We start from the raw sequence: 42,310 nt of genomic DNA on the forward strand, positions 1-42,310 counted from the left end.
TATGCGATGCGCATCTGGCTCAACCCGGACCGCATGCGCGCTTACAAGGTGTCGATTGAAGATGTCATGAAAGCGATCAGCGAGCAAAGCATCATAGGCCGCCCTGGTCGTTTGGGGCAAAGCTCGGGTATCTCTGCGCAATCCAAAGAATATGTGCTGGTTTACAAGGGCAGGTACAACAAGCCGGAAGAGTACGGCGACATCATTATCCGCGCCGATTCTGAAGGCGAGATACTGAAACTGAAAGACCTGGCCAAGATAGAGCTGGGCAGCGAGTTCTTCGATATTTATTCCAACAAGGATGGCTTCCCTTCTTCTGCCATCGTGCTCAAGCAGAACTATGGCAGTAACGCCAGTGAAGTGATTGAGAACGTGAAAAAACGCATGGAAGAACTGAAGCCCAACTTTCCGGCAGGCATGGCTTACGAGATCGATTACGACGTGTCCAAGTTTCTGGATGCTTCTATCGAGAAAGTGCTGCACACCCTGGTAGAGGCTTTCTTCCTGGTTGCGCTGGTGGTGTATGTTTTCCTCGGCGACTGGCGCTCTACGCTTATCCCTATCCTGGCGGTGCCAGTGTCGCTGATAGGCGCATTTTTCTGCATGCAGTTGTTCGGCGTCACCATCAACCTGATCACCCTGTTCGCGCTGGTGCTGGCGATCGGTATCGTGGTCGATAACGCCATCGTGGTGGTAGAAGCGGTGCACGCCAAGTTTGAAGAAGATGCACACATCACGCCTTATAGAGCCACACAAAAAGTGCTGGGCGAGATCGGTGGCGCCATTGTCGCCATCACCCTGGTGATGACGGCGGTGTTTATCCCGGTGGCCTTTATGTCTGGCCCGGTGGGGGTGTTTTACCGCCAGTTCTCTATCACCATGGCTTCTTCTATCGTGATTTCGGGTATCGTCGCGCTGTCGCTGACGCCGGTGCTGTGCGCGATCTTGCTGAAAAACCATCACGGCCAGCCTAAACGCACCACGCCTATCAGCTGGTTGCTCGACAAATTCAACCGCTGGTTTGACCGCCTGACCGGGCATTACACCAAACTGCTGGGCAAGATCGTGACTGTGCGTACCATTTCGGTACTGGCACTGGCGGCTTTTGCTTTCGGCACCTTTGTGCTGAACAAGACCCTGCCGGCCGGGTTTATCCCCGGTGAAGACCAGGGCCAGATCTACGCCATTATCCAGACCCCGCCCGGCTCTACGCTGGAAGCGACCAACAAGGTCGCCCGCTTGCTGCAAAAAGAAGCGCAGAGCATAGATGGCATTGAATCGGTTTCTTCGCTGGCCGGTTATGAGATCCTCACCGAAGGCCGTGGTTCTAACGCCGGTACTTGTCTGATCAACCTGAAGGACTGGTCCAAACGCAGTAAATCGGTGCATCAGATCATTGAAGAGCTGGAAGAAAAAACCAAGAACTTCGGTGCGGTGATCGAGTATTTTGAACCGCCGGCAGTGCCTGGTTATGGTGCGGCTTCCGGCCTGGCGTTACGCCTGCTGGATAAGACCAACGGCACTGATTACCATGTGTTCGACAAGATCAACCAGGAATTTATGGCCGCTCTGGGCAAGCGCAAAGAACTGTCCGGGCTGTTCACCTTTTATGCGGCTAACTATCCGCAATACGAGCTGGAGATAGACAACAAGGCTGCCATGCAAAAAGGCGTGTCTATCGGTAAAGCGATGGATAACCTGAACATCCTGATCGGCAGTACTTACGAGCAGGGCTTTATCCGTTTCAACAACTTCTTCAAGGTCTACACCCAGGCCAGCCCCGAATTCAGGCGCTACCCGAGTGACATCCTCAACTACTACGTGAAAAACGAAGATGGTGAGATGGTGCCTTATTCAGCATTCATGAAAATGAAGAAAATGCAGGGCCCTAACGAGATCACACGTTACAACCTGTATAACTCAGCCACCATTCGTGCCGCACCGGCACCAGGCTATACCAGTGACGATGCGATCAAAGCGGTGAAAGAAGTCGCCAAAGCCACGCTGCCACACGGCTATGACATAGGCTGGGAAGGTCTTTCATTCGACGAAGCGCAACGCGGCAACGAAGCAGTATTGATTTTTGCGGTGGTGCTGATCTTCGTTTACATGGTGCTTGCTGCGCAATACGAGAGTTTTGTATTGCCACTGGCGGTGATACTGTCATTGCCTGCCGGCGTGTTCGGTACCTTCTTCCTGCTGAAATCGCTGGGGCTGGCCAATGATATTTATGCACAGGTCGGGCTGGTGATGCTGGTGGGTCTGCTGGGTAAGAACGCGGTGCTGATCGTGGAATTCGCCGTGCAGAAACACAACCAGGGCATGTCACTGCGCGATGCAGCGATAGAGGGCGCCAAGGCGCGGTTCCGGCCTATCCTGATGACTTCGTTCGCCTTTCTGGCTGGCCTGATCCCGCTGGTGATGGCGACTGGTGCCGGTGCCGTGGGTAACCGCACCATAGGTACCTCGGCTTTTGGCGGCATGCTGTTCGGCACCGTGTTCGGCGTCATCCTGATCCCCGGCCTTTACTACATGTTCGCCAAAATGACCGATGGCAAGACCCTGATCAGGCACGAGGAGCAGGAACCTCTGACTGAAATCTATCACTACAGCAATGGCTTGGAAAATGATGATGAAGAAGCTTAACCTTAACGCAAGTAAAACCACATTGTGGCTGGCGGGTTCCCGTAAAACCGCGGCCTGGTTGATGGCGGGCAGCACCGCCATGCTGCTGCAATCCTGCGCCATTCCCGGCATCACCACCAAGCAGGCAGATACCAGTCTGCCTACCCACTTTCAGGAGGCAGTAGAGCCGGCGGGCAATAGCGCGAGCGTCAACTGGAAAGACTTTTTTGATGATCAGCACCTGATCTCGCTGATCGATATCGCGGTGGCCAACAACAAAGAAGTCAACATGATGGCGCAGCGCATCAGCGTCGCCCAGAACGAGATCCAGGCCAGACGCGGTGAGTACCTGCCATTTGTAGGCATAGGTGCGAGTGCCGATAAGGAAAAAGTCGGCAAATACACCCGCAACGGTGCCGTGGAAGAAAACCTGGATATCAAGCAGGGCCGTTCCAATCCGCGTTTTCTGGGTAACTACCAGTTTGGCCTGACCGCCTCGTGGGAGCTGGATGTCTGGAACAAATTGCGTAACGCCACCAAGGTGGCGGTGACCGAATACATGGCCTCTATTGAGGGCAAGCACTTTCTGGTGACCAACCTGGTGGCCGAAGTTGCCAACTCATATTATGAACTGGTCGCGCTGGATAACGAACTGCAGACACTGGATCAGAATATCGCGATTCAGCAAAATGCCTTTGAAGTGGTGAAACAGCTGCAGCAATACGCGCGTGCCAACTCACTGGCCGTGAAGCGGTTTGAGGCCGAGGTGAAAAAGAACCAGAGCCGCCAGTTTGTGTTGAAACAGCAGATCGTAGAAACCGAAAACCGCATCAACTTTTTGCTGGGCAGAACCTCGCAACCTGTGGTGCGTTCATCGGCACACTTTATGGACATGCAACCGAAACTGGTACAGGCCGGTGTGCCATCAGAACTGCTGGCTAACCGCCCGGATATCCGCCAGGCCGAACTTGAACTGTCTGCGGCCAAGCTGAATATAGCCGTCGCCAAAGCCAACTTCTATCCTTCGTTCTCTATCCGCGCCGGGCTGGGCTTTCAGGCATTCGACCCTAAATACCTGCTGAAAACGCCGCAGTCCATCATGGCTTCACTGGGTGGTGACCTGATGGCGCCGCTGGTGAACCGTAACGCGATCGAAGCGCAATACAAAAGCGCCAGCGCCATGCAGGTGCAGGCCGCTTATGATTATGAGCAGAAGATCATCAACGCCTATATGGAAGTCGCCAACCAGGTTTCAAACATAGACAACCTGGATAAAAACTACCAGCTGAAAAACAAGCAAGTAGAGGCGTTGACGCAATCTATCGATGTCGCCAATCAGCTGTTCAAAGCCGCGCGCGCTGACTATATGGAAGTGCTACTGACCCAGCGCGACGCACTGGATGCCAAAATGGAACTGATAGAGACCAAGCAACAACAGGTTTCTGCCGTGGTTAACCTGTATCGCTCCCTGGGCGGTGGCTGGCAGTAACACACTAGCATAAGCCTGCTCCAGCCTGCTGTTGCATTTCAGTACCTGAATGCGGGATGGAGCAGGGCTTTTCATGATCAAAGCCACACCCTTGATTAACGCCACAGCTTTGATCAAACCCACAGCTTTGATCAAACACAAAGTGTAGTGGCCTTAAACAGGCGCTGCCAACTCGCTGGTCACTTTTTTAATAAGCCTGCGATCGCCACTATCAGTCTTTGTGTCGTTCCACGATGTTGCTGCGTAAACTCCTGCGCTGCGGCCGACATGGATCGCAGTTTCACCTTATCGCTGGCCAAGTTCGCAATCGTGCGCTTCAGCTCGGCCACATCTTGCAGTTGCACCGCTGCATTCGCCGCAACCGCTTCTGCGGTCACCTGCGCAAAATTAAACATATTCGGCCCCAGAATGGTAGGCACACCCATAGTCGCCGCTTCTATCAGGTTTTGCCCGCCCAGCGGCTGCAGGCTGCCGCCCATCACTGCAAAATCACTGGCTGCATAATAGGTGTACATCTCGCCCATGCTGTTGCCGAGCACCACTTGTATCTCTGCGTTCACGGCTAGCTCCAGCGCTGTGCGCAACACATAGCGCAGGCCGCGTGCTTTTAACAGCGCTTCAACTTCGGCGAAACGTTGCGGATGGCGTGGCACTAACAGCAGCAAAACATCGCTGCCCTGTAGCGCATCCAGGATTAGCGGCTCTTCGCCTTCACGCGTACTGGCCGCCATCAGCACAGTGCGCTGTTCACCCAGCAACGCCCGTAACGCCCCGCCTAGTGCTGCGCTGTTCTGCGGTGGTGACACATCAAACTTCAGGTTGCCGCACACCATGACATTGCGCGCGCCCAAGGCTTGCAGCCGCCCGGCATCTGCTGCGGTCTGTGCCGCTACCAGCGCCAGTTGTTGCAAGCCGTTGCGGGTCAGTGCGCCCAGCCTGGCATAACCGCGTGCCGATCTTTCTGATAAACGCGCACTCAGCAAAGCGACTGGGACTCGCCTGTGTGTGGCCTGGTCTATCAGGTGAAACCACAGCTCGGTTTCCATCAATAAGCCGATAACCGGGTTGAAGTAGTTTAAAAATCGTTTGGCCGCACCTGGCGTATCTACCGGCAAATAAGCTTGCAGCACGCGGCCACTGGCGATCTCGTCACGCAATACTTGCTGGCCGGTCTCGCGGCCGGTGGGTGTGCCGTGTGTCATCAGTATCTGGTGCTGCGGATACTCTTTCAGTAGCGCCTGTATCAGTGGCTGCGTGGCGCGGGTCTCACCAACCGAGACGCAGTGCACCCAGATAACCGGCGCGGTGATCTTTTGCCTGAACCAGCCGTAGCGTTCAGCCCAGTGCCGGCGATATTGCGGTTGTTTCAGGCCGCGCCAGAGCAACTTGAGTGGCAGCAACAGCGCCACCAGATAGATCAGTGCGGTATACACGAATTTTGGCATGGCGCTATTCTCGCATACAAAAGGTGCGGCAATGGATAGTTGCAGCACGCAAATGGGCGCTGGCAACAAGTTGAAACACCGGCAAAAGCAGGTGAGTGATGACTCACCTATGCCTGAGGCCTTGTAGCTAAAGTGATCATAAAAACACCAGCCGGGCGCACCAAAATAATGCATAAAAAATGGGTTGACGCCAACAAAATATAGGCATAAATTACAGTTAATAACACAAGATATTGTGTTTGGTTAGTCAGCGCATCCCCAGCCCTGGGGCTGTGCTTTTTTGATAGCCGGGTTCAGGCTAGCTGTTGCAAAGCGAGGTCAGTCGCTCAAGCCTTGGTGCTTACAGGCTGATGTTTTAAATCAATAATAATCACCAAGGTGTGGGAGAAATACAATGCTGAAAGCCGTTGAAACCAACAAGAAAGCCCATGCAGACGATGCCGCGATCGAGATCCCGGTGCAGCCCGTCTCGCTCGATATCTGGGATAAGAAATACCGACTGAAAACCAAGACCGGTGAACATGTCGATCTGGATATGGACGACTCCTACAGCCGTGTTGCGCGTGCGCTGGCCGATGTAGAGACCTCGGACGAGAAAAAAGCCGAGTGGCACGAGAAATTCCTGTGGGCCTTGCGCCGCGGAGCGATCCCGGCCGGGCGTATCACTTCCAATGCCGGTGCGCTTGAGCACAAACCCGCCACTTCTACCATCAACTGCACTGTTTCCGGCGTGGTGGAAGACAGCATGGACAATATACTAGGTAAGGTGCACGAAGCCGGCCTGACCTTAAAAGCCGGTTGCGGTATCGGTTACGAGTTCTCCACCCTGCGTCCAAAAGGCGCGTTTGTTGCTGGTGCCGGTGCCTATACTTCCGGCCCGCTATCGTTTATGGATATCTACGACAAAATGTGTTTCACCGTGTCATCTGCCGGTGGCCGCCGTGGCGCACAAATGGCAACCTTTGATATCAGCCATCCTGATGTGACTGACTTTATCAAGGCCAAGCGCGAGAATGGCCGTTTGCGCCAGTTCAACCTCAGCTGCCTGATCACCAAAGAATTCATGGAAGCGGTGAAAGCCGATGACGAATGGCGTCTGGCTTTCCCGGTCACCGAGAAAGAAGCCATCATCGATGGCCTGAACGTTAATGACGAGTCACAAGTAGTGTGGCGTGACTGGCCAGTCAGACAAAAATACCTGACCAAGGTCGATGGCCCGGATGCAGGCAAAGTCGCCTGCCGCATCTACAAAACCATCAAGGCACGTCGCCTGTGGGACGTGATCATGTCTTCCACTTACGACTTTGCCGAGCCAGGTTTTATCCTGATAGACCGCGTCAACGAAATGAACAACAACTGGTTCTGCGAAAACATACGCGCCACCAACCCTTGCGGCGAGCAGCCGTTGCCACCTTACGGCGCCTGCCTGCTGGGTTCCGTCAACCTGACCAGATTCGTGCGCCAGCCATTCACAGCCCAAGCGCATTTCGACTGGGACGAATACCGCGAAGTGGTCGGTGTATTCACGCGCATGCTGGATAACGTGGTCGAGATCAACGGCCTGCCGTTAGAGCAGCAACGCCAGGAGATCGCCCGTAAACGCCGTCACGGCATGGGCTACCTGGGCCTGGGGTCCACCCTCACCATGCTGAAAATGAAATATGGCGAAGAAGACTCAGTCAAATTCACCGAAGAAGTCACCCGCATCATGGCCGAAGTCGGCTGGGAGGTCGGCGTGCAACTGGCTGAAGAAAAAGGTGCCGCACCCATCATGGACGAGAAGTTCGAAGTGACTGCCGACATGCTGCGCCTGCGCCCTGAAATGGCCGCCGATGGCATCAAGGTCGGCCAGGAACTGGCCGGTAAAGTGTTGCTGGGCAAATACAGCCGCTATATGCAGCAGTTTCCCGAAGGCCTGCGTAACCAGATCGCCAGCAAAGGTGTGCGCTTTACCCACCATAGCTCCATCGCACCGACCGGCACTATCTCACTGAGCCTGGCCAACAACGCCAGCAACGGTATCGAACCCAGCTTTGCCCACCACTATGCCCGTAACGTGATCCGTGAAGGCAAAAAGTCCAAAGAAAAAGTCGATGTATTCAGCTACGAACTGCTGGCCTACCGCGAACTGGTGAATGCCAACGCCATGCCGTTCAGCGACAAGGCAGAAGAACAATTGCCGGATTATTTCCTCGACTCGTCCACCATCATGGCCAAAGCGCACGTCGATATCCAGGCCGCGGCGCAAAAATGGATAGACAGTTCCATCTCCAAAACCATCAACGTGCCCACGGATTACGACTTTGAGGATTTCAAGAACATCTACCTTTACGCCTATGACAAAGGCCTGAAAGGGTGCACCACCTTCAGGTTTAACCCGGAAGCGTTCCAGGGCGTATTGGTGACCGAGAAAGACCTTGAGAGCACCACCTACAAGTTCACGCTGGAAGATGGCACCGAGATAGAAGCCAAAGGTAACGAAGAGATCGAGTACGACGGCGAGATACACACGGCGGCGAATCTTTTTGATGCATTCAAAGAAGGCTACTACGGAAAATTTTAGTGTTTGCCTGCTGCGCTCGCCATTGCGGCGTTAAAAAGCAGTTTTAAATCCTCATGTACTATTTGTACACTCAGTTTTAAAACTGCTTTTCGCCTGGCACTGGCTACGCTCGCAACGGCAACCATCTTAAATTTTAGAATTAATTGATTAAGAAGCACTCCAATAGGGAGAACAACATGGCAATCAAAATCGACAAAAAAATCACCGCCTACAAACTGGTGACCGATGAAGACAAAAAAGCAAGCGAAGCCGCGCAAGCAGCTGCAACCAATGTTATCCAGATGGGCGAACCTCTGAGCCGCCCGGATATGCTGGTGGGCAACACCTACAAGATCAAAACCCCGGTGACCGAGCACGCCCTCTACATCACCATCAACGACGTCATCATGAACCAGGGCACCCCGCAAGAACACCGCCGCCCGTTCGAGATCTTCATCAACTCCAAAAACATGGAACACTTCCAGTGGATAGTCGCACTCACCCGCGTCATGTCCGCCGTGTTCCGCAAAGGTGGCGATGTCACCTTTCTGGTAGAAGAGCTGAAAAGCGTGTTTGAACCCTCAGGCGGCTACTTCAAAAAAGGCGGCAAATTCGTGCCTAGCCTGGTGGCCGAGATAGGCGAAGTAGTAGAAACCCACCTGCAAGAAATCGGCATGCTGAAAAAACCAGGCCTGGACGAACACCAGCAAAAACTGGTCGAAGAGAAAAAAGCCGAATACCTGGAAAAACACGCCAAATCAGGTGACGAATCAAACGAAGAAGGCTTCCCCAAAGGCGCGCAGCTTTGCAAAAAGTGCAATACCAAAGCCAGCATACTGATGGATGGGTGCATGACTTGCCTGAATTGTGGGGATAGTAAGTGTGGTTAAAATAAAAAGCCCGCTTTAGCGGGCTTTTTATTTATGACTGGAAAAAAGATACTTATCTGAAATTAGAGCCATTTTTTAAAGTGACAGTTGTAAGAATAACAACTTTTATTGTTATAAATTTATAACAATAATCAGATTTGAAAGTTGAACTGGTGTTTTTATTTCTATAAATACATACTCAAAAGAGGCAGTAAATAACAAGCGTAGTCGTCATCTAAAAACCTAATAATCAGGGAGGGTTCTATGGCTATTGATATTGTTTTTGAAGGGCTTGAAGTAAATGAGAATGGGCTTTTGCCATATGATCAAAACGAAATATCCGGAATACTAAGTTTAAGTTGGATCTATTGTCGACCAGATTTACCGCAAAGTGTTTTAAATTGGTCCATAAAGCTCGATAGTATTCAAAAAAAACAACCAGTCAATTTAAATGATTTTGCTTGGTATCAGAAATTGGCTTTCAGACAAAATGCAGTTGGAAAGTCAGTCATTAAAATAGAATTAATCACAGCAAAAGATTACCCATTAATCGCAAAATTAGTTGCGGGATTGGTCGGATTCGGAGTTAAAACAGTTGGGGGATTAATTATAAATCCAGTCGCAGCTTCGCTTTATGACACGCTCACATCCCAAATTGAACTTACAAATAATCCAACTTTATACAAATTAGGCACTGCCGAGTTGGAAATTAATCCAGACCTCCCACTTCCTAATGGTGTTCAAACGATAGATCTGGAGTTGAAAAGTAAGTTTGTCATTCAGCCGGGCAGTACAAGTCCATTAAATGGACAAAAGACACCAGAGTTTGCCATACCAAAAGGAAAGAATGGAGCAATAAAATTAAGTATTAAAGACTTTGCCAAATAATTGCTTTTTCTTACAAGGGGGGGGTTATGACTACAGAGTTTATGCGAGACATGGCGTTACTTGTAATAGCATTTACATGTTTAGGGGTTTTTGTAGCAACAGCTATCGCTGTTGTACTTGATATTTTTAACACATTAAAGCTGGCTCAGGATATTAGAAGGAAATTACACGCAGTATTTGTGGTTGAAATAATTGGAATATCTATTGCAGCATTCGCTGGCATTCTGAATCCAACGAAAGCAGTTAAGCAGTTTGAGAATGTTTCAGAACAAAAAAATCAAGCAAAGGCTGCCCTTTATTTGCTCCAGGCAGAGGCGTCTGGGGGGCCAAGTGAGCACAAGAAGGTGACTCCGAATCTCGATGCCATCAAAGAGTCTGTCGGGGCAGCATCAAAAAACTTGAGAGATTCAAAAGTCCTTTGGGTTGACGATAACTCACAAGGGCAAACTTACGAGAGACAAGCTCTTGAACAACTCGGTGTCGAATTTGTTCTCGCAAAAAATACTGAGCAAGCCTTGGAAATCTTAAAAGATCAGCAATTTCAAGCAGTCATCACTGACTTCAAACGGTCAGAAGATTCCACAGCAGGCTACACACTTCTTAAAAAGATTCAGCAAGAGAAAATCGATGCTCCAGTGATAATTTATTCCGGGTCTGCGACCCCGGAGTTTGTAGCGGAAGCCAAGAGTTTTGGTGCGTATGGGGAAACTAATCGCCCTCAAGAACTGTTCGATATGGTAGTTAATGCGGTCAAGAAATAAAGGATACTTAATTTAGTGTAAGGCTATGCTTAAGGTATTTCTATTTACTTAAACTCCCCATTCGATTGGGCCACACAAGGAGCCGACGGTTAACACCACTTGCTGGTAGGTCGTGGTGGCTGGAAGGTGAGCAGCAAGCTTATATAGTGATATGTAGCCAGGGTCCAGCCGGTAGTCTTTTTCGCGGAATATGCTGTGTTCTTTTGCGTAGGTCTCTGCCAAGGCCCTGAGCGATTCGGCAAGTGGTTTGTTCGGGTTGCTGGGGGTGAAGTCACCTAACAGCCACAGGTGAACATCTTCATCTTCTGTATAGCCAGTTTTAGGGTCTGCCAGCTTAAACGCATGGTCTATCCCGGCCTGGTTTTCTACTTCTTTCGGGTCGCCATAGGCTACTTCGTAATATTTCACTTTAGCTGTGAGCAGCGAGGTGGCGCCATCGATTGGTACGTTGCCAACTGCGTAGTAGCCTGCAATGGCCCGCACACTTTTTAAATGGTGTTCTTTGCCAACAAAGTGGATGGTCTCACCGCGTGCTTGTAGTTCTTTGATGCCGGCAGCCATATCTTTAGTGGCGGCGTAGATAAGTGCGGCGTAGCTAGGGAAAGTATGGTTGTCGGCGCTTTTCCGGGCCAAGCTGTAGTTGATCATGGCAGTGCCATTGCAATAAAGCTCCATGGCACTGGCGGCGGCCACATTACCTTGCTCATCCAGCACTACCGAGACTGCCATTTTGGTGCCGTTTTGATTGCCGCCCGCCAGGGCTGCAAGCCAGTTTTGTAATTGCTCGGCGGGCCATTCGGGGTACTGCTCTCTGGCTAGCGCAAATACTTGCGGCAGCAGCCTGGTTTGCTCGGCCGCGCTCAGGTTTTGCAGCCGTACGATGGTGTAATCGGCTGGCCGGGTGTATTCGGGTGGCAGGTTGAAATCGTAGGGCACTATCAATTCGTCCTCTTTTACTGCTGGTGCTTGCTATGCAAGGGCTGCATTAAATCTTGTCTTGCGTGCTGGTCTCGAAGTCGCTGGCAGCATGGCGTTCATGCAGTTGTTCGGATGGCTCTCCCGTGGTGCGATTGACCATGCGGCCACGTTGTACTGCGGGGCGCGCAAAAATCTCTGATGACCACCGCTTGAGATGTGTGTAACTATCTGCCTCTAAGAACTTGCCTGCGTTGCCATATGCTTCATTGCGCACCAATGTGCCATACCAGGGCCAGACGGCCATATCCGCAATCGAATATTCATCACCGGCGAGAAAGCGATTGTTCGCCAGATGCTGATCCAGCACGTCTAACTGACGTTTGACTTCCATCGTAAAGCGGTCGACCGCGTATTGAATGTGTACAGGCGCATAAGCATAAAAATGGCCGAAGCCACCGCCCAGGAACGGCGCGGCACCGACTTGCCAGAATAACCAGTTCAATGCTTCGGTGTTTGATGTGTGATCTTTTGGCAGAAAAGCATCAAACTTTTTTGCCAGGTAGAGCAGGATAGATCCGCTCTCAAAAACACGGGTGGGTTCAGCGGTAGAGTGATCCACCATGGCCGGGATCTTTGAATTAGGGTTGATGCCGACAAAGCCGGAGCCGAACTGGTCACCATCGAGTATCTTGATCAGCCAGGCATCGTATTCAGCCCCGTGATGGCCGAGCGCCAACAGCTCTTCGAGCATGATAGTCACTTTGACGCCATTGGGCGTGCCTAGGGAATATAGCTGTAGCGGGTGCTTGCCGACAGGCAGGGCTTTTTCATGCGTAGACCCGGCGGTGGGTCTGTTGATGCTTGAAAATGTGCCGCCGTTGCCTTGCTCCCAGGTCCATATTTCAGGAAGTTGATAGCCGGCAGGAAAGTTGTTGGAGGGCGCGTGGTTTGACATAGTGCTAAGACCTTAATCCCGGGAAAGAGAATGTATGAGTACCAGCATTCTAATCACTAATGCAGATGCCTTGTGTGACGGAGGTTACCTGCTGCGAGCAAGCATCATAAACGGAGAAATATCCCGCTAAATGTCCATACCTTAATCTATTTGTCTGCAAACTCCCACAACATAATCAGCCGCTGGCCGATAAATATTACGTCGGCTATTCGCTAGTATTTTTACTAGGTTAAAAGGAGATGACAATGGCTAGAGACCCGAATGAGATTCCTGACCGTGAGTCAGACACGGTGATTGATCCTGACGACGATACTGTGGTCGACCCCGATTTAGAGCCTTACGACGAAGCGGTTGAGAAGCCGCTTAAGGATAGCGAAAATTTTATTCCGTCTGAAGAGCTTTAGCGCAGTGATCGTTCTTAAACCCATAACTGGAATTGGAGATGATGATGGCATTTGATTCAGCAGTGCCTGTTGAAGGCGTGGAAGAAAAGTCAACTGTGGTGAAACCTATAGATAAAGATACAAGGCAGCAGCAGGATGTGAAAGGCAATCTGGGCAATCTGGCCGGCAACCCGGCCATAGACCGGAAAACGCCACCCGACGTAGAACCGGGAAAACTACCTGAAGATAACAAATCCACTCAAAAGTGAATTAGCCGAAAAAATATTCCGGCGGCAGCCGCTTAACAACCCTTGAGTTGTTGGCTTTTGCACTGCGTCGCCAATTGGGTGGCAGAGGCGACCTGCTCAGGAGTCATTTGAGCTAGCGTGTAATTCAGCATTTTAGTGTGCCGGTTCACAAGGTGCTTGTCTTCGTTTTGCGTGGCCAGCATCAACCACATCGCCGTTTTGACGGCATCTTTTTCTACGCCTATCCCCTGCATATAGATGTTGGCCATATAGCCTTGTGCTTCACTATTGTTGTTGCTGGCAGCCAGGCTTAACCATTTAAATGACTCTGCCAAATCTTGCGGAATGACATCGCCACTAAAATACAACATACCTAAATTGAGCTGTGACTTTACGTGCCCTTGCTCCGCGGCTTGTTGATAATATTGCGCGGCTCTTTCATATGTAATGCTTTGAATCTCACGCCTGAACACCAGCGAGCCCAACATATATTGCGCGTCTTTGTTATTCAAGTCTGCCGATTTTGTATACCATTTAACGGCTTCGTCCATATTCTGTTTCACGCCGTCGCCATCGTGATACATCAGGCCCAGGTTGTAGCAAGCCTTGGCGTCGTTTTGATTGGCAAGAGATAAGTAAATCGCATGCGCCGCCGCAAAGTCTTTTTGCGATAGCTTTTGTTTGGCTTCTTCCAGGGTATTGGCTTGCGCCACACAACAGATCAGTAAGCCTATTATGAACAATCGAATTTGCAGCATATGGACCTCGCGGTGTTGGTATTAATGGGGTTGCTGGATTGGTGGAAACGCTTTAACTACTTTTTTCCAAGGCAAGCTGTAAGCGCGAAAGCGCAGCCATGACATTGCCTTTCGGGGTGCCGATATTCATGCGCATAAAGCCCTCGCCACCGCCGCCAAATATGGCACCCGGGGATAAGCCTAATTTGGCTTCTTCAACAAAAAAGCGGTTTAACCCGGCATCGTCCAATTGTAATTCACGGCAATCCAGCCACAGTAAATAGGTGGCTTGCGGGCTAATAACGCGGATGGCGGGTAAGTGCTTATTGATAAATGCGATGGCCTCATCGCGCGTTTCTTGCAAATATGCCATTAAGGCATGTCGCCATTCACCTCCTTCGCGGTAGGCGGCCTCGAACGCGACAAGATTAAAGGGATTGGTGACTGAAACTCCCATATGTTGCAGATGCTTCTGGATGGCGCGCCTGTGTGATTCATTTGGGATAATCAGGGCAGACAGCCCTAGGCCTGGGATGTTAAAAGTTTTACTGGGTGACACGGCGGTGATGATGCGGTGTGACGCTTCTGAGCTTGAGTCAGTCTCCATACTCAATCGGCTTAATGGCAAGTGTTCTGCATCGCTATATACCAGATCGGCATGAATCTCATCGCTTAAAATGGTCAGGTCATGTTTTTCAGCGATCGCCAGCAACGCTAGCAGCTCGTCTTTTTGCCAGACGCGGCCAACCGGATTATGCGGCGAGCACAGCAGCAACAGCTCGGCATGTTTGGCACATTCCTCCAGCTGGGTTAAATTCATCTGGTAAGAAAGATCGCCATCGTCTTTTAAAACAAGAGCGTTTTCAATCAAACGACGATTTTGGTTGCTGACAGCAGAAAAAAAAGGGAAGTACACCGGGGGCTGCACAATCACGCCTGCCTGTTCGGCAGTGAGCGCGGCCACTACCAGGTTTAGCGAAGGTACCACGCCAGGCGTCAGGACTATCCATTCCCGCTTCACTTGCCAGTTATGAGTGATAAGCAACCAGTCTATCAGCGCCTGATACAGGCTTTCAGGTGCCAGAGAGTAGCCAAACACGGGATGACTGGTGCGGGTTTGCAGTGCTTTGCTGATGGCTTCAGGTACTGCGAAGTCCATATCGGCTACCCACATCGGCGTCAGGTCATCGGTGCCGAATGTGGCTAGCCTGCCGTCATACTTCAGGGACTGTGTATGCTCACGCGCAATGGGCTGATCAAACAACCCGCTCAACTGATGCGTTCCCACAGCGTCACTTCCGAAAGCGTATGCTGGAATTTGTGATTGGTTTCACGAATCACAAACGGGATATCAACCGGCGGTTGTATCAGGCTGAATTGCTGGTCCAGTATGGCTTTCAGGCCATCCAGCGTAGTCACGTTTTCACCATCTTTTTTATAGCCGCCTATCCATTCCTCGCGGGGGGTATGTTCCTCAAGCCAGGTATAAGGCGAAGTGATCATCAGCACACCGCCGATATTCAGACGCTCATGAATCGCACTCAAGAATTGACGCGGGCTGTAGAGCCTATCGATCAAGTTTGCCGCGAGAATAAAATCGTAGCCGGTAAACTGGGGCTTGAGGTTGCAGGCATCCCCTTGCCAGAAGGCGACTTTATTGACTATTTGATGCAAACCAAGCGCAGTCAGGTTGCGTTCCTGGTAACTGATCAGGTCACCTTCGGTGACCATGGTGTAGCGCAACACACCTTGTTGCACCAGTTTGAGAGCCAGGCCGATAAACCGCGCAGAAAAATCAATGCCGGTCACGTGATCAAAATGTCTGGCTAACTCAAACGTGGCGCGTCCAGTGGCACAGCCTAAATCCAGTGCCGTTCTGGCTGGCCTGGATTGCAGGCATTTAATCGCAATATCACTCAGCGTTTTGGGGAAGTTGGGCACGCCAAAATAGCTATCCCCATAATGAAACTCGGCATACTCCGACAGCAGTTTGTCTGACTCATAGTGTGAGGCATTTTCTTCAATCGGGGTATCAGTCACGATATAGCGGAATCCTGCATGTTGAAAAAAATGTCGCCTGAACGCATAACGGGCACTTTTCAGCGCTTCGTTGCCAGTCGATATCCATGAGCCGCCCTTAATCAGGTTATGGCGGCCATCAAAAGTGGGTGTCGTAAAGTCATCGTATAAAGGATGTACCTGAAAACCATCAAACGGGAAAATAGGTGTTTCAGTCCATTGCCAGACATTGCCAACCACATCAAACAACTCGCCATGTGCGAACTGGTTAACCGGGCAGGAGGACGCAAAATGATCAAGGAAGAGGTTGGCATTCATGCTACCCGCTACCTTTTCATCTGATAAGCCGGCATGTTCATAGAGACTATACCATTCATGCTCGTTAGGCATGCGTACCGATTTGCCCAGTTGCGCAGACAGCCAGTGACAGTAAGCTTTTGCCTCGTGGTAATTGACTTCCACCGGCCAGCTCCACGGCATGTTGACCTCTGACGTCATCAAGCGCAGCTTCCAGCCATCGGCATGTTTTACCCAGAATGTAGGATGCTCGGCTTGCGCATACCGCCGCCAGGCCAGGCCTTCTTCCAGCCAGTATTCATCCTTCTGGTAACCGCCCGCTTCTACAAAGCTTAAGAATTCAGCATTCGATGCCAGGTATTTTGCTGCCTGAAAGGCGGGGCTATGGGTTTTAAACTGGCCGTATTCGTTATCCCAGCCGTAATGATCCGTAGATTTGGTGAGCTGTATCTCCCTGGCCGGAATATCTACCAGGCTATTCCTGGGCGCTGGTGTATCTTGCGTCTGGCAGGGCACCCAGTCCGGGTGTTGTTGCACATATTGCAAGCTTTGCTGCCGTATCAATACCGAGCTGGTCTCAAGATGAATGCGCTCATGCTCTATGCCCATCAGGATAGGCCACCACGGACTATCCCAGGCAATAGGCAGGTTAAACGGCAGTGTGCTGATCAGCTCATCTACCACTAGTCGTACGTTGGCACGATAGGCTTTGACCTCTGCCGGAGTCGGCCAGGTGTAATTCATCTCGTTGACATCATCCCAGCCCATTTCATCGACACCTACCGCAAACATCGACTCAAATTGCGGATTAACACGTTGAGAGATCAAACCCGCCAGGATGAGTTTATTGATCAGAAAAGTATTGGTGTGGCCGAAATAAAAAATCAGCGGATGACGTAAAGGATTGGGCTTTATGTAATAAGCCTGGTCGCTGTTCAATACTTCAAACAATGCTTCATACAAGTCCGCAGTTTCATGAAAATAAGCGCGTATATCCTCACGGGTGACGAATGGTTTATTGCTGTGTATCGGGATACTGCGATTAGGTTGCTTGTTCATGTTTTGTACTGATTAGTTTTCATGGTTGATCTGTTGCGTCGATACAGCCGCTTTGGAAAATATATTCAAGCATGTATTCAATATTAAAGTGCCCGAAAACAGGCGCCAGAGTAAGCAGAGCGAGTAGCTTCACCTGGAATTAAAGACTCTTCTTTGTTCAGTGTTCAGCCATATTAGTTCATTCGCAACCATGGGAAATAATCAGCAAAAATGTATGCCAGGTTTTTAGGCAAAGTAATAGAAAACAATAAAGCTTTTATGCATGCGCCATGGCCATGGATTATACGAAGGGGAAGCTGCTGCGCTGGTCGCAGATGAACGCAATCACCCCTCTGGCCTGTTACTTATGCAACCTGGCATTCAATTGATCTATCACCTCTGCCCAATCCGCGTCTTTCAAAATCTCTTCGCGCAAAAAAGCGGCTTGCGCTGGTGTCCAGTAAGTGGCATCAGCCAGCGAGATATAGCCGGCTAAATGGTTGTGCGTCTGGATAAAAGTGTCTATCTCTGCATCACTCGAAGGCAAGCCCAGCTGGGCGAACAGGTTGTTGAGGGTGTGTAGTGTCGCTTCCATGATGATTCCTATCGTTGTTATTTGGCGGTGTCATTTATCAGTGTCATTTATCAGTGTCATTTATCAATGATCTAGCACCTGAACATTCTGACATATTAACCGCAAAGAGAATTCCTACAGTGTTTTAAGCAAACGCTGATGGAGCAGATGGTGAGCGTCGCCCATACTGTGATTTCACAGTGTTGAAACGATGCAGGAGATTAACTATGGTGGATAACAATGATGTGATTGCCATCTTGAATGACTTGATCGAAACCTCGAAAGATGGCGAAGAGGGTTTCCGCAGCTCGGCTGAGCATGTGGATGATGCGCGTTTGCGCGATTTTTTCTTGCGCCGTTCCAAAGAGGTCGGCGAAAGCGTGCGTGAGTTGCAGGCGCTGGTGAGTGCATTAGGCGGTGTGCCGGTGAACGCCACATCGATAGGCGGCACTTTGCACAGACGCTGGATAGACCTGAAAACTGCGTTAACTGCCAATGATAATTTAGCCGTGTTAAATGAGACTGAACGTGGCGAAGATGTAGCGATGGCGGCTTATCGCGATGCCCTGGAGATCGATTTGCCGCAAGAGATCAGGGCTGTAGTGATGCGCCAGTTAGAGGGCGTGAGACGTAACCATGGGCTGGTAAAGCAGTTACGTGATGTTTTTGATGCCGAAGCAACCATGCACTAAATGGTCGGCTTAATTAAAGGAGAAAGAGATGAATACCAATCAGATTATTCCAGAAATGCCAGTCGTCTGTTCACAGGGTGGCCAGTTCGCCACCGTGGACCATATGGAAGGTAGTGACTCCATCAAGCTCAAAAAAGATGAGCAGGGCCAGCACCACTATATTCCTACCAGCTGGGTGACCGGCATAGAGGATGGCAAAGTCGTGGTCGACAGACCGGGTGATGAAGCCATGCAGGATTGGACTGAAGCACCAAGGCATTAATCATGCTGGCCGGCTCATGAGAGCCGCCTGAGGCAGAAGACTCAAAGTTCACACTTTGGGTCTTTTGTTTTTTTAAAACTGACTGGTGTTTTTAAAATCGGCTGGCTTTTATGGCGCTGGCCACGGCCAGCTTGCGCAGGTGAAATCTTACAGCTTTTTAAGATATGTCCTATGCAAGGCCTGATGTCTGCTAGTCATACTGGATGCAAAGATTATTCTAATTTGAATGCGGAGATTGAAATGATTGATAACGACGATGTCATTGCCATTTTGAATGACCTGATCGAAACATCTAAAGATGGCGAAGAAGGCTTTCGCATTTCGGCTAAAAATGCGGCTGACGCGCGTTTAAAAGACTTTTTCTTGCGTCGTTCAAAAGAGGTGAGTGCCAGTGTGCTTGAATTGCAGAACCAGGTGCGTGCCTTGGGCGGTGAGCCAGTGGATAGCACTTCAATCGGCGGCATTCTGCACAGACGCTGGATAGATATAAAAACCGCGCTGACCAGCAATGATAATCTGGCCGTACTGAACGAGACTGAACGCGGCGAAGACGCAGCACTGGCGGCTTACCGGCTAGCGTTAGAACAAGAGTTGCCTGCGGATGTGCGGGCGCTGATCTTGCGCCAGGTAGATGGCGTGAAACGCAACCACAACCTGGTCAAGCATATGCGCGATATTTATGAGGCTGAAGCGGCCATTCATTGATTGTGCACCACAGGCTACGCGTTAAATAACGGAGAGACTTATGAAAACATCACAAAAATGGTTTTATGGCATTTCGGTGGGTCTGCTGACGGTGAGTCTGATCGGCTGTGAACGGCCGCCGGAGCAGGAAACGACCTCGGATAATAAAGTCATCGAGGAAAAGCCGCCTTTGGAAACCACGGCCAGTGAGATCGCTAAAGAATATGCGGATAACTCGGTGGCTGCGGACAACAAATTCAAGGACACGACTTTTAATGTCAGCGGCAGCATAGTCGATGTGCAGAAGAATTCAATCAATGAGCCTTATGTGAGTCTGAAAGGCGGCGTGGACCCGACCAAGGAGCCGCAATTTGCCTTTATTGTAGCCGACCGCGAAAAAGCATTCGAGTTGAAACCGGGGCAGAACGTAAAGCTGCAATGTAAAGGCCTGGGCGACCTGGCTGATGCCCCTATGGCCGGTGAATGCAAGATCCTGGAGTGAGCGCTCACCTGACTGAAAAGGCATATTCAAGGCCAGCAAGCACACATAGCAAACATTAAAAAGGATATAACAATGGCAACAGATGAAAAAAACCTGGTTGAAGAAATCATTGATAATGCGATAGAGCCATCCACTCATCTGGTGGAAGAGGATGAGGATGCCGCTAAGACAGATACCGCCAAGCGTATTCCTCATGACCCGCTCAATGAGAACCTGGTGCCTGACCCTGAGCAGCCATAACTGCTCAGCGGTGCAGGTTACCCAATAAAAAAAGCAGGCCTGCAGGTCTGCTTTTTATTTTGGTTCTATCAATGACAAAGCTCTTTACCGCCGCTGCCGTGAATATTGCCGCCTCCGCTGGCGATATATAAAGCACCATCCGGGTTCCTGGGTGGTTCATCATATTGCTGTTTATCTGCCTGCTTGGCAGACAGTTTTTCCGCCAGGGAAGGCAGCAGGTTCTGCATGGTGGTATTAATCTTGGACATGGCGCCCACCTTGATATGGTGAGTGGTGCTAGTGGCCGCTTCCAGAATCGCATGTGCAACATCGGCCGGGTCTATCTGCGGCGAGGGCAGTTTTGGTTCCTTCTGCATATAGTTTTTGGCATGCTGCGGGAAAGGGGTGTTGACCGCGGTGGGCTGGATCAGGGTGATGGAGATAGGGGTCTGGTCCACTTCCTGGATCTCTACCCGCAAAGCGTCGGTGTAGCCTTTTACCGCATGTTTACTGGCAGAATACATGCCCTGCAACGGCACCACGGCTTCTGACACCTCGCTGCCCAGGTTGACCAGAACGCCTTCACTTTTGATCAGATGCGGCAATGCCACCAGCGACCCATGCACTATGCCCCAGAAGTTGATATCAAACAGGCGGCGGTGATCTTCTTCGCTGACTTCATCCAGCCTGCCATAGATAGACAGGCCAGCATTATTCACCCAGGTGTCTATGCGGCCAAAGCGTGCTATGGCGATCTGCGCCACTCTTTCTACCTGGTCTCTATCGCTGATATCAGCGACGACGTGAATCGCCTCACCGCCATTTTCATTGATCAGTTCTGTAATGTTGATCAATGTGTTTTCACTACGAGCGACCAGCACCAGCCTGGCACCCTGTTCTGCTGCCGTATAAGCGGTAGCAAAGCCGATGCCGCTGGAAGCGCCAGTGATCACAATCACTTGTTCGTTAATGGGGGTGATAGATCTCGCCATAGTGTCTTCTCCTTGAGTGAATCAGATGTCTGCAAATAAACTGAGGTGCAGACTGCAGATTAATGCGGCAGGCGTGAACAAGTAATCCGAAGCACGCTGATTGCTGCGTCGGAATTTCAGGTGCAGTGGATGGTGAAGATTTCGATTACAACAGCTTATTCAGCCATTCGATGATGAAAGGGTGCAGGCACGCAATGTATAAATCCTGAACCCCAGTGCACTATGCCACGCAAGAGTGACCGCCAGCCCGGGCCGAATATAGCGCTATAAAAAAAAGCCGCAATCAGCGGCTTTTGGTAAATGCTGAGTGTTGGTCTAGAGCAATTCTTCTACATGTTTTTTGATATTGGCCGCCATTTTTGGCGTGGGCAAATCATTCAGATCACTGCCAAACGGGTCTTCGATCTCTTCGGCGATCAGTTCCAGGCTGGCAAGCACATAAAAAATAAACACCACTACCGGCACCACGTAGTAACCAAGGTTAAACACAAAGCCGAATGGCAAGGTCATCACATAAAAAAAGATGAATTTTTTGATAAACGCACTGTATGAGTAGGGGATAGGCGTGTTCTTGATGCGTTCGCAAGCGCCGCAGATATCGGTGAATGATTTCAGCTCTTCGTTAATGATAAAAAACTGGTCGCCGCTAATGGTTCCGGCGAGGTAAAGCGCATTGGCTTTTTGAAAGATCTTTTGAGCGATCTGGTTGGGGTGGTGTTCGTGGTGATCTATCTCCAGATCCAGCCCTTCAAACAGCATTTTGCTGACTTCTTCATTCATCAGGTGCTTGGAAAGCACAGAGGCATAGGTCGGGATGATCTTTCTGAAAAAATCCAGGTCGTTCTCATCAGTTAAATAAGCCGACAACTTGATCGCCAGGTTACGGCTGTTGTTGACCAGTGACCCCCAGAGTTTTCTGCCTTCCCACCAGCGGTCATAAGCGGTGTTGGTGCGGTAGGCCAGCAATAATGACAACACAAAACCGACAGTGGTGTGGATCAGAGAAAGGTTTTTTACGTGACTGCTGTCAGCCAGTTTCCAGTACTCTAACTCCAGGTAGGCGACGCCGCCTGCGTACAAGCCGATCAACAGCATCATAGGCGTCAGCTTGCGGAAAGTATCCGACTCGTGAAAGCGGAAGATAAAGATAATCCAGTCTTTTGGGTTGTATTGAATCATTATTTATTCTTTGATTGAGGCCAGCGGCGAGTTTAGCACGGCCGAAGTGATCGCATCAGTCCCGCCATGCGCGCGGCCCAGACTGATGGCCGGGCCACAGAGCATAGTCCTGTTAGCAAAGGGTGCGGCATGCAAGTTTAACTTAACCTAATATATAATCCTCAACGCTGTTCGGCAGCGGCCGCACAGTTTGAATTCAACCTAATAACTATAAGGAAATTGCATGTTTAAAATAACAAGATCAGTGCTTCCATTCGTCGTTTTAGCAGTATTGAGCGGGTGTGCCGCCGCCCCGGCAAACAAGCAGGCGATGATAGCCAGCCCGAGTGCTGCGGTCAGCGAAAATCAAAAGGGTAAATTTATCGTCAATGCAGTGTCAGGCGGCAAGGCCACCAATCCATTCTGGACCTCTCAGGTGAGCAACGAAAACTTTGAAGCGGCTTTGAAAGAATCGCTGGCATTGTCTGCGTTATCTGCGGCGGATGCTTCAGCCAGTAAATATAAGATCGATGCCGAGCTGGTGTCACTGAAACAGCCAATGTTTGGTTTGACTTTTGACGTGGTGTCTACGGTGAATTACAAGGTTTATGGCGCAGGCAGTGAAAAAGTCTTTCCTATCGTCGCCACCGGCACCGCGACCACTTCTGATGCGTTTGTCGCCATCACGCGCTTGAAGATCGCCAACGAAAAATCCATACAGGAAAATATCAAAGAGTTTATCAAGCAACTCTCAGCCAGTGGTTTGCAATAAATAGCGATCACTACCTGGTTCTGAATTAGTACTCACACAGTAGCCATAGAGATATGGCTACTGTCACATTGGTCATGTCATCTCGGCGCTGATATAAGTGATATTCAACTAAACAACGACAGTCGCGCATTGAAAGCCGGTATCAAGGGATACCTATGATCTTGAGGTATTCTTCCAGGGTCAGCGTCAGCTGCTGCAACGAGTTATTCACCTCATCAAGGTGCTGGTTGCCATTCAAATGCAATTTCTCAAGTAGCGCTTTATGCTGCTCCACCGCATCCAGATGCGCTTCCAGTTTGGCCTCTTTTAATTCTTTGCTCATAGCGCTCTCCTGTTATTTTGTTGTTTGCTTTGACGACTGTAGGCCTAAGCCTTAGTCACAGCAAGCGTTTGCTGGCCCTGTGCGATCAACGATGATGGCTTATTTATCCTGGGTATAAATCAGGCAGGCATAAGCGCCTATGGTCAGCGGCGCTGAAAATCCATAACCGTCCAGAGCTTGCTCATTGGCGGTGATGTCGCCAGAAGGCGTCTCATCCATTTCCTGGTTGTAAAGCGTGGCGTCGCTGTTAAAGCGCAATTTCCACTCGCCGCCTTGCGGCAGACCGATGACGTAGTTTTCCTTGCGGCCTTCGGCAAAGTTGAATACCACCACCACATCGTCGCCGCAGCCGCCTTCTTTCCAGCGATGCATGGCGATGAGTTTGTCGCTGTCGTTAACATGGTAGACCGCGGTATGTTGCCCGCTCAGGCCGGCGGAATGGCCAGCCCGGTTCAAGCGTAAATTGATCAGGTCACGGTACATGCCGGTGATGTCGGCATAGTCTTCAGCACGCTGCCAGTCTATAGGGCGGTCATCACGGAACCACTGGTCACGCAGGAATTCCTGGCCCTGGAACAGCATGGGGATGCCAGGGGCGGTGAGCACCAGTGCAGCGCCCAGGCTGGAACGCTTGATCGCATAGCGGTTGGGGTGCTCGCTGGGGTCTATCTCTGACACCAGACGCTGTTTGCCATTGGCGACCTCGTCGTGTGATTCGGTGTAGACCACGCGCTGGAAAGCATCCTGGTTGTATTGGTTGAGCAGAGCATCGCGCACGCTGGCCATAGAGCGGTTGGCGTCGTCCGCTTCTATCAGCACTTGCCGGATAGGGTGTACAAAGCCTGCGTCCCACTGACTGCTGAAATTGGCCCCACCGTCTTCTTTGGTCCGGGTGAGTTCAGGGCTGTTTTGCAGGTCTTCGGCAATGGTGATCTTGCCGGGGTGGCGGATCTGCACTTCGTGATTGATCCATTGTAACAGGCTGAAGCCCTCGGCGATCAGGTCCTGCGCATCGGCCTCTACACTGCGGATATACAGGGTCATGTCATAACGCAGGCCATCGGCGTGATAGTCGCCCAGCCACATCATGGCGTTATCAAAAATATACTGGCGCACTTCGCCGCGGCCATAATCCGGGCGGGTGTCTCCCCACGGTGTGGTGGAACGCCAGTCGTTGTAGAAATAGATGCCGCCTTTGTTATCCTCGCTCCAGCCGTCAAACTGCCACAGGCTGATATCGGAAGGGCCAAAGTGGTTGTAGACCACGTCGACAATGACGGCGATGCCCGCCTCGTGTGCGGCGGCTAAAAAGCGTTTGAAGCCTTCGGCGCCGCCATAGGCGCTTTCGATCGCATATGGGTGGGCAGGGTTGTAGCCCCATGAGTAATCGCCGGCAAACTCGGCGATAGGCATGATCTCGACCGCATTGATGCCCAGCGCCTTGAGGTGTGGCAGGCGCTCTATGGCGGTATCAAAGTTGCCGACCTGGCCATCCTTGGCGTGGAAAGTGCCTATATGCATCTCGTAGATCACCAGATCATTCCAGGCCGGCATCTCGAACTGGCTGTGCGGCGGCTCGAACAGATCCAGCGGCGGGATCACGCCGCTGCCGACCGAGTTGGTGACTATCTTGGCATAAGGGTCTATGCGCTCTAGTTGCTGCTCGCCGTTGATGATATGGAATTTATATTCATCGCCCGGTTTGGCGTGGGAGAGGTCAGCATACCAGTAGCCATTTTCCTCATGCACACAGGCATCCGTGGCTGCCTGCCAATCGTTAAACGAGCCTATGACAGACACGTGGTCTGCATGTGGCGCCCACACGCGGAATGCCACGCCATGCGCGTGCGGGATGGCACCCATGCCGGGTAGAGGGTCCAAATTAGTTTCTGAGTTGGTTTGCGGGCTGGCAGATGACATGATGGTACTCTCCGGCATTGGTCGTTAAGGGCTTGAGCCTGTTTTGTCAGGCAGGGCAATGTAGGAGAATCTATACAATCACTGAACAGGAAAAAAGACGCCGGATTCTGATAATGCTGTCAGCGTTATCTGTCAGAAAAGTCTTACTTCAGAATCAGCGCTTTGCCTGCAATCAAAAACCGGCCCTGGCCCTAGAATAGCTAAAAATTAATTAATCCAAATGCTATCGGACGGGTTGTAACATATGCTGACATCTATTGAATTTGCAGACGAGATTTTTGAAGAGTTAAGGCTTTCAATAGATCAGGCTTGTAAAGAACGTTACTGGTTCACCGCTTGCCGCAATGCAAGAACGCTGGGCTTCAGGCAATCTGATGTCAGTTGCGCCTCGACTTATGGGCAGTGCTTTGAGTTGCTTATAGAGCCAGATATCTATCTGAGCCTGACTTATAAATCCATGGAAGCGTGTGACACGCTGACGCCCACCGATGTAGCCAAGTTTGAATTGCAGCTCAAGCATGCTGAGGTGCTGGTCAAGTCATACCAGAACGAGTTTGAAGAAACGCCGATCTCACTGGTGCGAGGCGTACGTTATGGCGCTTATTCTGCCAGCCTTTAACAGATAAGCCATTTCTGCAAACAGGCAATTGCAGCCAACACCCATTTCAGCCAACACAAAGCGCCACACTTTTAGTGTGGCTTTTGCATTTACAGCTGCTGAATAGAACAACTGTAGGCTAGACTTTATAACTGTTGGGTAGACTGGGGCTCGTGCATGGGGCAACCATTCATTTGCCGGCGGAAACTGCTGGAATGCTGGTAAGTCAGTTTGCGGGCACGCATCACCGAACCCAGGGGCCTATGCGCTGCGATACCGTTCCACGGACTGAACGCCAGCTTGTCTTCGATAGGCGGCGTCAGTTTGTCATCCCAGGCTTTTTGCGGTTTCACATCTATGGTCGCTACTTTCAGGTAAGGGCTCTCATGCTCTGGCCATACCGCTGCAGCATCTTCAATCGGCATGGTGTCCAGGTTTCTGCATAGTTGCACCAAAACCTCCCACTGACCAGCATGGGTGGCAAAGAAAGCATTCACAGCCTGCCGCAATGCATGCGGGTCATCCCTGCTATTCAAATGTTTGCCAATCAGGGCGCGCAAGCCAGAGCTGGCGGGCCGCACTGACAGTTTTGCCATGTAAGGTCCGTACAGCACCGGCACCTGGGTAAAAAACTGTTCTCCCAGGATATGGGTCTCGGGGTAGCCGCCCATGGCTTTGAGGGTGGCACTCTCACCACCCAGGCTTTCAACCAGCCTGGCTAAGCCACGCAACACGGCTGAGATCACTTTTTTGAATTCGGGAAATCGGTTGGTGGTTTTCGCCAGTAACTTCAAGCCGGATAAAAAACCTTTGGCATCTTTATTCAAAAATGCCGGGCCAGTCACCAGCAGAAAATCCTGCGTGTTATCAGCGGCGTCACCTTGCAGCCGCTCGCCCTGCACGCCTATCACTTTCACGGCAAAGCCTCTGGGTGTGGAGACGCTGTCAGCCAGAAAGTCGCCAGGGCTGGTAGAAAGCCTGATCACCGTTTCGTAAACCTGTTCATAGCCAAAGATGCCTTGCTTCAATTCAGGCGGCAGGCCGGGGGCCACAGTCAGATTGCCCCTGAGCACGCCATGGCTTTTGACATGCACACTACGGTAACCATGGCCAGAATCTCTGGCCGTGACATCACTGATGCTTTGCAGCGTGCTGACCAGCGCCTGTATGGTCTGCTGCTCATCCTGCTCGGGTATTTCGTAGGCGGGGTCGTAGGTGACAGGCGAGGCCAGTGCTGTGCTTATGGTAGGTGCTGTGCTTATGCTAGGTGGTGTGCTCATGGTAGGGGCCTTGGTTGATGCCTGTGTTTGGTCACAGGGTCTTCCGCCAGGGCAGTTATTGTTATTAAGTCCATGCTGCTACACAAATATATGCATAGCCGTTTAATTTAATAACGGTTTGCTCATCTGCCCTATCAGCAAGCTGCGTATTATCTTGTAGGACAGGCTTACCGAAACGCTGACGCTGGTTTGCCCGGTTTGCAGGAAAATCTGCCTGCGGCATGCCTGAGAGCGTATGATTCAGGCGCTTGAACAATAAACCAATTGAGAATAGAGCCGAAAATCTGCCTGTCACCGCAAGATTAAATTAAATTGATGCTAATTAATATTGGGCAACCAGAAATGAATTTAAAAAATGCCTTTTTCTAAAACAACAAGTCCAGAACTTCTGCTAGCCAGGTATCGTAGCCTGATGGCCGATGTGCCTGTGGTGATCTTCGCCGGGTTGAGTGCAACGGCTATCCAGGTGGTCGCCCTGCAGGATGGCATAGACTGGCGTGTGTCGGTGGCGATGCCTATGGTGAGGATGACCCTGGCTGCCATGCTGTTTATCTACTGGTTCTGGCACCGGGAGGATAATCCGGGCATAGACAAAGTGCGCTGGCGATTGCGCGCTGCTTCCATCGTATTAGTGTTTTCCGGCGTAGTGACTTTTTTCCGCAGTTTATACCTGTTTAACCACACCGATAGTTTCGGCCATTATTTCCTCATTATTTACATGACCTTGTTCGGGCTGTGCTTTGCTTTTATCCTGAGCAAGATCGGCCTGGCGGCATTCATCTATAATTTCCTGCTCATCTCTGCCGCCCTGGTCTGCATTTTTATGGGCGATTTTGAGCATCCCTATGTACTGGCTGGCCTGGTGCTGGTGTTTGAAGTCGGTATGCTATTCGCCATGCGCGCCAGCACCAATGTGTTTGACCGGCTGGTGAATGCCACATACGAAACGCATAGCCTGCTGGAGGAGAACCAGCGCCTGGCTAACCTGGATGCCTTAACCCACCTGCCTAACCGCCGCCAGTTCTTTATGCATGTGGAGCAGCAACTGGCCCGTGCCAAAAGAACCGCAGACCGCTTTGCCGTGGGTATTGTGGATCTCGACAATTTCAAGCCGGTGAATGATGTGTATGGCCACCATATCGGTGACCTGGTGCTGACCGAAATGGGCGCACGCCTGGCGCGTATCAAGATCGCTGGCGTGCAGTTTTATCGTCTGGGCGGCGATGAGTTCGCCTTCCAGGTGGTGACAGATCCCCAGCATATGATACTCAGGCAGATAGGCAAAGAAGTGAATCGCGTGATCTCGCAACCTATCATTGCAGATGGCATACTCATCAGCATCAAGGCCTCTATTGGTGCCTGCGTGTTCTCTAACACCAAGGATACCGCGCAGGAGCTGTACGAACATGCAGATTTTGCGCTTTACCATGTCAAACGCACTGGCCGTGGCAGCATGGAAATTTACTCGCAGACGCTGGAAGAAGAGCGCCAGCACCTGAATAAAGTCGACCAGGCCTTGCGCGCTGCCGATCTGGAAGCAGAGCTGTTCCCGGTGTTTCAGCCTATCGTCAATGTCAATAGCGGCACTATCAGCTCTTTTGAAAGCCTGGCGCGCTGGAACAGCCCCACTATAGGGATAGTGCCGCCCGCGGTATTTATCGGTGTAGCAGAGAGCCTGGGCATCATTTCGGATCTGACGCGCCTGATGTTCCAGAAATCTATTATCGTCATGGGCACCTGGCCTGCGCATATCCGGCTGTCATTCAACCTTTCTGCCTATGATGTGACCAACAAGGCGGTGATAGAAGAACTGATCTACATGGTGGCGCAGAGCCGTATCCATCCCTCACGGTTTGTGTTTGAAGTGACCGAAACCGCCTTGCTGCAAGACTTTACCACCGCCAAGGATAATATTGAGCTGCTACGTCAGTCGGGCGCCAGGATAGCCCTGGATGATTTTGGTACCGGCTACTCCAGTCTCAGTCATGTGCAAAACTTGCCGCTGGATAAACTCAAGATAGACCGCAGTTTTATCAAGGATATTGAAACCAACCCCACCAGCCAGACCATAGTGCGTTCCATACTGGCACTGTGCCAGGGCATGCAGGTGGAATGCGTGGCCGAAGGTGCGGAAACTGCGAGCCAGGTGCAGTTTCTGCAGCAGATGGGTTGCCAGCTGATCCAGGGTTATTTCTATTCCAAACCGATGGCGCAAGAGCATATACAGAATTACCTGGACGAGCGTAGCGTGACCGCAGATCTGGTGACGCCCGGTCTGGTGGCTTCCGAAATGCTGCTGCCGGGCAAGGTGGCGTGACGGTTAAAAAACTGTCAGCAATGAATCTTTCCTATTGTTGATCGCATACCACTCGCTTAAGCTGAGGGCTCGTGTTACAGGCCAGGGAGGCAATGGTGAGAACAACATTCATGGGCATGCTACTCATGCTGCTGGTGGCAGTCGATATTCACGCCGCTGATACAGCAAGCAGTGTCGCTACCAGCGATGGCCGCACTTTTGACAGCCTGAGTGCGGATGATATCCAGCGCCTGAGTGGGCCAGACCAGGCGGCTTACCAAACCTGGCAGGCCGCGCACCCTGCAGAAACTTCTACCTACCAGCCAGCAGCAGGCCCCAACACCATGGATCTCTCGTCTGATTTCTCGATGTAAGCAGCTATTTTTGCAGGTTTGTTTTGTGAAGCATGCCCGCTGGCCTAAAATAGCGGCATGTCTTTGCTGCTGATCCAACAATATTTCCCCGGATACCCCGGCCATATGCATGCGCAGATATTGCAATTGCATACGCAAGACAAGCTGGGGCACTATATCAGCCAGCGCTATCCACAAGCGCATACTATTCAAAGTGATAAAGCCCTGTATGACTTTTGCAGCGAGCTCAAGCAGCGCTACCTGAAAAATGCGCCGCTGCTGGATAAAGTGTATTTCGATAACCGGCTGACGGTGGAGAAGCAGACTCTGGGCTTGAATACCGCCATCTCGCGCGTGCAGGGCGGCAAGCTCAAAGCCAAAAAAGAAATCCGCATCTCAGCTTTTTTCAAAGACACGCCGACTGAATTCCTGACCATGATAGTGGTGCATGAACTCGCCCATCTGAAAGAACGGGATCACGACAAAGCGTTTTACCAGCTATGCCAGCATATGGAACCCAACTATATGCAGTATGAGTTTGATTGCCGAGTCTATCTGTTATCGCTGGCGTTGAAACGGCTACCTGTTATCCCTGGTGTTGAAAAAGATAGGCCAGAAGATTAAAAGAGGTTGTATATATACTGGCGCAGCTTACGGTTCAGCCACCGTGCTGATCAGCTGCAATAAAGTGTCTGCTTCAAGCGTGGGTCTGCTCACCAGCAACCAGACCGCCGCGATCCTGTCTGCCCTGGCATAGGCTGCGGTAGACAGTTCTTCACTGAATATATCCGGGTCTATCTCGGTGTACTGGTAGGTGCAGCCAGCGTGTTTGGTCATCTGTTTCACTGCTTCCAGAAACGGGTCATGACCGTCAACGATGGCGACGCCGGTATACAGCATCAGGCTGCCGCCGGGTGCCAGGCGGGCCAAGGCGGCCTGAACGATATCCAGAGAAAGTTGCGCACCCAGTGGGCCGCTGCCATGGCGGTAAGCTCTGGCGGCGGGGTCGACCAGGTAGGGCGGGTTGGCAATGATCAGGTCAAACTCGCCTTGCAAATCCTGCAACAGGTTGCTGTACTGAAAATGCACGTTGGCGATACTGCTGGCTTTGGCATTGGTGTGCGCAAAAGACAATGCTTTTTCATTGATATCCACGCCCCAGATCGCAGCGTAAGGCAGTGCTTCTGCCAGCAGGATAGCGCCTACGCCCGAGCCAGTGCCTATATCGACACAACGCTGCACTTTGCCCGGCAGGGTCGCCAGGGCGCCGTACATGGCATTGATGAAGCGGTAGGTATCCGGGCCAAAAAACACCGCGTCCTGCGCATCGGTGGGAAAGCCGGAATGCAAAAATAATTTGTCGGCCACGCTGGAGACGCGCACCAGCGACTGCCAGCCTTTGTCTACCGGGCGTAACACCTCAGCGGCTTGCAGCAGCTCTAAAATCTCCACGCCTACGATCTCTTTGGTGAAAGGGCGGTTCCAGCCGAACACATCATGCAGGTGGCTGGCCCAGGCATTCGCAGGCCGCTGATTGACCAGTTTATGCGTGGTCGGCGTGACCGTGACAAACTGGTAGCCGCGCGCATACAAGATGCCTAACAGCTTTTCTAACGGTTCGCGGGCGGTTGAATCATGGACTTGCGCTGTCACGGTGACATCCTTTGGCAATGACAAGAAGTAATGACATATCAGCTTAACAGAAGTCTGCCATTGTTTTAATAAGCGCATTCCTACATGTTTCTCCATGATTGTCTGATAGGGGATTCAGCGTTAACTGCGTAACTTACTGTCTTGATCAATCAAAGGCGTTCACTATGTCTGGTGTGCATATAGAAATCGGAAGACCACAGGAAACAGTCAGGCACTGGTCTGCAAAATCGATTTACTTCTCAATGTTAGAAGCTGAGCAATCTGCCAGAACCAAGGCAGAGAGTGCCGGTTTTCTGGCCAGACAACTGAGCGAGACGAACAGCCATGCGACCGGCATGCCGGCGACTATGGCGCAGTTAGACATCTGGCTGGCAGAGCATAACCAGATGGTTGGCCGCCAGTATCGAGAATACCTGGCCGCCCGAAAAGCCGGCCAGCCCAGACGGTATTTCCGCAGCAAATCGCAAGCATTGTTTTTTCTGCGCGCAGTCGCGCCGACCAAACTGGTGGATGGTTCATGGCTGTATGGCCTGATGAAGCACTGGCAAGACCCCAGGCTGGCTTCATTGCTCAAGATCTACCTGGAAGAGCTGGGTGATGGCGTAGAAGCCATGAATCACGTCGTGCTTTACCGCAAACTGTTAAAACTGAATGCGTGTGAAGACTGGAAAAACCTCGATGAACAGTTTTTCACCCAGGGTGCTATCCAGTTGGCGTTGGCAGCGCATACGGATAGCCATTTGCCTGAAGTCATCGGTTTTAACCTGGGCTACGAGCAACTGCCGCTGCATCTGCTGATCACGGCTTATGAGCTGAAAGAGCTGAATATAGACCCCTATTATTTCACTCTGCACACCACCATTGATAACGCCCAGTCTGGCCACGCGCGTGCCGCGATAGATGCGGTGCGTGAAGCCATGCCGGTGTTTGCTGACTCGGCTGACTATATGCAGCGCGTGATCGCCGGTGTGAAATTGAATGATGTGGGTCTGAGCACCCTGGATATCATCAAGCAGTTCGACCTGCAGGGCGAAGTGGTGCGCATATTGCAAAGCAAAGCCAATATAGGCCAGTTCATGCATTCGGATAGATGCGTGATAGGTGGCAGAACAGTCAATGACTGGCTGAAAGACCAGGACCAGGTCGCCGTATTTTTACATGAGATGGAAAAAACCGGCTGGGTGAAACGCCACCACAATCCCGAAGACAGCCCTTTCTGGAAAGTGATCGCCGGCGACAAGGCGCCCATGTTCGGCGTATTCACCGGCTATGAACAGCAGGTGATCTATGACTGGATCGCCGGTGAGGCGATAGAGTCACTGCCCATGCTGGCACGTTTGGGTAGACCATGGCGTATGGTAGAGAAACAGGCGCTCGCCCAGGATGAGGCGCGCCACAAACAATATGGCAATGTCTACGACTTCAAGTCTGGCCATAAACTCACACACCAGTTGCGCCAGGCAAACGACTTTAACCAGGACCAGCTCGCCTTCGAGCGCCATGTGCATGGCATAGATGACGAGCAGAAACTGATGCACTTTTTAGTCGACTGGATGTCACCCGCCAAACACTACACTCCGCTGGGTCTGTGTGCGACACGCTATTTCAAATCGCATATGGATTCGCTGTTTTAATGCACTGTCTGTGGGCAGTCACCAAACAAAAAGCCGCATAGCAATGCGGCTTTTTAACGGCTAACGACTTTAATTGCTGGCGGTTTTAATGAGCTGGCGACAAGCAGATCAGAATGTTCAGTGACAACCACCCGAGCTACAGCCACACGACTTGCCAGCAGGCTTGAGTGTCTTTTTCTGCCAGGCCTGCTCAAATGCTTCCCTGCTCATAGGCTTGAGATTTAACGACTGCTGCAACTCATCATCTCCCGCCTGCGTCTGGTAGCGATTGAAATGGGCCAGGTATCTGGCGTAGGCGCGGTCAGTGCCTAACAGCTGCTGCCAGTGTGTCCATAACCATTTTTTCAGTTTAAACATGCGTGCTCCTTGCTGACTACTGGTCGGATATGGTGGTTGGATAAGACATTGTACAGAATGGTTCTGGCAGCTGTGTATTTAAAACCGTGCATCTAAATCATCTATTGCTGATGCCGGGGACATAAGGGTTGCAACTTGCGCTATTTTGGTTTGCCAGGCACCTGCAGCCCACGCACCTCAAAGGTATGCGTATCCAGCAGTTTGCCATGTGCGTCGGTCAGCGTCAGCCTGTGCTTGCCTGGTAATGGTAATGGCACCAGGGCTTTGCTTTTTCCGCACGCAGCCACGGCTTTATCATCCAGTAGCAGACAGGATCTGCCACTGCCGCCAGACTGCAATAACAAGGCCTGCCGTGGCTGCGGGATATCCGGGTCAGGCGCAATAATGGCCGAATCCGGCGGCGCGATCAGGGTGGCGGATGACGGCGTGACATTGACGACTATAGTCTGATTAGCGGGAGTCTGATTAGCGGAGGTCTGACTGGCGTAGGTCTGACTGGCAAGGTTCTGCTGGGCGGGTGTCTGTGCTGTCTGCCTGGGTAGAATCACCCAATCCTGCCTGGGTGATTCTATGGCAGGCTGGTAGCGTACTTGCTGCTGCAGTACCCCGGCTGGCGCGGCGGGTTGCTGGCTGTGGCGGGACTGGTGCAGATATTCAATAATGTCACGCCAGACTGGTGCAGCGCCGGTGATGCCGGACACATCCCACATCGGCGCCCCGGAAAAATTACCTACCCAGACGCCTACCGTGTAACGGTCTGTGTAACCTATGGCCCAGTTATCGCGCATGGCCTTGCTGGTGCCGGTTTTCACCGCCGCCCAGGTGCGGGTGGAAAGCGGGCTGGAAAGGCCGAAAGTGATGGTGCGTGCGCCCGGGTCAGCCAGGATATCGCCTATGATAAAACTGGCTTGCGGGCTGAATAGCTGTTTTTTGTTGCTGGCGGCTGTCGCCATCTGGCCGCCAGGGCTGAACGTGACCTCTTGCCAGACGCCGCCGTTGGCCAGTACGCGATAGGCATTGCTCAGTTGCAGTAAACTGGATTCTGCGCCGCCGAGTGCCAGGCCAAAACCGTAATGCTCGGCATCGCGCGTCAGGCTGTTCAGGCCCAGACCTCTGAGCGTCTCAAGAAAAGGGTCTACACCTACCAGCGTCAGGGTGCGGATGGCCGGCACATTCAGTGACGCCCCTAGCGCCGTGCGCACGCTGACTGCGCCCTGAAAGTGTCTGTCGTAATCCTGCGGAATATACAGGCCGCTAGGCGTGGTCAATGCCAGAGGTGAGTCGTCGAGTACCGAACTGGCATTCAGCCAGCCCTGGTCTATCGCCAGTGCATACAGAAATGGTTTCAGGGTAGAGCCAGGCTGACGCAAGGCCGACACGCCATCGACTTCTGCCGCGCCGGACAGGTCACCGCTGGAGCCGACATAGGCCAGCACTTCGCCACTATGGTTATCCAGCACCACCACGGCGCCGTCTTCCACGTTTTGCTCTGCCAGCTGCGCCAGGTGGGTGCGCAGGGTATCACGGGCAAAACGCTGCAAACTGGCATCTATGCTGCTTTTTATGCGTTCGCCATTGTGGGTCAGCAAGTGCCGCGCCAGATGCGGGGCATCGTCTATGCCGGGGATAGGGAACGGGCGCGAGGGCAGCAGCGCGGTACGCAGCGTCACCTCCAGGCAGGGCTGTTTTTTTGCCGGGAGATGCATGCTGGCTGGCATCGCCTGCAAGGTCGCGCAGGCGCGTTTGGCCAGCCGGCTGCGTGCAGCGCCGGGTGACCTGATCAGCGACGCCAGGATGGCGGCATCCATGCTATCCAGACCATTCGGGCCTTTTGCCAGCAGACCTCTGGCGGCGGCATCAATGCCGACCAGCTCACCGCGAAATGTCACGCTATTGAGGTAGGCTTCAAGTATCTGCGCTTTGCTCCAGTGCAGTTCAAGCGCCAGCGCCATGCGTATCTGACCAAGTTTGGCTGCCCAGCCATTTTGTGCTGAATTCGCAGCCGCCTGGTTCAGCAGCTTGGCCAGTTGCATGGTGATGGTGCTGGCACCCCGGGCGCGCGTACGCTGCAGGTTATCCAGCCAGGCAGAACCGGCAGCCAGCAGATCTACACCTGCATGCTGGTAAAAGCGTTTGTCTTCGGCCACCAGCACCGCTTGCTGCAAGCTGGGCGAGATATCCTGCAATGCTATCCATTCCAGCATGCGGCGCTGTTTATCCAGGCGCAGGCGTTGCAGGACTACGCCATGGCGGTCCAGCAACACCGCTTCTGAACTGCGGGTGGCAGACCTGGCTTGCTCAAAACTGGGGGTAGGCGTGAGAAACACCCAGCCACTGGCAACAATGACTGCAAGGGTCAGTGCTGCCAGCAGCGTTTGCTTGCGCGTCACCGGGACTGTGTCCCGGTTTTAACTTCCATGGCTGGCACAGGCACCTCGGCAAATATCTCCGGCGCATACATGGCCTCGACGCGGCTGGCTGGCATGGCAAAACGGCCGGCATTGTTCAGGCGCACCGTGTATTCAATGCTGAATTTGCCTTTGGGAACATAGGCGTAATAAGCACGGAAACCATCGAACGCGCGTTCTTCAAATGCCGGACGCTGCCAGCCGGCTTGCTTTTCTCCGGCAGCCAGCTGGCTGGAATCGCCACCCAGGCCGCTGCCCAGGATGGTTGCGCCTGCAGGCACCGGGTCATTCACCACCACCCAGGTCATATCGCTTTGCGCGTCTATCTCCAGTTGCACACGGTAGGTGTCGCCGCGTTGCCACAGGCCACGGGTTTTCTGCTCTATGGCAGTGACGCTGCGCTTGAGTCTATAGCCGGCAAACAGAGGTTTCTCCAGCGGCAGGGCGGCTTTTGAGGTGACGAATGCCCACGGCTTGCCTGCACCCATATGCTGTATGGAAAGCGGGGTGGAGGCTTTGGGCCAGGCAAAATGCGTGGACAAGCCTGCGCCCATGGGTGTGCCACTGGTCGGGTCACTATGGTGCGGGTCAATATGGGTCGGGTCAATATGGGTCGGGTCCTGTTGTGCAGCGGTTTTGGCCTCTGCCCAGTCCAGTGATCGCGCCTGCTCGCCCAGCTTGAGCTGGGTAGTGCCCGCCACTGGTATTTTCTCAAAATGTGCCTGGAAGTAACGCAGGGCGACTGCCCCCCAGGCATTGGCGACAGTGGTGCTCCAGTGGCCGTTGGTCTGGCGGGAGATCGCACCACGGGCGAGACGGCCTACATCGGCTGCTTCCATGTCCGGGTCTTCTGCCAGCAGGCGCAGTGCCCGCACTGCATTCAGGTCGGGTGACTCCATCAGCCACCACAGGTAATCCTGCTTTTCGGTGGAAAAATTCATGGTGGTGCCGGAGAACATCAGCCGTGATTGCAGGATCTGGCGCGCCTGTTTCAGCTGGTCGACATGCCCGGCGATCTCCGGCAACCGTTGCAATATCGATATCCAGTCTATCACTCCCGAGCTGGGCCACAAGTTGGGGCTGATCTCCAGTGACTCCAGCATGGCCGGACGCGCCCGCTCATACCTGGCCAGGGCGTCGATCGCCGTCAGTTTGCGCAGGGTGAGGTCGGCCGATTGCAGGCTGCCGTAACGGTGTATACGGCCGGCGACAAAGTCTTCCAGCGCTTTCAGCATGCGCTCGCGCGGCCCTTCCGGGATACTGTAGTGCGCCTCATCGGCGATACGCAGCAAATAACTGGTCAGCGTATCATCCCCGCGCAACCAGTCTATGGCGAAGTATCTGGCCAGGCCATCCTGATCCAGGTGCGCGGGCAGGCTGTTCATCACCTGGTTCCACCTGTCCTCGTTTTCCAGCGTGATCGCGATCGAAGCGCGCTGTTCCAGGCAGGAGTAAGGATAGCTGGCCATCCATTCACGCAGGCCGTCCTGGTTGCCCGCCAGTGAGCGGGTCAGCTGGATAGCTATACCACCGCGTCCGGCGATAGCGCCTGCCGGTTGCTGCACGGAGAATGCCCATGGCGCATCGGTTTGCGCTTCTGCATTCAGTTGCTGCAAAGTCTGCTGGTAGATGCGTACGGGAACGGCAGCACCGACCTGCTGTGTGATCTTCAGCGTATCCTGCGCCGCTGTTTGCTGCTTGCCGCTGCTGACTTCTTTAGCATTGATAGTCCAGGCTAGCTTATCTATATTCAGCGGCACGTTGATAGGGAAAGCCAGGCTGGCGCCCAGGCCCGGTTTCAGGCTGATACGCTGCATCCTGGGTGTTTTGCTGACGTCATCCGTCAATGCCACATCCAGTGTCAGATCCCGTTCAGCGCCGTTGCGCACCGTGACCATGGCATTGAACTGGTCGCCTTCGCGCACGAACGGCGGCAAGCCGGAGAACAGCATCACTTCCTGGCCGCTACGGATCAGGGTAGAGGCAGTGCCAAAACGCGAGCTGCCAGCGTGAGCGATCGCCGCAATGCGGAACGAAGTCAAAGAATCATTCAACGGCACATCGACCACCGCCTGGCCGCGCGCATCCAGTTTCAGGCTGGGTTTCCACAACAGCAGGGTATCAAACAGTTCGCGCGCATTGGCGCCCTGGCCACCGCCACCGCCAGGCGCGACGGCTTTCTTGCCGAAATGGCGCTTGCCTATCACTTGTGACTGCGCGGTCGAAGTGCGCACTTCTAGCGCGCGCCGCTCCATCATGGTTTCCAGCAGATTCCACGATTGCGGTCTTGCCAGTTGCAACAGGCCTTCATCCACCGCTGCCAGCGCCACTTCGGCATTGGCAGCCGGTTTGCCTGCCGGGTCGGTCACGGTCAGTTTCACGCGAGCCTTGTCGCGTACATGGTAAGCCTGGCGGTCAGGCTCTACCTTGACTTTCAGGCTATACGCCTGCCAGCCGACACGGATCTGCGTCATACCCAGCTTGAACGCCGGTTTGGTCAGGTCCACCAGTGCTGTAGGCCGCGTATCGATCTCAGCCGGCATTTTCTTGACCAGGCCGAAGAATATGCCGACGCGGTACATCATGCGTTTCAGCCATGAGAATTGGCCGGACACTTCCGGGTCTATACGGCCACGCACCACCATCACCGAGACATAGGCATTCGGGCCGTAGTTACCGGCGATAGGCACTTTGACAAACGGTGAACTGGCGCTGACCGGCACCACGAATGAATCGAGTATGCCTTCACGCTCGACCGTGACCAGGGCAGTGGCTTTGCGGAAAGGCATGCGCACTTCAAAGCGCGCGGTCTCCCCCGGCTCATAAGCACGTTTGTCGGCCAGCAGGTCGATACGGTCACTTTGCGAGGCGTCAAACCAGGTGTTATCGTCGGCCACATACACTTCACTGCTGGCCACGGCGATATTGCCCTGCTTATCCTGGGCGGTGGCCACCAGTATGATTTCGCCGGATTCAGGCGCGGCACCATCACAGACCAGCATGCCGCGCTTATCGGTAGTGCCGCTGCAGACATTGCCGGCTTTCTTCACTTCTGCGGTTTGTTCATAGGCATAAAATCCGCCCAGCATGCGTTTGCGGTAGGCGTAGGTCTTGCGGGTATAGGCTTCTATATTCACTTTGCGGTCTGCCCATGCCTGACCGGCGGCATCGACTGCCAGCACCTTGAAAGCCAGCCGCTCTTTGGTGGCAAAAAAACCTTCTATCTTGATACCCAGAGACAAGGCCGCAGGCAACACCATGGCCTGGGTGGCGGTATTCAGGATCTGGCCGTTGGGGTCGGTGTATTCCATTTCGACTTCCAGCGCATGTGATTCCTGCACTCTGGGCAGCTTGTCAAAAGTCACCCTGGCGCCGCCATTGCCATCCAGCGACAGACTCACCGTTTTTGCCGGGTAGCCGTTCACTTGCGCAGAGGCATCTTCGGTCACACTTTCGCCGTCGTATTCCATTTCCGGGTCATAAGAATAGGGTTGTACCGCTTCTATGCCTTCTTTAGGGAGTCGCCCGCCAAAACTGAAATCTTCAAACTCGCTGTACTGCAGCGGATAGCGCACCAGCCGGCTACGGAATTTGACCGGTGCGCCAGCGGCAGCGCCGCCTGCCAGGTAATTCAGTTGTGCATCGATGACCAGCTGGTTGCCATTCACCAGTGGCTGCGCCGGCGCTTTTAATACCGCTTTCATCAGCGGCACCCGGTATTGCTCGACGCGGAACGTGCCTGAAGAGAACATCTGTTGCCCTACCATCATGGACACTGCATAAGTGCCCAGTTTGGCTTCTTTGGGGATGGCCCAGGTCGATAGACCGGCAGTGCCTGACCATGTCACAGCGACATCGTATTTTTCGCCACTGCCGCCATGCACTATGCTGATGCTATCCGGCTGTTGCTCCGCCAGAGCAAAGCCTTTGCCGGTGCGTACGCGGATAAAGTGCTTCATGGACACTTTTTCGCCAGCGCGGAATAGCGGGCGGTCAAACACCGTGTGCGCGATCAGCGGTGTGCCGCCAGAGCCACCACCCAGGTTGAATTGCCAGGGGCTGATGCCATCATCCCAGGAGGAGAATACAAACGACAGGTCGTCACCCTTGCGTGCCGTTGCCAGCAAGCCAGAACACTGGTTGTAATAGGCTTCAGGCAGTGTCTCTGCGATATGCGCCATGCCTTTGCCATCGGTTTTGCCTTCCCATAGCGTGCGGCCTTCGCAGGTGGAGACCCGCACCGCAGCATTGCTCACCGGCTGCGCGTTATCCAGCCGTGTCACCCACACCAGTGAAGATTCGCGGCCCTGTTTCAGGTGTACCGCCATATTGGTGACCAGTGCGCTGGAGGAGACGTAATAGGGCTTTTGCTCGCCATGCAAGGTGGCACCGAGACGGTCGCTGGCGAACTCGACCACGTAAAAACCGGGTTTTTTCAGCGGCACGCCTATCAGTTCAAAGGTCTTGTCACCGTGTGCGCGTGGCAGTTGTAACGGGCTGGTTGTGAAGCCGACATTGTTGGCGGTATCCATCAGTAGCGGGATCTCGCCTTCGCGCGGATAGCGCTTGTGCTGTTGCTCAAACTGTCTGTCCAGCTGGTTATCGTAAGGGTGACGGGTGACGCGGAAAAACCATTCTGCCAGCGTCGCGTCATCGTCCAGTGCCAGCCTGCCCAGCATGCCGCGACTGGTCTTGGCCGCCATCTCAGCCGAGGGGGCAGATTGCAGTTGTACGCCGGTCAGCGTCGCTTCAACATTGCGCACACTGACCGGCAGGGCAGGCTGCGCATGTTGCTCAAGAATGCCAAAGCGGGAAGGGAACTTGATCAGCGGCGGGTCTTCAGCTATGTTCAGTTTCACCGGGAAGGCGGCGGCATTCACAGGGGTACGGTCTGCATCATCTTTAAACCCGTACGGCAGCGACAGGCTGACGCTGGTTTTTTCACTGAAAGGCCCGCGAAATGAAACTGCCGCCACCGTTTTGCCGGTGTCATCTTTGGCGATCACCGGTGCGATCTGCTTGCCATCGGCAGTCTTCAGCAATAATTTGCTGGCGAGCTCACGCGCCACTGGCGCCGTAAACGACACCGTGATCGGCAGCACCGGCACGCAGCCCGCTTTCGGGTTAGTGCGCGTGCAATTCACGCTCACCTTGAAAGCCTCGCGCACGGCAAATTGCAATGATTGAACACGCGAGCTGGCGATGCCTGAGGTAGAGGTGATGCCTTTGTCCCACCACAATGTCAACCGGCTACCGGCCGGCAGTTTGCGGTCACACTGGGCGACAATGACATTGGCATTTTTCAGCCGGTTATCTTTGACTTCCAAAATGCCCACACGCGCATTCTTGGTCAGCACCTGAAAGAAATTGCTGGCACGGCCAGCCTGCTCGGCCAGGATCTTTTCGCGCTGGCTGCCTTCGATGATCTTCAGCGGAATGCGGTCACCTACACCCGTGATGCTGCAGGCCGCGTGCTTTTTCACCGAGTCCATATCGACCAGCGCATCCAGCCCCAGTAAAAACACTTGTTCTTCATCGATCGCCCCATAGCCCTCATAAGGATGGGAGATCTGGATAGCGGGGCCACCAGTGGTGAAGCTGAAAGATTTAGCTTCCAGCGCAACGCCAGTCAGGCTTTTAAAGGCAGGCTTGGGCGTGAAGGTGCATTTAAGCCCGGCGGGCAGGTCCGCATCAAAATCATAAAGCCAGTTGCGGCCATCGGCCCAATGTCCGTTACCAGCGACCGGGCAGGCGATCTCAAAAGGCGCTTCCAGCCTGGGGTCACCAAATGCCACCATGGCTTCAGAAAAGCGCGCACTCACCTGGCGGACAGCCTTGATCTCACCTTGTGGCGAGAATGATTGCACTGTGACGGCGGCGCTGGCGGGTGCAGGTGCGGCATGCACACTATCCGTTAGCAACAGCAGGCTTAGCAATATCATCTTCAATGCGCTCATGAATATCCTCTGACTTTTTTTACTTTTTACTTTTTTATCCGGCGGGCGGGTGCTTAGGGTCAGGCCGGCCTGGTGTTTGCGACATGGGTGAACAGGGTGGGTCAACCATGTGCAGGATGGTTTAAGTGTAACCAGCTTTGGTGACTCTTGCCATAGGTGGGTGGCATTCAGGTTAAGTGAGGTCTTAGCTTTGGTGCAGTTGCTGGGAGTTGTAATTTGGTGGTTTTTTGGATGGTTCTGTGCTCTGATTCACCGTTGTTTTTCGCCCCTCGGCGAGTTACTTTTCTTTGCTTGCCCAAAGAAAATGTAACCAAAAGAAAGGGCACCCTAGCTTCCGCTTGTTTCCTGCGTTGCTCATCAGCGTGGGCGTCCAACGAAACTCGCCCTAGCGGCTTGCACACTGCGCAAGCCACCGCGGAACTCGAACAGACGCTGGCCGACCCCTCCCACGCTGACTGCGCTA

35 protein-coding genes (1 of these 35 running past the window's edge) are annotated in these 42,310 nt (G+C 52.7%); 19 read left to right on the forward strand and 16 right to left on the reverse strand.

The annotated features are described in order from the left end of the window. Positions 1-2,646, forward strand: partial view of an efflux RND transporter permease subunit gene (locus tag ACT6RZ_RS09285; RefSeq protein ID WP_444701837.1) — the 3' portion only. 546 nt of this gene lie to the left of the window's left edge; the window shows 2,646 of its 3,192 coding nt (coding positions 547-3,192); its start codon lies beyond the left edge, outside the window; it ends in the stop codon at positions 2,644-2,646. Between the two features lie 61 nt (positions 2,647-2,707). Further along, a complete protein-coding gene (locus ACT6RZ_RS09290; RefSeq protein WP_444701871.1) occupies positions 2,708-4,114 on the forward strand; it encodes an efflux transporter outer membrane subunit in 1,407 nt (468 codons plus the stop codon). A gap of 179 nt (positions 4,115-4,293) precedes the next feature. On the opposite strand, the gene waaA is transcribed toward ACT6RZ_RS09290, so the two are convergent. Continuing rightward, positions 4,294-5,559, reverse strand: a complete 1,266-nt coding sequence (gene waaA, locus ACT6RZ_RS09295) for a lipid IV(A) 3-deoxy-D-manno-octulosonic acid transferase (RefSeq protein WP_444701838.1) — start codon at positions 5,557-5,559, stop codon at positions 4,294-4,296. A 394-nt stretch (positions 5,560-5,953) separates the two neighbouring features. On the opposite strand from waaA, the gene ACT6RZ_RS09300 reads away from it, so the two are divergent. The 4 genes from ACT6RZ_RS09300 to ACT6RZ_RS09315 all read left to right on the forward strand — a co-directional run bounded on the left by ACT6RZ_RS09300 (position 5,954) and on the right by ACT6RZ_RS09315 (position 10,619). Then, positions 5,954-8,122, forward strand: a complete 2,169-nt coding sequence (locus tag ACT6RZ_RS09300) for an adenosylcobalamin-dependent ribonucleoside-diphosphate reductase (RefSeq protein ID WP_444701839.1) — start codon at positions 5,954-5,956, stop codon at positions 8,120-8,122. Positions 8,123-8,298: 176 nt separating this feature from the next. Continuing rightward, the gene (locus ACT6RZ_RS09305; RefSeq protein ID WP_444701840.1) at positions 8,299-8,991 is read left to right on the forward strand and encodes a TSCPD domain-containing protein; all 693 of its coding nucleotides are present in this window, start codon (positions 8,299-8,301) and stop codon (positions 8,989-8,991) included. 243 nt (positions 8,992-9,234) lie between these two features. After that, a complete protein-coding gene (locus ACT6RZ_RS09310; RefSeq protein ID WP_444701841.1) occupies positions 9,235-9,858 on the forward strand; it encodes a hypothetical protein in 624 nt (207 codons plus the stop codon). A 26-nt stretch (positions 9,859-9,884) separates the two neighbouring features. Next, positions 9,885-10,619: a response regulator gene (locus tag ACT6RZ_RS09315; protein ID WP_444701842.1), complete on the forward strand. Its 735-nt coding sequence runs from the start codon at positions 9,885-9,887 to the stop codon at positions 10,617-10,619. A 48-nt stretch (positions 10,620-10,667) separates the two neighbouring features. Here ACT6RZ_RS09315 and ACT6RZ_RS09320 read toward each other — a convergent pair whose 3' ends face one another. Beyond that, positions 10,668-11,555 (reverse strand): hypothetical protein, encoded by an 888-nt coding sequence (locus ACT6RZ_RS09320; protein WP_444701872.1) that lies wholly within the window; start codon positions 11,553-11,555, stop codon positions 10,668-10,670. A 49-nt stretch (positions 11,556-11,604) separates the two neighbouring features. After that, a complete protein-coding gene (gene yghU, locus ACT6RZ_RS09325) occupies positions 11,605-12,492 on the reverse strand; it encodes a glutathione-dependent disulfide-bond oxidoreductase (RefSeq protein ID WP_444701843.1) in 888 nt (295 codons plus the stop codon). Between the two features lie 239 nt (positions 12,493-12,731). On the opposite strand from yghU, the gene ACT6RZ_RS09330 reads away from it, so the two are divergent. Then, positions 12,732-12,896 carry a hypothetical protein gene (locus ACT6RZ_RS09330; protein ID WP_444701844.1) on the forward strand — a complete coding sequence of 55 codons (165 nt, stop codon included), beginning with the start codon at positions 12,732-12,734 and terminating at the stop codon, positions 12,894-12,896. A 44-nt stretch (positions 12,897-12,940) separates the two neighbouring features. Beyond that, on the forward strand, positions 12,941-13,144 hold the full coding sequence (locus ACT6RZ_RS09335) for a hypothetical protein (protein ID WP_444701845.1): 204 nt from the start codon (positions 12,941-12,943) through the stop codon (positions 13,142-13,144). Between the two features lie 32 nt (positions 13,145-13,176). Here ACT6RZ_RS09335 and ACT6RZ_RS09340 read toward each other — a convergent pair whose 3' ends face one another. From ACT6RZ_RS09340 to ACT6RZ_RS09355, 4 genes are all read right to left on the reverse strand, one after another. Continuing rightward, on the reverse strand, positions 13,177-13,881 hold the full coding sequence (locus ACT6RZ_RS09340) for a tetratricopeptide repeat protein (RefSeq protein WP_444701846.1): 705 nt from the start codon (positions 13,879-13,881) through the stop codon (positions 13,177-13,179). 52 nt (positions 13,882-13,933) lie between these two features. Further along, the gene (locus tag ACT6RZ_RS09345) at positions 13,934-15,133 is read right to left on the reverse strand and encodes a MalY/PatB family protein (protein ID WP_444701847.1); all 1,200 of its coding nucleotides are present in this window, start codon (positions 15,131-15,133) and stop codon (positions 13,934-13,936) included. Next, positions 15,130-17,235, reverse strand: coding sequence for a 5-histidylcysteine sulfoxide synthase (gene ovoA / locus ACT6RZ_RS09350; protein ID WP_444701848.1), 2,106 nt, complete (start codon positions 17,233-17,235; stop codon positions 15,130-15,132). The genes ACT6RZ_RS09345 and ovoA overlap by 4 nt, the downstream gene beginning before the upstream one ends. Positions 17,236-17,575: 340 nt before the next feature. After that, the gene (locus ACT6RZ_RS09355; protein ID WP_444701849.1) at positions 17,576-17,809 is read right to left on the reverse strand and encodes a DUF2789 domain-containing protein; all 234 of its coding nucleotides are present in this window, start codon (positions 17,807-17,809) and stop codon (positions 17,576-17,578) included. A 206-nt stretch (positions 17,810-18,015) separates the two neighbouring features. Here ACT6RZ_RS09355 and ACT6RZ_RS09360 point away from each other — a divergent pair, with 206 nt between their 5' ends. The 5 genes from ACT6RZ_RS09360 (at position 18,016) to ACT6RZ_RS09380 (ending at position 20,168) form a co-directional block, all read left to right on the forward strand. Next, on the forward strand, positions 18,016-18,480 hold the full coding sequence (locus ACT6RZ_RS09360) for a PA2169 family four-helix-bundle protein (protein ID WP_444701850.1): 465 nt from the start codon (positions 18,016-18,018) through the stop codon (positions 18,478-18,480). A 28-nt stretch (positions 18,481-18,508) separates the two neighbouring features. Next, positions 18,509-18,742, forward strand: coding sequence for a DUF2171 domain-containing protein (locus tag ACT6RZ_RS09365; protein WP_444701851.1), 234 nt, complete (start codon positions 18,509-18,511; stop codon positions 18,740-18,742). 240 nt (positions 18,743-18,982) lie between these two features. Beyond that, complete coding sequence (locus ACT6RZ_RS09370; protein ID WP_444701852.1) at positions 18,983-19,447, forward strand: PA2169 family four-helix-bundle protein; 465 nt, start codon at positions 18,983-18,985, stop codon at positions 19,445-19,447. Positions 19,448-19,487: 40 nt separating this feature from the next. Then, positions 19,488-19,928, forward strand: coding sequence for an OB-fold protein (locus ACT6RZ_RS09375; protein ID WP_444701853.1), 441 nt, complete (start codon positions 19,488-19,490; stop codon positions 19,926-19,928). Positions 19,929-20,000: 72 nt separating this feature from the next. Then, positions 20,001-20,168 carry a hypothetical protein gene (locus tag ACT6RZ_RS09380; protein WP_444701854.1) on the forward strand — a complete coding sequence of 56 codons (168 nt, stop codon included), beginning with the start codon at positions 20,001-20,003 and terminating at the stop codon, positions 20,166-20,168. Positions 20,169-20,236: 68 nt separating this feature from the next. Here ACT6RZ_RS09380 and ACT6RZ_RS09385 read toward each other — a convergent pair whose 3' ends face one another. Together ACT6RZ_RS09385 and ACT6RZ_RS09390 are read right to left on the reverse strand one after the other, a co-directional pair. Beyond that, on the reverse strand, positions 20,237-21,139 hold the full coding sequence (locus ACT6RZ_RS09385; protein ID WP_444701855.1) for an SDR family oxidoreductase: 903 nt from the start codon (positions 21,137-21,139) through the stop codon (positions 20,237-20,239). A 315-nt stretch (positions 21,140-21,454) separates the two neighbouring features. Further along, positions 21,455-22,318, reverse strand: coding sequence for a bestrophin family protein (locus ACT6RZ_RS09390; RefSeq protein ID WP_444701856.1), 864 nt, complete (start codon positions 22,316-22,318; stop codon positions 21,455-21,457). A 223-nt stretch (positions 22,319-22,541) separates the two neighbouring features. Between ACT6RZ_RS09390 and ACT6RZ_RS09395 the strand changes: the two genes are divergently transcribed. Next, entirely contained in the window at positions 22,542-23,069 is a 528-nt protein-coding gene (locus tag ACT6RZ_RS09395; protein WP_444701857.1) for a hypothetical protein, read from the forward strand. A 142-nt stretch (positions 23,070-23,211) separates the two neighbouring features. Here ACT6RZ_RS09395 and ACT6RZ_RS09400 read toward each other — a convergent pair whose 3' ends face one another. Further along, on the reverse strand, positions 23,212-23,391 hold the full coding sequence (locus ACT6RZ_RS09400) for a hypothetical protein (protein ID WP_444701858.1): 180 nt from the start codon (positions 23,389-23,391) through the stop codon (positions 23,212-23,214). Between the two features lie 99 nt (positions 23,392-23,490). Next, positions 23,491-25,311: an alpha-amylase family glycosyl hydrolase gene (locus tag ACT6RZ_RS09405; RefSeq protein WP_444701859.1), complete on the reverse strand. Its 1,821-nt coding sequence runs from the start codon at positions 25,309-25,311 to the stop codon at positions 23,491-23,493. A gap of 244 nt (positions 25,312-25,555) precedes the next feature. Between ACT6RZ_RS09405 and ACT6RZ_RS09410 the strand changes: the two genes are divergently transcribed. Then, the gene (locus ACT6RZ_RS09410; RefSeq protein ID WP_444701860.1) at positions 25,556-25,930 is read left to right on the forward strand and encodes a hypothetical protein; all 375 of its coding nucleotides are present in this window, start codon (positions 25,556-25,558) and stop codon (positions 25,928-25,930) included. Between the two features lie 125 nt (positions 25,931-26,055). Here ACT6RZ_RS09410 and ACT6RZ_RS09415 read toward each other — a convergent pair whose 3' ends face one another. Beyond that, positions 26,056-27,189 (reverse strand): catalase family protein, encoded by a 1,134-nt coding sequence (locus tag ACT6RZ_RS09415; RefSeq protein ID WP_444701861.1) that lies wholly within the window; start codon positions 27,187-27,189, stop codon positions 26,056-26,058. Between the two features lie 355 nt (positions 27,190-27,544). On the opposite strand from ACT6RZ_RS09415, the gene ACT6RZ_RS09420 reads away from it, so the two are divergent. From ACT6RZ_RS09420 to ACT6RZ_RS09430, 3 genes are all read left to right on the forward strand, one after another. Beyond that, complete coding sequence (locus tag ACT6RZ_RS09420) at positions 27,545-29,506, forward strand: putative bifunctional diguanylate cyclase/phosphodiesterase (protein WP_444701862.1); 1,962 nt, start codon at positions 27,545-27,547, stop codon at positions 29,504-29,506. Between the two features lie 95 nt (positions 29,507-29,601). Beyond that, positions 29,602-29,859, forward strand: coding sequence for a hypothetical protein (locus ACT6RZ_RS09425; protein ID WP_444701863.1), 258 nt, complete (start codon positions 29,602-29,604; stop codon positions 29,857-29,859). 57 nt (positions 29,860-29,916) lie between these two features. Beyond that, complete coding sequence (locus tag ACT6RZ_RS09430) at positions 29,917-30,462, forward strand: YgjP-like metallopeptidase domain-containing protein (protein ID WP_444701864.1); 546 nt, start codon at positions 29,917-29,919, stop codon at positions 30,460-30,462. A 27-nt stretch (positions 30,463-30,489) separates the two neighbouring features. Here the strand turns inward: ACT6RZ_RS09430 and ACT6RZ_RS09435 are convergent, their stop codons facing one another. Next, on the reverse strand, positions 30,490-31,491 hold the full coding sequence (locus ACT6RZ_RS09435) for a methyltransferase (RefSeq protein ID WP_444701865.1): 1,002 nt from the start codon (positions 31,489-31,491) through the stop codon (positions 30,490-30,492). A 164-nt stretch (positions 31,492-31,655) separates the two neighbouring features. Between ACT6RZ_RS09435 and ACT6RZ_RS09440 the strand changes: the two genes are divergently transcribed. Next, entirely contained in the window at positions 31,656-33,125 is a 1,470-nt protein-coding gene (locus ACT6RZ_RS09440; RefSeq protein ID WP_444701866.1) for an iron-containing redox enzyme family protein, read from the forward strand. 117 nt (positions 33,126-33,242) lie between these two features. Here ACT6RZ_RS09440 and ACT6RZ_RS09445 read toward each other — a convergent pair whose 3' ends face one another. From ACT6RZ_RS09445 to ACT6RZ_RS09455, 3 genes are all read right to left on the reverse strand, one after another. Continuing rightward, positions 33,243-33,482, reverse strand: coding sequence for a hypothetical protein (locus tag ACT6RZ_RS09445; RefSeq protein ID WP_444701867.1), 240 nt, complete (start codon positions 33,480-33,482; stop codon positions 33,243-33,245). Positions 33,483-33,622: 140 nt separating this feature from the next. Continuing rightward, positions 33,623-35,872 carry a penicillin-binding protein 1C gene (gene pbpC / locus ACT6RZ_RS09450; protein WP_444701868.1) on the reverse strand — a complete coding sequence of 750 codons (2,250 nt, stop codon included), beginning with the start codon at positions 35,870-35,872 and terminating at the stop codon, positions 33,623-33,625. Next, complete coding sequence (locus tag ACT6RZ_RS09455; protein WP_444701869.1) at positions 35,869-41,847, reverse strand: alpha-2-macroglobulin family protein; 5,979 nt, start codon at positions 41,845-41,847, stop codon at positions 35,869-35,871. Before ACT6RZ_RS09455 ends, pbpC begins: the two co-directional genes overlap by 4 nt. Positions 41,848-42,310: the final 463 nt, after the last annotated feature.

The sequence above is a fragment of the Methylophilus sp. genome (assembly GCF_052437885.1).
Classification (GTDB): Bacteria; Pseudomonadota; Gammaproteobacteria; order Burkholderiales; family Methylophilaceae; genus Methylophilus.

What these genes read in the sequence shown, in the direction of transcription:
- ACT6RZ_RS09290 (WP_444701871.1), top strand. Translation starts at nt 2,708, where the DNA reads ATGGCGGGCAGCACCGCCATGCTGCTGCAATCCTGCGCCATTCCCGGC.
- ACT6RZ_RS09355 (WP_444701849.1), bottom strand. Translation starts at nt 17,809, where the DNA reads ATGGAAGCGACACTACACACCCTCAACAACCTGTTCGCCCAGCTGGGC.
- ACT6RZ_RS09375 (WP_444701853.1), top strand. Translation starts at nt 19,488, where the DNA reads ATGAAAACATCACAAAAATGGTTTTATGGCATTTCGGTGGGTCTGCTG.
- ACT6RZ_RS09370 (WP_444701852.1), top strand. Translation starts at nt 18,983, where the DNA reads ATGATTGATAACGACGATGTCATTGCCATTTTGAATGACCTGATCGAA.
- ACT6RZ_RS09455 (WP_444701869.1), bottom strand. Translation starts at nt 41,847, where the DNA reads ATGAGCGCATTGAAGATGATATTGCTAAGCCTGCTGTTGCTAACGGAT.
- ACT6RZ_RS09400 (WP_444701858.1), bottom strand. Translation starts at nt 23,391, where the DNA reads ATGAGCAAAGAATTAAAAGAGGCCAAACTGGAAGCGCATCTGGATGCG.
- ACT6RZ_RS09415 (WP_444701861.1), bottom strand. Translation starts at nt 27,189, where the DNA reads ATGAGCACACCACCTAGCATAAGCACAGCACCTACCATAAGCACAGCA.
- ACT6RZ_RS09445 (WP_444701867.1), bottom strand. Translation starts at nt 33,482, where the DNA reads ATGTTTAAACTGAAAAAATGGTTATGGACACACTGGCAGCAGCTGTTA.
- ACT6RZ_RS09420 (WP_444701862.1), top strand. Translation starts at nt 27,545, where the DNA reads ATGCCTTTTTCTAAAACAACAAGTCCAGAACTTCTGCTAGCCAGGTAT.
- waaA (WP_444701838.1), bottom strand. Translation starts at nt 5,559, where the DNA reads ATGCCAAAATTCGTGTATACCGCACTGATCTATCTGGTGGCGCTGTTG.
- yghU (WP_444701843.1), bottom strand. Translation starts at nt 12,492, where the DNA reads ATGTCAAACCACGCGCCCTCCAACAACTTTCCTGCCGGCTATCAACTT.
- ACT6RZ_RS09360 (WP_444701850.1), top strand. Translation starts at nt 18,016, where the DNA reads ATGGTGGATAACAATGATGTGATTGCCATCTTGAATGACTTGATCGAA.
- ACT6RZ_RS09405 (WP_444701859.1), bottom strand. Translation starts at nt 25,311, where the DNA reads ATGTCATCTGCCAGCCCGCAAACCAACTCAGAAACTAATTTGGACCCT.
- ACT6RZ_RS09335 (WP_444701845.1), top strand. Translation starts at nt 12,941, where the DNA reads ATGGCATTTGATTCAGCAGTGCCTGTTGAAGGCGTGGAAGAAAAGTCA.
- ACT6RZ_RS09430 (WP_444701864.1), top strand. Translation starts at nt 29,917, where the DNA reads ATGTCTTTGCTGCTGATCCAACAATATTTCCCCGGATACCCCGGCCAT.
- ACT6RZ_RS09315 (WP_444701842.1), top strand. Translation starts at nt 9,885, where the DNA reads ATGACTACAGAGTTTATGCGAGACATGGCGTTACTTGTAATAGCATTT.
- ACT6RZ_RS09300 (WP_444701839.1), top strand. Translation starts at nt 5,954, where the DNA reads ATGCTGAAAGCCGTTGAAACCAACAAGAAAGCCCATGCAGACGATGCC.
- ACT6RZ_RS09390 (WP_444701856.1), bottom strand. Translation starts at nt 22,318, where the DNA reads ATGATTCAATACAACCCAAAAGACTGGATTATCTTTATCTTCCGCTTT.
- ACT6RZ_RS09305 (WP_444701840.1), top strand. Translation starts at nt 8,299, where the DNA reads ATGGCAATCAAAATCGACAAAAAAATCACCGCCTACAAACTGGTGACC.
- ACT6RZ_RS09365 (WP_444701851.1), top strand. Translation starts at nt 18,509, where the DNA reads ATGAATACCAATCAGATTATTCCAGAAATGCCAGTCGTCTGTTCACAG.
- ACT6RZ_RS09310 (WP_444701841.1), top strand. Translation starts at nt 9,235, where the DNA reads ATGGCTATTGATATTGTTTTTGAAGGGCTTGAAGTAAATGAGAATGGG.
- ovoA (WP_444701848.1), bottom strand. Translation starts at nt 17,235, where the DNA reads ATGAACAAGCAACCTAATCGCAGTATCCCGATACACAGCAATAAACCA.
- ACT6RZ_RS09340 (WP_444701846.1), bottom strand. Translation starts at nt 13,881, where the DNA reads ATGCTGCAAATTCGATTGTTCATAATAGGCTTACTGATCTGTTGTGTG.
- ACT6RZ_RS09385 (WP_444701855.1), bottom strand. Translation starts at nt 21,139, where the DNA reads ATGGCGAGATCTATCACCCCCATTAACGAACAAGTGATTGTGATCACT.
- ACT6RZ_RS09395 (WP_444701857.1), top strand. Translation starts at nt 22,542, where the DNA reads ATGTTTAAAATAACAAGATCAGTGCTTCCATTCGTCGTTTTAGCAGTA.
- ACT6RZ_RS09380 (WP_444701854.1), top strand. Translation starts at nt 20,001, where the DNA reads ATGGCAACAGATGAAAAAAACCTGGTTGAAGAAATCATTGATAATGCG.
- ACT6RZ_RS09440 (WP_444701866.1), top strand. Translation starts at nt 31,656, where the DNA reads ATGTCTGGTGTGCATATAGAAATCGGAAGACCACAGGAAACAGTCAGG.
- ACT6RZ_RS09330 (WP_444701844.1), top strand. Translation starts at nt 12,732, where the DNA reads ATGACAATGGCTAGAGACCCGAATGAGATTCCTGACCGTGAGTCAGAC.
- ACT6RZ_RS09410 (WP_444701860.1), top strand. Translation starts at nt 25,556, where the DNA reads ATGCTGACATCTATTGAATTTGCAGACGAGATTTTTGAAGAGTTAAGG.